We start from the raw sequence: 54,857 nt of genomic DNA, 5'->3' as shown, positions 1-54,857 counted from the left end.
CTCGACTTTCCACCGATCGATCGCGTCCGTGGAGAACCGCTGATCGGCGTGTTGAAGGAAGTCGCGATCAAGCATGGGCGCCGGCCCGCGCAGATCGCTATAGCATGGCTGCTGAAACAGCCCGTGGTGTCCACCGTCATCATAGGCGCAAAGCGCGTCGAGCAGTTGCACGAGAATCTACAGGCAGCGGAGGTCGAACTCGATTCGGACGACATGCGCCGCCTGGGCGCAACCAGCCGCCTTCCGTTAGAGTATCCGGGCTGGCTGCTGAACCGGACGGCGGAGCAAGATATGTGATCTATGTCGCCAGCGTTCGCACATTGCGCACGACGGCGAGGGTTCCGCTAACGGCAACGCCGGGTTTCTCCAACGCCGGCTTCCGCAACGCCTCCACCTCCCTATTCTCCTGGATAACAATCCTCAGGAGATCGCGACATGCCTGCAGTCCTCGTCCACGGCGTACCCGACACCCACCGGCTCTGGGACACCGTCCGCTCTCATCTTGAGCGCAACGACATCATCACGGTCGATCTCCCCGGCTTTGGCAATCCGTTGCCGTCGGACTTCAGGTCAACAAAGGAAGAGTATCTCGACTGGCTGATCAACCGGATCGCTGAGATCGGCGAACCCGTAGATCTGGTCGGTCATGACTGGGGATGCCTGCTGACAGGTCGCCTCACGTCGACCCGACCGGATCTGGTGCGGACCTGGACCGGCATCAGCGGGCCGATCGATCCGGAATATCCGTGGCACTATCTCGCCAAGATTTGGCAGACGCCAGGCGAGGGCGAGCAATGGATGCAGGACCTCGCCCTTGAGGAATTTGCGGCCAACCTCGTCGAGGCGCAGATGCCGAAAGATGCGGCGGATGAAGCGGTTCGGCATATGGATGCCACCATGCGGGCAAGCATCCTCGCCCTTTATCGTTCCGCAATCGAGGTCGGGGCGGAGTGGAAACCGGGGTTGAGCAGCATAACCGCGCCAGCGCTGGTGATCTGGGGCCTGGACGATCCGTTTCTGCCGCACCGCTTCGCCGACGAGCTTGGCAATGCCACACACGCACGCGCCGTCGTGAAGTTGCGCGCCTCGCATTGGCCGATGATAGAGCGTCCGGCCGATGTCGCGCGCGAACTCGAGGCCCATTGGACTCACGTTTAACTCCCTGCGCTTGCGTCACTTGGGCTCAAACCCATGCAGCCGCAACGTGAACGGCAATGCTTGGTCAGTCGCTATGCGCCCAAGCATTTGTCCGGAAACGAAACCATGGTGAAGCAACACGGCGAGCATTGCCCGGGCTGCACCAGACAGGAGCGCGCCTACATGACCAATTCAGCAAACACCCGGATCGGCGTCGGCATCGTCGGCGCCAGTGCCGATCGAGGCTGGGGCGGAATTGCTCACGTCCCGGCGCTGCGGGCGCTCGATGCGTTCCAGATCCGCGCCGTCAGCACGACTCGTATGGAGAGCGCAACCGCGACCGCCAGCCGACTGGGCGCCGACCTCGCCTTTGACACACATCAGGCGCTGGTCCTGCGGCCGGAGGTCGACCTGGTGGTGGTTGCGGTTAAGGTGCCGGAGCACGAGCAGATCGTTTCCGACGCGCTCGCCGCGGGCAAGATGGTCTATTGTGAATGGCCGCTCGCGCGAAACCTGTCGGAAGCCGAAGCGCTGGAGAGGCTTGCCCGCGAACGGCGGCTGCGCACGGTCATTGGGTTGCAGGGCGGCCTGCACCCGCCGATCCGCTACCTTCACGACCTCGTCCGGCAGGGCGTGATCGGCATGCCGCTCAGCACGAGCATCCGAGCACATCTGAACGAAGGCATGTGGGTCGGCCGATATGACCCGCCGTTCGAATACATGGCTCGCGCAGAGAATGGCGCCACGCTTCAAAGCATCATGCTCGGCCACGCGCTCCAACCGCTCGCGCACGTACTCGGCGCATTCGAGAGCCTGTCCGCCATCGTCGCCAATCAGCGCGGCGACGGCGTCCGTCTCTCGGATGGCACGTCCCTCCCGAAGGACGCGCCGGACGAGATCATCGTCGCTGGCGTTCTCGAAGGCGGGATCGTCACTTCGCTGCACTACAGTGCCGGGCAGTCCGCCGGCCTAGTGTGGGAGATCCAAGGCACCGAAGGCAGTCTGCGGGTCGAGACGGCGTCGGGCTACATCCACTTCGGCGACATGACCATCACGTTGCGCAGCGGCAGCGAGCCTGTCCAGCAGCTACAGGTCCCACCCGCATATGCGGCTCCCGACCTGCAACTCGACGCGCCCGCGGCGGGTGTCGCCCGCCTCTATGCCCAGCTCGCCGCCGACCTCCGCGACGGAACCGCAGATGCGCCGGACTTCGCGGTCGCGCTCGATCGTCACCGGGTGCTCGAGGCGATCACAGAGGCCGCTGAAACGGGGCATCGCCAGCATCTGTCCCCCTCAGCGGAGTCAACTCCGATCTCTCAAACCCAGGAAGCGCCCTGATCCGCGCCGCCGTCGCCCATCTGCGCGCCTGCTGACCGACGATTGCGGGAGATCAAGCGCGGCAGCAGCCTGGCGAAAGCTGCCGGTTTCGGCAGCGGCAAGTGCGCAACGCAAATTGCGCAGATCGAGCTACTGCGCATTCTTGAGGAAGGTCTTGGTCAGAAGACGAGTCAGCCGAACTTGACGAGGTTCAGCGCCGGCAGGGGCCCACCGGGAAATTGTACGAGTTGACCGCCAATTGAAAGCGAGCCGAGATCGATGCCGAAAAAGCCGATCCTGTCGATGATGGTGGCCACTTCAGCCTTGGCCCGCTGATCGTCACCCGAATAAAAGAGGACGCGCTTGCCGCCTTCCGATTGGGGATCGCCCGACAATTGGGCCGGGGTGAGATGGTTGAACGCCTTCACGACCCGCGCACCGGGCACGATGTCCGCGAATACATCCGACGAGATGCGGCCACCCAGGTCCACCGGGCGATAGAGCGGCGCCTCAATGGGGTTATTGGCATCGATCACGACCTTGCCGCCGAAATCCAGACCCGCAAGCGCGCCGGGAATTTTCGACCACTGGACAGCCACCAGGACGATGTCCTGTGCTGCCGCTTCCTTGACCGTTCCAGCCCGAATTGACCCTCCGAACGTGGAGACGAGCTCCGCAATGCTGTCAGGTCCGCGGCTGTTCGCGATGACGGCCTCAATGCCTGCCTTGCCTAACGCCTTCGCGAACGCACCGCCGATGTTGCCTGCGCCGATAATACCAACCGTCATGAGCCAGTCCTTCAATCACGTGGTTCCGTTGACCAGAGAATGGACCCTGCATAGGCACATCAATAGCCGTAGATGGATTGTTTGAGTTTCAATTCTCGCTTGAAGGTTGATTCACATGGAGACACTCGCCAACCTGGAAGCGTTTGTCCGTAGCGCGGAGGCAAACAGCTTCTCGGGCGCGGCTCGCCGACTCTCCCTCACGCCGGCGGCAGTCAGCCGGAACGTCGGCATGCTCGAACGAAACCTGGGCGTGCGGCTATTCCATCGCTCGACACGCAAGTTGGCCCTGACGGAAGAGGGTGAAGCCTTCTTGCAGAGCATCGGCGACAGCCTTGCCGATCTCCAGAGCGCAATCGACGGCGCCTCGCAGATCAAGGGCGAGCCAGTCGGCGTCCTGAAAGTGAGCATGAGCCTCTCCTTCGCCATGGGCTACGTCCTTCCCGCGCTGCCAGAATTTCTCAGCAGGTATCCGGGCATCCGGCCCGATTGGCATTTCGATAGCCGCCAAGTCGACTTGGTTGCGGAAGGCTTCGACGTCGCGATCGGCGGCGGCTTTGATCTAAATCCCGGAATTGTTGCCAAGGCACTGGCGCCCGTTCACGTCGTCGCTGTCTGCGCGCCAAACTATTTCGGCAGAAAAGCTCTACCGACGAGCCCGGCCGATCTCGCTGAATACGATGGGATTCTCATGCGCTTCTCGACATCGGGTCGTATCCGACAATGGATGATGCGGAATGCTCACGGTGATGAGGAGCGCGCGCTGTTGAAGGAGACAATCGTTATGAGCGATTCCGCCCCGATGATCCAAGCGGCCCTTGCGGGGCTTGGTATCGCAATGGTCGCTATGCCGGACGCGCTTCCGCATTTGGAGAGCGGCGCGCTGATACGCATTCTCCCCAAATGGTATGCGGATGCGGGATCAATATCGCTCTACTACTCAGGTCGCGCCTTACAACCGCTCAAAACTAGAGCATTCATCGACTTCTACACGGAGCATTTTCGTCGAGAGCGCATCAGCGCACGGTTCGCCGGAAGCCTCAAATAAGCCAGCGCAGAATCGCTAAAGTTTGCCTCTCTCATTTATAAATATAGTTCGAAGCTTTTCTTCATCCACGTCAACAGGACGCTCCAGCGCGTCCACCTCCCCAATCCATTGCCCTGATGATTGTCTCAGAAAAAATGATGGGCCACCTCCATTGCCTCCTTCCAAACATGCGCCGAATGGTCCGATGCTACTGGGGCGGAGCGAGGTGCCCCTTAGGGGCACGTGCGCGGGTTCTGTTAGCCCACAGCTCTTAGGGTGCCCTTGATCATACCTTGGCATCAGCCTTTGGCCGAACCACAGGAGATTTGACCGAGGGGGCTGCGAGCGTCGGGATCTCACCCGTTTCGCGATAGAACGATCGCAGCCCCTCCCTGTAAAGCGCTAGGTCTTAGGTGAGCGTACCTCCATCAACCGTCAGGATGGTGCCCGTAATCTGGCGCGCGGCATTCGACGCGAGAAATGCGACCGCAGCTGCCACGTCCTCCGGCTCGCCATACCGCCCCAGTGGGATCAACGCCCGCTGAAAATCACCGAACTCGCCTTCGGCCGGGTTCATTTCCGTATTCGTTGAACCAGGCTGCACCAGATTGACGGTGATATCACGAGGACCCAGTTCCCGCGCCAAACCTCGCGTAAATGATTGGAGGGCGGATTTCGTCATCGAGTAAACCGTCGACGGCCCTACAATTCGCTCGGCGCCGGCGGACCCGATCGTGATAATCCGGCCCCCGGCAGTGAGGTGGGGCATGGCCGCCTGAGATGCCAGGATCGGAGACCGCGCATTGACCGCAAAGAGCGCGTCGATCTCGTCGACAGTGAAGTCCGCGACGTCCTTGTAGGTAGCGATCGCGGCGTTGTTGACGAGGATATCAAGCCCCCCGAGGACTTTCACTGCCTCGTCCACCGAGCGCTCAATTGCAATCGGATCTGCGCTATCGGCCTGAATTGCAACGGCGGCACGGCCCTTGCTCTTTATCAATTCCACCACCTTTGCCGCACGATCGGCGGAATGCGCGTAGGTGATGGCAACGTCTGCGCCTTTTTCCGCCAGCGCAACTGCGATAGCCGCACCAATCCCGCGTGACGCTCCGGTCACAAGTGCGCGTTTCCAGTCAGCTCAGTCATCGAATATTCCTTCTTCAGTGTTTGCGCGACGTGCGCGCTGCCATGGCGATGTTCGCCGATCATCATGCGATCGATGTTGGCGCCGCACCCTGAAGATGGACGGGATACCGCTTCACAATAAGCGGCAAATCAATTGATTTATCTTCAACGGATCGTTTGCAATAGGTAGGAGTATCGGCCCGCCGCCGCTTGCCATATCCACCTCGGTTATGGGAAAGCTTTCCCCTGCTGCCGCCCACGGTCTTGGCCGACCCCCTCTGCGGGGAGACCCCGCAACGCCCCCTGAGAGTGAAAGTGCGGAGGGATTTTTCCGTGACGGGTTGAGGGCTGGAGAAAAGGTCTCAGGCGCCCGTCATGGAGATTGGTCCCATGACCCAGGTTTCAGTTCTCGATGCGCGACGCGAAGCCAATGGTGGCTACAAGGTCGATGTCGGCCGCGTCTCGTCCGAATGGTTCTCGCGGCCGGCAGACGAGCGGTATCTGTCGCTGTCTGACCTAGGGCGCTCAAGGCGGAGATCGCTGCGGCCGGGATCGCGGCCAAAGGTCACACCTGAAGCATCTCGATCAGGTCATCGATCAATCCCTGTGGATCCGAGCGACCTTTCCCTTCCGCCGACAGGTGCTCGCCCAGAGTCATGTCCATCGCGCCATGGATGAGCGACATGAGCAAGGCCGCCGTGCGCTCATTGTCGCCCGGCCTTATTTTCCCGGCTGTGCGAACCGCCGCTACGGCTTCGATAAACAGATGCAAGGTTTCGCTGGCGGCCTCCGCCAAGTCATCGTCGTGACGTTCCCATCGCCCAAAGATCAGCCGAAAGCGGTTGGGATACCGCAGACCCCAGCGAATGTGGTCATATGCCAGTTCGCGCAAAGCCATCAGCGGATCGCTCGAAGCTCCGATGGTCCCAGTCATCGCCGTGGTTCTTGCTCGCAATTCCCGCGCCGCAACACCGGCAAGCAGCGCTTCCTTGTCCAGGAAGTGCTTGTAGGGCGCATTGTGCGACAGGCCGGCGATCTGCGCAACGCCGCGCAAGGTCACGCCCCCCGGTCCCGACCGGTCCAGAAGCTCGGCGGCGGCAGCCAGGATGGTATCGCGTGTCGTCTCCATGCTTGTCTGAGATTCGCTATGGCACCCAATGTCAACCGCGCTGGACACGGCCAGGGCCGCGCACCAGCTCGGCGGCCCTGCCGAAATTCGGCATCGGGCCGCCCCAACGGCAGTCACCAGCGAGCGCTCTTGCGCAAGCATCGAGAGTCAGACGGCAATGGCATCGCGCGCCGCTTCGCCCTCGCCATCCCCTTCGCTGAGGCCGAGCCGATCGCTGAGCCAGGCCAGGGGACGGGGCGCCCACCAGTTCGCCGTCCCGAGCAGCTGCATCGCCGCGGGGACGATGATCGACCGCACGAGCGTAGCGTCGATCACCACCGAAAGCGTCATGCCGATGCCGAAGGTGATGAGGAAAAGCGACCCTGCGGTGATCCCCATGGTCGCGAGCACGACAATCATCAGGACAGCGGCGCGCGTGATGATGGAGCCGGTCTGCTGCAGGCCGATAGCGATGGCCTGCCGGTTGTCGCCGGTCGCCAGATAGGCCTCGCGGATCCGGCTGACGAGGAACATCTCATAGTCGGTGACCAGTCCGAACGCGATCGTGACGATCAGCCCCAACGTCCAGAGGTCGGTGGTACCGACCACCTGGAAATCGAGCAGGCCGGCAAGCCCACCGAGCTGAAAGGCCCAGACGACGATGCCAAGCGAGGCCGCAAGCGAGAGAAACGCGCACAGCACCGCCTTGACCGGGACCCAGACCGAACGGAACGCAAGGGCGAGCAAGATGAGCGTCACGGCGGCGATGAACCCAAGCGCAAGCGGCAATGCGGCAAGCGTGGCCGCGCTGTTGTCCAGACTGATCGCGGCACCGCCATGACCGCCCACGAGCACGCTGGTCCCGGCAGGGGGCGTCACCGCACGGACGTCACGCACCAGTTGCAAGGGCCCCGGGTCGTCGGCCTCGCCGCGATAGTCGACCTTGATCCAGGTGAGCGCCGGATCGGCCAGGTGCACGCGCGCACCGGCCGCCCCTGGCAGACCGCGCAGGCGCGCGAGGTAGGAATCCAGGCCCTGCCGATCAAGCGTCCCCTGCACGGCGACATCGAGCACCATTCCGGCGGGACCGTGCTTGGGGAACACGCCGCCCGTATAGCCCGCGACGATCTGGCTGTCGCTGTCGGCGGGCAGGTAGCGATGGTTGGTCAGCCCCGGCCGCAGTTCCAGAAGCGGCGCCGCAGCGACCAGCAGCGCGAGGACGCCAAGCACCAGCGAGATGGCGGGGCGCCGGCCGACGAGCCGGGCCAGCCGCGCCCAGCCGCCATTCGCCGGATCGCCGCCGGAGTTGCCGAACCGCGGCAATGGAATCCGCCCGGCATTCACCCGGCGTCCGAGCACGGCGAGCAGGGCGGGAAGCACCACGACTGCCGCAACGATGTTGAGCAGGACCACGCTGATGCCACCGAAAGCGAAGGAATGGGAAATGGGCTGCGGGAACAGGAAGAGCGCGCTCAACCCGCTGATGACGGTCAGGCCCGAAATGGCGACGGTACGCCCGGCGGTGGCCGTGGTCGCGACGACTGCCTCTGCAAGGTCGCCGGCGCGGCGCTCGAGTTCCTCGCGGAACCTGCTGACGATGAATAGCCCATAGTCCACGGCCAGCCCCAGCCCGATCAGCACGACGATCTCCAGCGCGAAGATCGAGATTTCGGTAAAGCCGGTGAGCAGGCGCAGCACGACCAGCGACCCGACGATCACGAATACCCCGAGCGTCACCGGGATCAGTGCTGCCACGAGGCCGCGATAGAACAGGATGAGAAGCACCAGCAGGATCGGCAGGGAGATTGCCTGTGCCGTGGCGAGGTTCGCGGTCGCCTCCCGCTGGAGCTCGAATACGCTGGTCAGCCCGCCGCCCAGGTAGGTCGCGATGCCGTCGTCAGCCCGGATGAGGTGCTGGATCTCGCCATAGGCCCGCATTCGCGCGGTCTCGTCGGCCCCATGCAGGGTGAGCACGGCATAGGTCGCGTGCCGGTCCGGGCTGACCAGCTTGGCGCGTTGTTCGGGCGTAAGGCCGGGGGTCCAATAGCTGACAACCGACATGACCTGCGCAGCAGGGAGCGCGCCCAGCGTCCTCTGGACGGGACCCGCGAAAGCCGGATCGTCGAGCGTGCGCGCGCCGGATTCGTCGTCGAAGACCGCGATGACATCGGGATCGCCGGGACGATGGCCAAAATGCGAATCCAGCAGATCGTTCGCCCTGGTGACTTCGGCGGCCTGGGGTGCGAGCCCGCCCGTGGTCAGCCTGCCGAACACGCCGCTTCCCCAAAGGATCGCGAATGCGAGGAACAAACCGGAGGCGAGAAGCACCGACCATCGGAAGCGAAACGCGAATCGTCCAAGCGTTGAGAACATCGTATCGGTCCCCGACATTTGAGTTGACAATGTCAACCTACGGGTTGGCGGTGTACATTGTCAACCTCAGAGAAGGCGGCGCTGGAGCCCCGTTCGCGCAGAGGATCTGGCGGCATTCGACCGGCACGGCGACACGTGTCAGACGGGAGAGGAGCGTACGATTGCCGCCTTGAGATTGGCTAGCGCGAGGTGCCTTCCGCGGCCGCGTTCGGGACGGCATCCGCCACGAAGGAGAGCATCCGGCGGACCGGAGGGGAGAGGCGATCGCGCCGGTGGGTCATATAGAGCAGTAGCGTGGGTGCGTCCCCTTCGATCGGCACGAGAGTCATGCCGCTGCCCAGCGACGCGAGCGAGGGCGGTACGAAGGCGATACCGATCCCTGCGCTCACGAGCCCAATGATGCTTGGAAACGCCACCACTTCCTGCGCCACGCGCAGGTCGAAACCGGCCCTCCGACAGTGCGCGGCGATATCGTCGAAGATCGCAGGCCCCGCCGCGCGGCGGACCATGATCACCGGCTCCCCGCGAAGCGCGGCGAGCGCGAGGGAGGTACGGGTCGCGAGCCGGTGATCATCGGGCAGCGCGATCGCGAACCGCTCTCTTCCGATCTCGATCGCCTCCAGCGCGGGATCGATTGGCGCGAGACTGGTGAAACCGATATCGATGCCGCCCGATCGCAGCAGGTCCTCCTGCTCGTCGCTCGCCCGCACCTGCACCGCGAGCGCGATATCACGGTGATCGGCATGAAATCGCCGGATCCAGCCAGGGACAGAGCTGCGAAGCGCCGGCGTGCTGAGCGCCAGCGACAGCCTGCCAAGCTGGCCTGCCGCCGCGCGGCGCGCCGCATCGACCGCCTGATCGGCCTGGGCGAGCGTGCTGCGGGCCTCTTCAAGAAACGCCTCACCGGCGGCGGTCAGCGCAACATGAGCACGGCTGCGCGATATCAGTTCGACTCCGACGATGTCCTCGAGGCGCTTGAGCTGCTGGCTGACGGCGGACTGGGTCGCGCGGAGCCGTGATGCCGCACGCCCGAAATGCTGCTCCTCGGCAAGCGCGACAAAGGTTCGCAAATGGCGAAGCTCCATGGAGCCTTATTAGCAGAACTGATCAGAACGACACCAAACTCATGAAAGCGTTGATCAAGCAGCCGGGCTAAATGTGGTCGGTCCACCTAGGGAGCAGCCCATGAACGTCAGGCAATTGCACTCATTCCGCGCAGCGATCGCGATCGGCGCGCTGGCTCTCGCGCCCGGAATCGCGAGCGCACAGTCGGCCGCTGCGCGCAGCTTCCCGCCGATGCCCGAGGCCGAACGCCCCGTATGGAACGTGACCGCGAACGCGCAGACCCGCGCCGTCGCCACGCGCGCCTGGACATTGTTCCGCAAGGCCTGGGAGGAGGGCGATTGGCAGCCCTTTCTCGACATGACCACCGACGACTTCCAGTTCTATTTCCCGCAAGGTGCGTTCGCGGGGCTCCACGAAGGACGAGCCGGGAAGGCGCAGCTGCTCGCCTGGGCTGCCTATCATCGCAAGGCGGGCAACAGGCTGCGCAGCGCCGCAACGCATATCACCATTGCCGGCAACACCGCCGTGTTCGAGACGACCGCGGAGAGCTTGCCGCCGGGCGGGTACCGGAATTTCGAAGCGATCATCTTCGAGGTCCAGGGGGAGCGGGTGCGCGCGCTTCGCGAATATTGGAATGTGCTACAGCCGGGAAGCGACCCAAGCGGCAATTGAGCGCCGACAGGAACCTGGACCGATAGAGAATTCAGCCCTTGCGCTACTTTTCGGACTTAACGGGCGATTCGCGGCGCAACCTGCTTGCAGACGTCCATCGTCGCTCGTGTCACGGCACAGTGAGAATCTGGTGAGAACGATTTTTCGCTCGGCGTTGGTACCTAAGCCATTGAAAACATGGCGCACCCGACAGGATTCGAACCTGTGGCCTCTGCCTTCGGAGGGCAGCGCTCTATCCAGCTGAGCTACGGGTGCCTGGAGGCAGGCGCCTAGCAAAGCCGGAGCGCGCGCGCCAGAGCGTTTGTCGCGTCCGGCTTACTGCTTGGCCAGCGTCACCGGCTGGAACTTGCCCAGCCCGCAGCTCGCGCCGCGCGACAGGTTCGGTTCCTGGAGCACGGTGATGAGGTCGATCGAGCAGAGCTCGGCGCCGCTCGTCTTGTGCGCGAAGCGCTTCTCCGATCCGAGCAGCGGGCACGATCCGTCGAGCGTGTTGCGATAGACCTTGCCGCCGATCGTGTAGAAATCGATCGTCGAATCGTTGCGCACCTCGCTCCGGCGGATGTCGCGCAGCCGGAGGCAGTCGATGGGCTCGCCCGCGGGCGTCGCGGCGGGAACCTGGTTGCGCTTGTCCTGCTCGATCGCGGTGCTGGGCGCGGCGGCGAAGAGCAGGGCGGAAGCGGCTAGCAGCATGCGCATGGCTTCATCCTTCCGAGCGGGCGCCGCGCGGCGGCTTGGGCGTGCCGGGCGGCGGGGTCTTGGGCTTGAACGCACAAAGATCGGCGACGATGCATCGCCAGCACTCGGGGGTCCGCGCCTTGCACGTATACCGCCCGTGCAGGATCAGCCAGTGATGCGCGTGGAGCCGGAAGGGCTGGGGCACGGCCTTCTCCAGCTTCAGCTCCACTTCCAGCGGCGTCTTGCCCCGCGCCAGCCCGGTGCGGTTGCAGACGCGGAAGATGTGCGTGTCCACTGCGAAGGTCTCGCGCCCGAACGCGGAATTGAGGACGACGTTCGCAGTCTTGCGGCCAACGCCCGGAAGCTTCTCCAGTGCCTCGCGATCCGCGGGCACCTCGCCGCCGTGCTCGTCGATCAGCGCCTGGGCGAGCGCGATCACGTTGCGCGCCTTGGTGTTGTAGAAATTGATCGTCCGCAGCCGCTCGCGCAGCGTCTCCTCGCCCAGCGCGACCATCTTCTCGGGCGTGTCGGCCTCGGCGAACAGCCGGCGGGTCGCCTTGTTCACCCCCGCGTCGGTCATCTGCGCCGAAAGCACCACCGCGACCAGCAGCGTGAAGGCATTGCTGTATTCGAGCTCGGTCTCGGGGTGCGGATTGTCCGCCGCGAGCCGCGCGAAAAACTCGACGACGTCGTTCTTCCTCAAATGCCGAGCACCTGGTCCATCGTGTACCGCCCCGGCTTCTGGCCGGCGAGCCACAGTGCCGCGAGGACCGCCCCGCGGGCGAAGATCGCACGGTCGTCGGCGCGGTGGGTGAGTTCGATCCGTTCGCCTTCGGTCGCGAACACCACGGTATGATCGCCCACCACCGATCCGCCGCGCAGGCTGGCGAGGCCGATCGTCCCGGCGGCGCGCGGCCCGGTGAGCCCGGCGCGACCCTCGACCCCGGCTTCGGCGAGCGTGGTGCCGATGCCGCGCGCAGCCGCATCCCCCAGCATCAGCGCGGTGCCCGAGGGCGCATCGGCCTTGTTGCGGTGATGCATCTCGACGATCTCGATGTCCCATTCGGCGCCGAGCCGCGCGGCAGCCTCGCGCACCAGCCGCGCGAGCAGCCCCACGCCGAGCGAGGTGTTGCCGGTCTGGAGCACGGCGATCTCGGCAGCCGCCTCGTCGATCATCGCATGATGCCGGGCGCTGATCCCGGTGGTGCCGACCACGATCGGCTTGCCCGCGCCACGCGCGGCAGCAAGGTGCGCCTCCAGCGCCGCGGGGGCAGAGAAATCGACCAGCACATCGGCCTTGCCGGCAAGCACCGCGGGATCGTCCCCCACGTCGCATCCCCCCGCCACCTGCGCGTCGAGGCTGGGCGCCACGCCCGCGATCGCCTGGCCCATGCGGCCCATGCTTCCGAAGATGCCGATGCTCGTCATGGCGCCCGCTCTGGCACAAGCCGCGCCGCGCCGGAACCGTCTATTTGGCCTCGGGCGCCGGGCCGGTGTCCTTGCGCTTCGTGCCGAGCGGAATCCGGAGCGTCACCATCGCCGAAGGCACGCTGACGCCGCCGACGCCGCGCTGCACCGCCTCGGCCTTCGCAGTGCCGCCGCCGGGCAGCGCAACCTCGGGCCGCAGCGGCTTTTCCTGATAGCGATCGGGCAGCGGGCGGACGCGAAAGGCCGATTGCTCCCGGTCGCCGCAAACAACGATCTCCTCGCCCTGTTGGCCGCAGCCGCGCGCCTGCGTCGCTTGCCCAGCTTCGTCGCCGCCGGGAAACGCATGGGCATGATCCTGAAACGCCGTAGCGGCGAGCAGCGCGAGGGCGATCATCGGCAGATCTCCTGTCCCCGCACATCCAAGCAGGGATTTGCGGCAGCGGCGAGGCAGCGGAGCAGATCCGCGGTGACGGCTCTCGCAATCCTCCCCCGCCAGGGGGAGGTGGCGCCGAAGGTGACGGAGGGGGAGGAAGCACGCTGCTGCCACCTCCCCCTGGCGGGGGAGGATAAAGACCGCTTTCCGTCCTTGGCGGCTGAACGGTACAGCGCCTAAACTCTCCCCATGCACGACATCCGCAACATCGTGATCCTCACCGGCGCGGGCGTCTCGGCCGAGAGCGGCGTCGCCACCTTCCGCGGCCCCGGCGGACTGTGGGAGGGGCACCGCGTCGAGGATGTCTGCACGCCCCGGGCGCTCGCGCGCGACCCCGAGCTGGTCCACCGCTTCTATGACGAGCGCCGTGCCAAGCTCGCGACCGTCCAGCCCAACGCGGCACACCTCGCGCTCGCGCGGCTCGACGCCGAATGGCCGGGCCAGCTGCTACTCGTCACCCAGAATGTGGATGATCTGCATGATCGCGCCGGATCGACGCGGCTCGTCCATATGCACGGCGAGCTGAAGTCCGCGCTGTGCGCCGCATGCGGCGTCCGCGAGCGCTGGGATGCGCCGCTGCCGCCCGCCACCGAATGCCCCAATTGCGGCACCCCGGCGCTGCGGCCCGACATCGTGTTCTTCGGCGAGATGCCGTACCATATGGAGGCGATCGAGCAGGCGCTGGCCGAGGCGGATCTGTTCGTCTCGATCGGCACCTCGGGCGCGGTCTATCCGGCCGCAGGCTTCGTCCGCACTGCGCGCTACCATGGCGCGACGACGCTCGAGCTCAATCTCGACCCTTCCGAAGGCAGCCTGTGGTTCGGCGAGAGCCGGATGGGCCCGGCGGGCGAGCTCGTGCCGGCATGGGTGGAGGAAATGCTGGGGAGCTAGAGAGCCTCGGGCTCGAACCAAACCTCCGTTCGCCCTGAGCTTGGCTCAGGGCGAACGGAGAGAGAGCGGCCACTTCCCCTCAGTCCACCCAGTCCAGCCCGATCTCGCGGTAGAGCGACCGGTCCTCCTCCCATTTGGGATTGACCTTGACGTGCAGATACAGGTGCACGGGCACCCCCATGATCCGGGACAATTCGGCGCGGGCGCGGGCGCCGATCTCCTTGATCCGGCTGCCGCCCTTGCCCAGCACGATCGCGCGCTGCGTCTCGCGCGCCACCAGTATCTGCTGGTGGATCTCGACAGAGCCGTCCGCACGCTCCGAATATTTCTCGGTATCGACTGCGCTCGCATAAGGCAGCTCGGCGTGGAGCTGGAGGTAGAGCTGCTCGCGCGTCACTTCGGCGGCGATCATCCGCTCGGTCGCATCGGAAACTTGGTCCTCGGGGAAGTGCCACGGCCCCGCGGGCATGCGCGCGGCGAGCGCGGCCTTGAGCTCGGGAACCCCGTCGCCGGTCTGCGCCGAGACGAAATAGGTCTCGTCGAAGCGCAGCGCCTCGTTGAGCTTGGCGGCGTGGCTTAGCAGCCGCGGCTTGTCCGCCACGTCCACCTTGTTGAGGATCAGGATCTTGGGCTCGGGCCGCCCGGCCAGGCTCTCGATGATCTGCTGGACCTTGGGGCCGATCCCGCCCTTGCCGTCGACCACCAGCGCGATCAGATCGGCGCCCTCGGCGCCTTCCCAGGCCGCGGCGACCATCGCGCGGTCGAGCCGGCGTTCCGGCGTGAAGATGCCGGGCGTGTCGACCAGCAGCAGCTGCGTGCCGCCCTCGATCGCGATCCCCATCAGCCGCGCGCGCGTGGTCTGCGCCTTGGGGCTGACGATCGCGACTTTCTGGCCGACGAGCGCATTGACGAGCGTCGACTTGCCCGCATTGGGCGCGCCGACCACGGCAACCAGGCCGCAGTGTGGGGTGGGAAGGGGTTCGGTCATAGGTCCTTGGGTTCGGTAGAGCGCCCTTCGACAAGCTCAGGGCGAACGGAATTCGGGATTGGCACCGGCGCCACCAAATCCGTTCGCCCTGAGCTTGTCGAAGGGCGGTGTCGATCTTGGCGATTGCGCGCGAGAATCGAGAGCCGTTCCCAATCGCCCGCGATCAGTGCCTCTTTTTTGGCGCGACTCCAACCCTTGATGCGCCATTCCGCAGCCAGTGCCTCGTCGCGGGTGCCGAACATATCGCACCATTTGAGCGCGACCGGGAGTCGCTTGTAGGTGTGGCAGGTCGGAAAGCTTCCTCGCTGGTGCTGGGCGAGCCGGACCTCCATGTCCTCGGTGTGCCCGGTGTAGTAGCTGCCATCGCGGCATTGGAGGATATAGGCATAGAAGCTCATGGTTCGGCCTCCGTCTCACCTTCGTTTGGCCTTTCAGCCTGATGCAGAAGCGGCGCTTCGACAAGCTCAGCGCGAACGGAGAGAGGGCCTCGCATCATCACCGCTCGCCCTGAGCTTATCGAAGGGCGCATTCCCGCGGCCGGCAATTTCCCGCTAGAACCCGTTCGCCCTGAGCCTGTCGAAGGGCGGAGCCCCACGGCGGGTTACTTCGCCAGTTTCCCCAGCAGCGCCGCAGCCGCCGCGGTTTCGGCTTCCTGCTTGTTCGCGCCTTCGGCGGTGGCGTCGGCGAGCTTGCCGATGCTGACCTTCACCGTGAAGCGCGGCGCATGGTTGGGCCCCGAACGGTCGATCACTTCATATTCGGGCGGCCGCCGGTTGTTCGCCGCCGCCCATTCCTGGAGTGCGGACTTGGGGTGCCGCGGCGCCACCGCATGCGCCTCGATCCGCGTGGCCCAGGCCTTGCGGATGAAGCCGCGCACCGCCTCCAGCCCGAACTCCAGATAGAAGGCGCCGATCAGCGCCTCCATCGCGTCGCCCAGCACATTGTCGCTGTCCGCCGCGCCGTCCTCGCGCGCCTGCTTGCCGAGCTTCAGGTGCACCGCAAGCCCGATTTCGCGCGCCACGCCCGCGCACACCGGCCCGGTCACCAGCGCGTTGAGCCGGCGCGAGAGAGCACCCTCCGGCTCCTCGGCGAAGCGCTCGAACAGCCATTCGGCGATCGCGAGACCCAGCACCCGATCGCCCAGGAATTCCAGCCGTTCGTAATTGGCGGCAGCCTGGCTGCCATGCGTCAGCGCGCGTTGATAGGGGGCAAGGTCCGCGGGCGCGCGGCCGAAGGTGTCAGTGATCCAGCCCCCCAGATCGCGGGCGCTCAGAAGCCTTCTCCCAGCCGGCTCCAGCGCGCCGCGGTGAACCAGGTCCAGGGCAGGAACCAGTTGGCGCTGCCGTCGGTCGACCAGAAGGTGACCACGGCCTTGCCCTCCAGATTCTCCAGCGGCACGAACTCGATCCCGCCCTCGGCGTGGCTGAAGCGGCTGTCGGTCGAATTGTCGCGGTTGTCGCCCATCAGGAACACATGGCCCGCGGGCACGGTGTAGATACCGGTATTGTCCCGCGGGAACAGGCCCTGGTCGAGCACTTCATAGCTCTTGCCGCCCGGCAGCGTCTCGCGGAAGCGCGGGATGCTGCACACCATGTTGCCCTGCGCATCGATGCTCTGGAAGTTCGGCTGGCAGCGCGTGAAGTTGGGGCTCATCGGCAGCGTGAAATTGGCGATCTGCTGCTTCGGCACCGGCTTGCCGTTCAGCACCAACTGGCCGCTCACCATCTGCAGCGTGTCGCCGGGCAGGCCGATCACGCGCTTGATCCAGTCGGTATCGTCGCTGGGGGGCGCCTTGAACACCACCACGTCGCCGCGATCGGGCGTGCCGGGGAAGATGCGGCCGGGGATCAGCGGCAGGCTGAACGGAAGCGAATGCTTCGAATAGCCGTAGTTCCACTTGGTGATGAACAGATAGTCGCCGATCAGCAGCCGCGGCAGCATCGATTCCGACGGGATGCTGAAGGGCGAGAAGATGAAGCTGCGCACCACGAACACGATCAGCGCGAGCTTGACCAGGAAGGAGGCGAGGTCGCGCCATTCCGACTTGGGCTTCTCGGCCTTGGTTCCTACCGAATAGGGCTTGGGAGCGTCGGCGGGCTTTTCGGGCTCGGCGTGGGGCACGTTATCCATGGCGCCTGCTCTGCTTGGGCCGAGAGGTGGCGTCAAGCCGATGAATCCGGGTGGCAGGCTTCCCCTTGGGGCGATAGGGGCTGTGCGCACACGCCTGCCCGTAACGGAGATCAACAATGGCCCTGCCCGACTGGACCCCGATCCGCGCGCTTCCGCGCACCCCGCTCAAGCAGCTCTTCGAAGGCGCCGATCGCGTCGCTTCGCTCTCGGTGGATGTCGCGGGAATCCATTTCGACTGGTCCAAGACGCATCTGACGGCCGATGCCGTGTCGGCCTTCGCCGCGCTGGCCGATTCGATGGGGCTCGCTGCCAAGCGCGACGCGCTGTTCGCAGGCGAGGCGATCAACGTCACCGAGGGCCGCGCCGCCGAGCACAGTGCCGAGCGCGGCGAAGGTTCACCCGAGAGCGTGGCGCGTGCACGCGGCTTCCATGCCCGGATGCGCGCGCTGATCGACGCGATCGAGGCCGAGGCGCTGGGGCCGGTGCGCCACGTGCTCCACATCGGCATCGGCGGTTCGGCACTGGGGCCGGACGTGCTGGTCGACGCGCTGGGCCGCGACGCCGATCGCTACGACGTGGCGATCGTCTCCAACGTCGACGGCGCCGCGCTCGACGAGGCGCTCGACCGGTTCGATCCGCAGACCACGCTGATCGCCGTCGCGTCCAAGACCTTCACCACCACCGAGACGATGCTCAACGCCGAGAGCGCGCTCGCCTGGATGGCCGCGGGCGGCGTCGCCGATCCCTATGGCCGCGTGGTCGCGCTCACCGCGGCGCCCGAAAAGGCCATCGAATGGGGCGTCGACGAGACGCGCGTGCTGCCGTTCGCGGAATCCGTCGGCGGCCGTTATTCGCTCTGGTCGTCGATCGGCTTCCCCGCGGCGCTGGCGCTCGGCTGGCAGGCGTTCGAGGAGCTGCTCGAAGGCGCCGCCGAGATGGACCGCCACTTCCGCCTCGCCCCGCTCGCGCAGAACGCGCCCGTGCTCGCCGCCTTCGCCGACCTCTATTACAGCCAGGCGCTCGGCTGCGAGACCCGCGCTACCTTCGCTTATGACGAGCGGCTCCGCCTGCTGCCGAGCTACCTCCAGCAGCTCGAGATGGAATCGAACGGCAAGCGCGTGACTGCCGAGGGGCAGCTGGTCGACTGGCCGACTGCGCCGATCACCTGGGGCGGCGTCGGCACCGATGCGCAGCACGCGGTGTTCCAGCTCCTCCACCAGGGCACGCGGCTCGTTCCGGTCGAGTTCGTCGGCGTGATCGAGGCCGGCGACGGCCAGGTCGATCTGCATCACCGCCAGCTGCTGCTCAACATGCTCGCGCAGGGCGCCGCGCTGATGGCCGGACGCGATGCCGACGACAAGGCGCGCGCCTATCCCGGCGACCGCCCGTCCTCGACTCTACTGCTCGACAGGCTCGATCCCCGCACGCTCGGCGCGCTGCTCGCCTTCTACGAGCAGCGGACCTTCGTGAATGCGGTGCTGCTCGGCATCAACCCGTTCGACCAGTTCGGCGTCGAGCTCGGCAAGGAAATGGCCAAGGCCGCGGATACTGGTGGGCTGGACTTCGATGCTTCCACCACCGATCTGATCCGCAGGGCTTTCGGAGAATAGACTTGGCCGATTTCGACTACGACCTCTTCGTCATCGGCGCCGGATCGGGCGGGGTGCGCGCCGCGCGCGTCTCCGCCGGCTATGGCGCCAGGGTGGCGATCGCCGAGGAATATCGCGTCGGCGGCACCTGCGTGATCCGCGGCTGCGTGCCCAAGAAGCTGCTCGTCTACGGCGCGCATTTCGCCGAGGACCTCAAGGACGCGCGCCGCTTCGGCTGGAACGTGCCCGATTGCAGCTTCGACTGGGCGACGCTGCGCGACAACGTCCTCGCCGACGTCGATCGCCTCAACGGCCTCTACACCCAGGGACTCCAGAACGCCGGCGCCGAGATCATCCTCGAACGCGCGACGGTGAGCGGCCCCAACGAAGTCACGCTCGCCAGCGGTCGCAAGATCACCGCCAAATACATATTGATCGCCACCGGCGCCCACCCTCACATTCCCGAATCCCCGGGGTGCGAGCACGGCATCACTTCGAACGAGGTCTTCCACCTCGAAGCCTTGCCCCGCCGCGTGATGATCGCGGGCGGCGGCTATATCGCCAACGAGTTCGCCGGCATCTTCAACGAGTTCGGCTCGAAGGTCACCCTGGTCAACCGCACCGACGTGATCCTGCGCGGCTATGACCAGTCGATCCGCGACCGGCTGCTCCAGATCTCGATGACCAAGGGTATCGACTTTCGCTTCCACGCGAGCTTCGAGAAGGTCGAGAAGCAGGACGACGGCACGCTCCGCGTCCACCTGACCGGGCAGGACCCGATGGACGTCGACTGCCTGATCTTCGCCACCGGCCGCGTGCCCAATTCCAGTGGGCTGGGGCTGGAGGAAGTGGGTGTGGCGCTCGATGCCAAGGGCGCAGTGCAGGTCGATGCCGACAACCGTACCGCAGTCGACAGCATCTACGCCGTGGGCGACGTCACCAACCGCATCCAGCTCACCCCCGTCGCGATCCGCGAGGGCCAGGCCTTCGCCGACACGGTGTTCGGCGGCAAGCCGCACCAGGTCGATTACAGCTGCGTGCCGAGCGCGGTGTTCAGCCACCCGCCGATGGCGGGCGTGGGCATGACCGAGGGCGAGGCGCGCAACAAGCTCGGCTCGATCAAGGTCTACACTTCGGATTTCCGCGCGATGAAGAACGTCCTCGCCGGCCGCAACGAGCGCGCGCTCTACAAGATGATCTGCGACGGCGTGACCGGCCGCGTGGTGGGCCTTCACATGATCGGCCCCGACGCGCCCGAGATCCTCCAGGCCGCGGCAATCGCGGTCAAGGCCGGGCTCACCAAGGACGATTTCGACCGTACCGTCGCGCTCCACCCCAGCATGGCCGAGGAGCTGGTGCTGCTGAAGTAATGGGTGAGGGCGCCTATTCGCGCTCGGCGAGCATCGCGTCCGCCTCGTCCAACGGCACTTTGCCGGTGCGTCGCGAGAGCCAGGCGGTGGCGGCAACGTCCCAGGTCACGTTGCCCACGGTGCGCATGATGTCGGGGAGAGTCTCGACCGCGACGAGCAGGCCCAGGGGTGCCACCGGCGCGCCGAGCGTCGAGGCGACTGGCGCGATCGCGCTGATATAGCTCACCGTCCCCGGCAGGCTGACCGATCCGAGGGAGGTCAGCATTGCCACGATCGTGCCCAGCGCCAGCGTTGCCGGCGTGAGAGGCACGTCGAACCATGCGGCGATGTAGATCGCGACCGCGAAATTCATCGCTGGTCCGGTCGCGCGCAGGATCGCCACGGCCAGGGGCAGCGTGACGCCCGAGACGGCCACCGGCACGCCGATCTTGCTCGACCCCTCGACCATCACCGGCAACGTCGCGAGCGAAGACTGGGTGCTGATCGCAACCGCCTGGCTGGGGAGCACGGCGCGCGCGAAACGCAGGAAGCGCAGCCGGCCGCCGATCACCGCGGCGGGATAGGCGAACAGCGACACCGCAAGCCCCACCGCGGAGACGATGAGGATATAGTGAAACAGCGCGCCGAACGCTCCGGTGCCCGCCTTGGCGCCTACGACAAAGGCGAGCGCGAACACGCCTACCGGGCCGACCCACAATACCCAGTCGATCACCACCAGCATCACGTCGCGCAGCGCTATGAAGAAGCCGGTCATCGTCTTGCGCATGGCATCGTCGACGCGGGTGAGCGCAAAGGCGAAGATCAGCGCGAAGATGATGAGCGACAGGAATGCATTGTCCGCAGCGGCCTTGACGATGTTGGCCGGAATGATCGCCGCCAGGAATTCGCCCATCGGCGGCATCGGGCCGATCTGCCCGGCACCGGTGAGCGCCGCGCGCAGGTTCGCCGCCGATTCCTGCGGCAGCGGAAACAGCTGGAGGAACAGCGGCGTCAGCAGCGCCGCCGCTACCGCCGACAGGAACATCAGCACGCTGTAGAGCGCAATCGCGCGCCCCGCGAGACGGCCGGCCTGCGCGGCCTCGGTCGTCGCGGCAACCCCGGTGATCAGCAGGGCGACGACCAGCGGCACGATCGTCATCTGCAGGCCGTTGAGCCATGCCTGGCCGATCGGCTGCGCGACATCCGCCGCGGCAAGGGCGGCGGCGGGCGCATAGGCGGCGAGCAGTGCGCCGATGGCAAGGCCGACGACTAGCGACAACAGGATGCGGGTAGGTTGCGACATGCTCGCCCTTTGTAGTTTTGGCCGCTATCAGTGCGGGTTCGAAACGCCACAAGGGCGCGAACAGGCAAGGCATGGCAAGAAAATATTTCGGCACCGACGGAATCCGGGGCACGACCAACCTCGGTGCGATGACCGCGGCGATGGCGATGAAGGTGGGAATGGCGGCGGGCGCGCACTTCCGCCGCGGCAGTCACCGCCACCGCGTGGTGATCGGCAAGGATACGCGCCTGTCGGGCTATATGCTCGAAAATGCGATGGTCGCGGGCTTCACCAGCGTCGGCATGGATGTGGTGCTGGTCGGGCCGATGCCCACCCCGGCGGTGGCGATGCTCACCCATTCGATGCGCGCCGATCTGGGCGTGATGATCTCCGCCAGTCACAATCCCTTCGCCGACAATGGCATCAAGCTGTTCGGGCCCGACGGCTACAAGCTTTCCGACGAGGATGAGCTGGCGATCGAGGCGCTGATCGACGGCGACGTGGCGCTCGCCTCCTCGGGCGACATCGGCCGCGCGCGCCGCGTCGAGGACGCGCGCGGGCGCTACATCCACTTCGCCAAGGCCACTTTCCCCGAGGAGCTGACGCTCGACGGGCTAAAGGTGGTGATCGATTGCGCGAACGGCGCCGCCTATCAGGTCGCCCCCGCCGCGCTTTGGGAGCTGGGCGCGCAGGTGATCGCGATCGGCGTCACCCCTAACGGCAAGAACATCAACGACGGCGTCGGCTCCACCGCGCCCGATACGCTGAGCGAGACGGTGGTCGCCTCGGGCGCGCACATCGGCATCGCGCTCGACGGCGATGCCGATCGGCTGATCGTCGTCGACGAGACCGGCCATGTCGTCGACGGCGACCAGCTGATGGCGCTGATCGCCACCGGCTGGGCGCGCCAGGGGCGGCTCGCGGGCGGCGGGCTGGTCTCCACCGTCATGTCCAACCTCGGGCTCGAGCGGCATCTCGCCGCGCAGGGCCTCGGGCTGGTGCGCACCAAGGTCGGCGACCGCTATGTGCTCGAGAAGATGCGCGCCTCGGGCTACAATGTCGGCGGCGAGCAGAGCGGCCACATCATCCTCTCCGATTATGCCACCACCGGCGACGGGCTGGTCGCCGCGCTCCAGGTGCTCGCCGAGATCGTCCGCGCCGGCGCGCCCGCCAGCGAAGTGCTTCGCCGCTTCGAGCCGCTGCCCCAGATCCTCAAGAACGTGCGGTTCAAGGGCGGCAAGCCGCTCGACGCGCCCGCGGTGCAGGAAGTGATCGCCGCCGCCGAAGCCGAGCTCGACGGCAAGGGCAGGCTGGTGATCCGCCCCTCGGGCACCGAGCCGGTGATCCGCGTCATGGCCGAAGGCGACGACCGCGGCCAGGTAGAAGCGCTGGTCGACCGCGTCTGCGACGCCGTCCGCGCGGCCGCGGCCTAACTTCAATCCTTCCCCGCCAGGGGGAGGTGGCGCGCGAAGCGCGACGGAGGGGGAGGTAAGCGTCTCACTCCCCGTCGTGCTTCCGCCCCTCCGACAGCCTTCGGCTGCCACCTCCCCCGCCAGGGTAGGGCTATCGCATATGGAATATGTTGCCGGTGCGGGGACGGGGTTTGGCAAAATCTCCGTTCGTCCTGAGCTTGTCGAAGGACCTCCTTCGCTTCCGGCCGGGCGCCGGCAGCGAGGGAAAGGGCCCTTCGACAAGCTCAGGGCAAACGGAATTTCCGTATGCGATAGCCCTGCCCTGCCCTGGCGGGGGAGGATAAGGGATTCGCAGGCGGTGCTTTCCGCGCTATCCGGGGTCATGCTCGAAATGCGCCCCGACTGCGAACGCTGCGGCACCGACCTTCCCGCTGATCAGGCTGGCGCCTTCATCTGCTCGTTCGAATGCACCTTCTGCGCCGAATGCGCTGACGAGGCCGATGAGATCTGTCCCAATTGCGGCGGCGAGCTGCTCGATCGCCCGGCGCGTGTCGGCGACGCGCTGAAGCGCCATCCGGCCTCGACCGAGCGGCGCTTTCGCGGCTAAGGTCTGTCCCGTCAAGTTGAACTACCCCCGAGCGGGAGGCAAATCAGGCCCTAATCGGCGCTGTCCTACAGCCCTGTTTTTATGGCAGGGCAGCGCCATGCGCTCCGCTGCTCGATTCGTCCGCCCGGGCCATCCGCCGCAGGGTCAAGCAACATCCAACCATATGGTTGAATGTGCCCTAAAAAGCGCGAATCGAGTCAAGCAAGTCAACCGGTCGGTTGACTCAGCTTTTCGCCCAAGACCTTGGATTTCTGTGGTATTATATTCAACCGTTCGGTTGGATGCGCCCGCGAAACTGCGAATCGAGTCGACCGCCAGCGTGACTTGCGTGCCCGCATGACTCCGCGCATCCTCATCATCGCCGGATCGGACTCCGGCGGCGGCGCCGGCATTCAGGCGGACATCAAGACCGTCACGATGCTCGGCGGCCATGCGATGACTGCGATCACAGCGATCACTGCGCAGAACACGCTCGGCGTCACTTCGGTCCACCCTGTCCCCACCGACATGGTGCTGGCGCAGATCGACGCGGTGGTGCGCGATCTCGGGGTCGATGCGGTCAAGATCGGGATGATCGGCTCCGCCCGCACGGCGCTCGCCGTCGCCGATCGGCTCGGCGATCTGCCGGGCGTGCCGGTGGTGTTCGATCCGGTGATGGTCGCGACCAGCGGCGCGACGCTGGCCGACGAAGCGACGGTCGCTGCGTTCGAGCGGCTGATGGATCGCGCCACGATCACCACGCCCAATCTGCCCGAGCTCGAAGCGCTCGGCCGCGATCCGCAGGAGCTGGTCGCCGCGCACGGCTGCGCGGTGCTGGTGAAGGGCGGGCATCGTACGGGTCCGCAGGTGATCGACCGGCTCTATTCGGCCGACCCGGAGGACCCACCCCAGATCGAGTGGAGCGATCCGCGGATCGAAAGCGATGCCGATCACGGTACCGGCTGCACGCTTTCCTCGGCGATTGCATGCGGGCTCGCCCAGGAATGGGACCTGCCCGCGGCGGTGACGCGCGCCCGCCGTTTCGTGCGGATCGCGATGCGCGAGGCGCCGGGGCTCGGCCGCGGTCACGGTCCCATGGGCCAGCAGACGGTGCGGCTCGATCTGAACATGAGCTTCTTCGAGCCGATGCTCAACCAGGTGACCGTGCCCGCGAAGGACCTCGCGGCGAGCGAGCGCTTCTACCGCCTGCTCGGGCTTCGCCAGATCGTACGCGCCGCCCCGCGCTACGCCCGCTTCGAGACCGAGGGCGGCGCGACCTTCTCGATCGCCACTGACGAGGGCTATACTGCGCCGGTGGCCTATTTCGAATGCGGCGATCTCGACGTCACCGTCGCCTATCTCCAGCAGCAGGGTATCAAGTTCGATCAGGAGCCCAGGGACGAACGCTGGGGCTGGCGCGAGGCGCGGCTGCGCGATCCGGCGGGCAATGCGATCCGTCTCTACCAGGCTGGCGAGATGCGCCGCTTTCCGCCATGGCGGCTCGACGATGACTAAGCTGTCCGGGCCCGACCTCAAGTTCGAGCGGAAATACAAGCGGCTGCACAAGGGGCCGGTGGCGGGCGTCGACGAGGCGGGGCGCGGGCCGCTTGCCGGGCCGGTGGTCGCCGCGGCGGTGGTGCTCGATCCGCGCTGCATCCCCCAGGGCATCGACGATTCGAAGGTGCTGACCGCCGCCAAGCGCGAGCGGCTCTGCGCCGAGCTGCTCGCCTGCGCACAGGTGGGCGTGGGGATGGCAAGCGTCGAGGAGATCGACACGCTCAACATCTTCTGGGCATCGATGCTGGCGATGTCGCGCGCAGTCGAGGCGCTGGGCTTCCGCCCCGCGTTCGTGCTCGTCGACGGCAATCGCTGCCCCGACTGGGATCACCAGAGCCATGCGGTGGTGGGCGGCGATGCGCTCTGCCTGTCGATCGCCGCGGCCTCGATCGTCGCCAAGCACAAGCGTGACTGCATAATGGACGAGCTCGACGCGCTTCACCCCGGCTATGGCTGGCGCTCGAACAAGGGCTATTCGGCCAAGGTCCACCAGGAGGCGCTCCGCACGCTCGGGCCCACGCCGCACCATCGCCGCAGCTTCTGGCGCGTGGCGCAGGCCGAGCTCGATTTCGGGCCGCGGGTGGAAGCGGCGGAGTAGTAGTCCTCAGCCGGGGACGAGCTTGAGCAGCCGGCCGCTGGCGGCGTCCTCGAGCACCCAGATCGCGCCGTCGGGGCCTTGCTCGACTTCGCGGATGCGCTGGCCGAGCCCGATCCGCTGGACCTCGGCGGCGCTGGTTTCGGTGAAGCGGACGCGGACCAGTCCCTGGCTGACCAGGCCGGCGATGATCGCATCGCCCCGCCAGTCGGCGAAGAGGTTGCCGGTGTAGAGGATCATGCCTCCGGGAGCGATGACGGGGGTCCACCAGGTGAGCGGCGCGACATAGCCGTCGCCCGGGGCATGGTCGGGAATGTTGCCGCCGCCATAGTGGCTGCCGTTGGAGACGTTCGGCCAGCCATAGTTGCCGCCGCGGACGATCAGGTTGAACTCGTCGCCGCCTTCGGGGCCCATCTCCTGCTCCCACAGGCGGCCGGCGGAATCGAAGGCGAGGCCATAGGGATTGCGGTGCCCCAGGCTCCAGATCTCGGTGCGTGCCCCGGCGGTGCCGACGAACGGATTGTCGGCGGGAACGCTGCCGTCGGCGTTGAGGCGGACGATCTTGCCCAATGTCTGGGCCATGTCCTGTGCCGGTGTCTGCAGGTTCCGCTCGCCCGCCGTGACGAACAGATGCCCGGTCGGCGCGAAGGCCATGCGGCCGCCGAAATGCTGGTTGCCGCTCACCTTGGGCGCCTGCCGCCAGATGACTTCGGTCCCACTGAGCCTAGCGCCGGACCCGTCCTCCACCAGCGTGCCGCGCGCCACCGCGAGCCCCGCACCGCCGGTGCCCGCCTCGGCAAAGCTCAGGTAGACGATGCGATTGCCGGCGAAATCCGGATGCAGCGCAACGTCGAGCAATCCGCCCTGTCCGCCGGCCGCCACCGCCGGAACGCCCCCGAGCGCCGCCGACTTGTCTCCGGCCTGCGTCACGATGCGGAGCGCGCCGCCCTTCTCGGTGACGAGCATCCGCCCGTCGGGGAGGAACACCATCGCCCAGGGCGAAGCGAGCGTAGCGACGGGCGTAGCGCTGACGCCACCGATCGGTGTTGGCGTGGGCGAGGGGGTGGGGGACGGCGTGGGACTTGGGCTGGGTGTGGGCGTGGGTGTGATCACGCCGCCATCGCCGCCGTCACCGCATGCCGCGAGCGCCATCAGCGCCGCGCCCGCCACCCACGCAAGTCCACGCATCGCCTCTACTCCCTGGGCGGGAACTCAGCCCGCGGGAGTCAAACGCAGCAAACGGCCTTGAGAGCCCTGGGCACCATCTTCGAGCAGCCACAGCGCGCCGTCCGGTCCTTCCTCGACTTCGCGGATGCGCGCGCCCATCGGCCATTGGTCACCCTTCTTCGCGTTGGTGCCGTCCACGTCGACGCGCACCAGCGACTGGCTGGAGAGCCCGCCGATGAACAGATCGCCCTTCCACTGCGGGAACATCTTGCCCGAATAGACGATGAGGCCGCCCGGCGAGATCACCGGGGTCCAGTTGACCTTGTACTTCTCGAATTCGGGACGGGTGTCGTGGTCGGGGATGTCGCGCCCGTCATAATGGCTGCCGTCGGAGACGATCGGATAGCCGTAGTTGCGGCCCGGCAGGATCAGATTGACCTCGTCGCCGCCCTTGGGACCCATCTCCTGCTCCCACAAATTGCCCGCCGAATCGAAGGCGATGCCGAGCAGATTGCGGTGGCCGTAGGACCAGACTGCCGGGTGGAAGCCCTTGGCGGCCAGCGGATTGCCGGCAGCGGGCGTGCCGTCGTCGTTGAGGCGCAGCACCTTGCCGAGCGTCGCCTTGGGGTCCTGTGCCGGGTCGAACTTCTGGCGCTCGCCGTTGGTGAAGAAGAGCTTGCCGTCGGGTGCGAAGGCGATGCGGCCGGAGAAATGGCCGTTGCCCGAGACATAGGGAGTCGCGCGGAAGATCACCTTGACGTTCTGAAGCGCAGGAGCGGCACCCTCGGCCAGCGTGCCGCGCGCGAGCGCGACGCCCTTCAGCCCTTCGGCGTTGGTCTCCGAGAAGCTGAAATAGACCAGCTTGTTGTCGGCGAATTTCGGGTGGAGCACCACATCCATCAGCCCGCCCTGGCCGTCGCTCATCACCGTCGGGATGCCGCTGACGGCGCTGCGCTGCTTGCCGTCTGCCGAGACGAGGAAGAGCGTGCCGCTTTTCTCGGTCACGAGCATCCGCCCGTCGGGAAGGAACGTCATCGCCCAGGGCGAATCGAAGTCCGCGACCGGAGTGACGGTGAACGGCCGGCCATCGGCTGCCGATTGGGCGGCGGCATTTCCAGGAGCCGTTGCATTGTCCGAAGTGCCGGAATCGGACGGAACGTTGCAGGCCGCGAGCAGTGCGGCCGACGCCAGGAAGCTGACCTGCGAGAGCATCGGGCAAACCTCATTTTATTGATCGGGGGAGCAACGCTTAGCCGACCGTTGCGCTCCCGTCATTGCCCAAGCGCATTTCGCTTGCATCCGCACCACCTGCCAAGTCATCGTACCGGGTGGGGAAAAGACTTGGGGGCAAGTCGATGTATTGGAAGTTGTTGAGCGCGCTCGCGCTCGTGGGGGCCGTCGTGCCGGTGGCGTCGTCGGCGGGCAAGGAGGATCCCGTCGCGGCCGCGGTGCCTACTGCCGCGGATTTCGGTGCGATCGCGTCGCTTCGGGCGCCGATTCTCTCTCCCGACGGTGTGCTGATCGCCGCGCGGGGAGTGAAGGACGGCAAGCCCGTGGTGCGTGTGACGGAAGCGTCGCTCGAGCCGACTGCGGTCAGGACCTTCCCGATTCCCAACAAGCATCAGGTGAATTGGCTGCGTTGGGCAGGGCCGCGCCTGCTGCTCGTAAGCCTCGGGACGACCACCAATTTGTTCGGCGAGGAGATGCGCATGACGCGTGTCGCGCTGATGGATTTCACGACCGGCAAGATCAGCCTGGTGGGCCCGCGCGACCAGGGGCTGATGGGCGACGACGTGATCCACGTCGACCGCGAGGGCAAGTTCGTGCTGCTTTCGACTCAGCCGAGCATCTACGAATATCCCGCCGTCTATCGCGTCGATCTCGCGACGGGGAAGTCCAACCGTATCGTGCGCGCGCAGGACCATGTCTGGAGCTGGTTCGCCGACAACAACGGCGTGGTGCGCGCCGGGATCGGCGCCAGCGGCAAGAAATGGTGGCTTCTCTATCGCGCCGCCGCCGATCAGGACTTCCAGCGCATCAAGCGCACCGTCGACGACGACGGTACCGAGGTCGACAAGTTCATTCCGCTCGACGGCAGCGACAAGGGCTTCGCGATCGCGGCGGGCGAGAGCGGCCGCTTCGGGCTCTATCGCTACGATTTCACGGCGGATCGGCTGGGCGAGCAGCTCTACGAGAATCCCGCGGTGGACATCGACGATTTCGACCTCTCCCCCGATGGGGCGGTGGTCGGAGTCTATTACACCGACGACAAACCCGAGGTCGCCTGGTTTGATCCCGAGCTCAAAGCGCTCCAGGGCCGAATCGACCGGGCGCTGCCGGGCAAGGTCAATCGCGTGGTCTCCACAAGCCGCGACAAGCAGCGCCTTCTCGTCTGGAGCAGCAGTTCGGATGATCCCGGCGCCTATTATTTCTACGATCGCAAGGTTCGCCGGATGGCCCCCTTCGCCGTCCCGTATGAGGGGCTGCACGGCAAGCGGCTCGCGACGATGGAGCCGGTTCGGTACAAGGCGCGCGACGGGCTCGAGATACGCGGCTATCTCACGCTCCCTCCGGGCAAGGGCGACAAGAACCTGCCGCTGGTCGTGATGCCGCACGGCGGCCCCTTCGCACGCGATGTCTGGGGCTATGATGCCTGGGTCCAGTATCTCGCGAGCAAAGGCTATGCCGTGCTCCAGCCCAATTTCCGCGGGTCCACCGGCTTCGGCAGCGGCTTCGTGGAAAAGGGCTATGGTGCCTGGGGCCGCGGGATGCAGGACGATATCGATGATGGCGTGAAGTGGCTCACCGGCCGCGGCACCGCCGATCCCAAGCGCGTGTGCATAATGGGTGCGTCGTTCGGCGGCTATGCGGCGATGTGGGCCGCGGTTCGAAATCCGGAGCTCTATCGCTGCGCGATCAGCTTCGCTGGGATTTCGGACGTGGCGTCTATGCTGCGATTCGATCGCAAGAGCTTTTCGGCGCCGCGCTACGCCCGCGACTGGCAGTCGCGCGTCCAGGGCGACAAGGATTTCGGGCTCGACCAGATTTCCCCGATCAAGATGGTCGACAAGCTCACCGTCCCGATCCTGATCGCCCACGGCGAGGATGACGACAATGTGCCGCTCTATCAGTCGCGCCGCCTGCACGAGGCGCTCGGCAAGGCCGGGAGGCGCCATGAATATGTGGTCTACGAGGGCGAGGGGCACGGCTTTGCGAACCCGATCAACGCCACCGATTTTCTGACCCGCGTCGGCAAGTTCCTCGACACGCACAATCCGGGCTGACGAGACGTTCGAGACCCCCCTTGCCGACTGGGCGGCAAGGGGATATATGGCCTGTGCTTTCTCGACATCGTCAAACATGCCGAGGTCGGGGCCCGCAGGGCTCCGGCGCCGAAGCTGCTTATCTGATTCCCGGAGTTGACGCGTGGCGGATATCGCCGAACTGACGAAGCTGATCGAACCCGAAGCCAAGGCGCTCGGGCTCGCGCTCGTGCGCGTCAAGATGTTTGGCGGCACCAGCGATCCGACGCTCCAGGTGATGGCCGAGCGCCCCGACACACGCCAGCTCAGCATCGACGACTGCGCCGATCTCTCGCGCCGTATCTCCGATCGGCTCGACGAGCTCGAGGCCGCGGGGCGGGATCCGATCGAGCATGCCTATCGGCTGGAGGTCAGCTCTCCGGGGATCGACCGTCCGCTTACCCGGCTCCAGGATTATGCGGACTGGAAGGGCCATGAAGCGCGGCTCAACCTGGTTGCGCCCACCGAGGACGGCCGCAAGCAGCTCACGGGAATCCTGAAGAGCGTGGATGGCGATCAGGTCACCATCGACGTCCGCAAATACCGCGAAGTCACGGTGCCGTTCGGCGCGATCGCCGACGCCAAGCTGCTGATGACCGACGCATTGATCGCAGCAACCGCGCCCCTTTCGACCGAGGGCGCCGAAGAGTTCGAGACAGAGGAACAAGACTGATGGCCACTGCCATTTCCGCGAACAAGGCCGAGCTGATCGCGATCGCCGATTCGGTCGCCAAGGAGAAGCTGATCGACCGCGCCATCGTCATCGAGGCGATGGAGGACGCGATCCAGCGCGCCGCCAAGAACCGCTACGGCGTCGAGAACGACATCCGCGCCAAACTCGATCCGGTTTCGGGCGACCTGCGCCTGTGGCGCGTGGTGGAAGTGGTCGAGGCGGTCGACGACTATTTCAAGCAGGTCTCGGTCAAGGATGCGCAGAAGCTTCAGCCGGGCGCGGTCGTCGGCGACTATATCGTCGATCCGCTGCCGCCGATCGAGTTCGGCCGCATCCAGGCACAGGCTTCGAAGCAGATCATCTTCCAGAAGGTCCGCGACGCCGAACGCGAGCGCCAGTTCGAGGAATTCAAGGACCGCATGGGTGAGATCATCACCGGCGTGGTCAAGCGCGTCGAGTTCGGCCATGTCGTGGTCGATCTCGGCCGCGCCGAGGGCGTGATCCGCCGCGACCAGCAGATCCCGCGCGAAGTGGTCCGCGTCGGCGATCGCGTTCGCTCGATCATCCTCAACGTCCGCCGCGAGAACCGCGGCCCGCAGATCTTCCTCAGCCGCGCGCATCCCGACTTCATGAAGAAGCTGTTCGCGCAGGAAGTCCCCGAGATCTACGACGGCATCATCGAGATCAAGGCCGCGGCCCGCGATCCGGGCAGCCGCGCCAAGATCGGCGTCATCAGCCACGACAGCTCGATCGATCCGGTCGGCGCCTGCGTCGGCATGAAGGGCAGCCGCGTCCAGGCGGTGGTGCAGGAGATGCAGGGCGAGAAGATCGACATCATCCCCTGGTCGCCCGATACCGCGACCTTCGTCGTCAACGCGCTCCAGCCGGCCAACGTCAGCCGCGTGGTGATCGACGAGGAAGAGGACCGGATCGAAGTGGTCGTCCCCGACGACCAGCTGAGCCTGGCGATCGGCCGCCGTGGCCAGAACGTCCGCCTCGCCTCGCAGCTCACCGCCAAGGCGATCGACATCCTCACCGAGACCGATGCGAGCGAGAAGCGCCAGCAGGAGTTCGTCGAGCGTTCGGAGATGTTCCAGAACGAGCTCGACGTCGACGAGACGCTCGCGCAGCTGCTGGTAGCCGAGGGCTTCAGCGCGCTCGAGGAAGTCGCCTATGTCGAGCTCGACGAGCTCGCTTCGATCGAAGGTTTCGACGAAGAGCTCGGGCAGGAGCTGCAGAGCCGCGCGCAGGAAGCGCTCGAGCGCCGCGAGGAGGCCAACCGCACCGAACGTCGCGCGCTGGGCGTCGAGGACGATCTCGCGACCATGCCCTATATGACCGAAGCGATGCTGGTCACGCTCGGCAAGGCAGGGATCAAGACGCTCGACGATCTGGCCGACCTCGCCACCGACGAGCTCGTCGCCCGCAAGCGCGCCGAGCCGCGCCGCCGCGGCAACGACGCGCCGCGTTCGGAGCGCCAAGAAGACAAGGGCGGGATCCTCGCCGAGTACGGCCTGAGCGAAGAGCAGGGCAACGAGATCATCATGGCCGCCCGCGCACACTGGTTCGCGGACGAAGAGCCGGCGGTCGACGCCGGTGGGGAGGACGCAATTGCGGACTCCGAGCAATGATACCCCGGCGGTAACGACCGACGCCCGCCCTCCCGCGCAAGCGGGAGAGGGGGCGGTGCGCACCTGCATCCTCAGCCGTGAGGAAGCGCCGCGCGAAGGATTGATCCGGCTGGCGATCGCGCCCGATGGCGAGGTGCTTCCCGATGTGCGCGCCAAGGCTCCCGGCCGCGGCGCGTGGATCGGGGTGGACCGTGCCGAGCTCGATGCGGCGCAGGCGAAGGGCCGGCTCAAGGGCGCGCTCTCACGCGCCTTCAAGACCGGCGACATCCGCGTGCCCGCCGATCTGGGCGAGCGGATCGCGGTGCAGCTTCAGCGCAACCTGCTCGATCGGCTCGGCCTCGAGTTCAAGGCGGGCCATGTCGCGATCGGCGGCGATCGTATCCAGAACGCCGCGCGTTCGGGCCAGCTCCACCTGCTGCTCCATGCGTCCGACGCGAGCGACGACGGCGCGCGCAAGCTCGCGCAGGCGTGGCGCGTCGGCTCCGATCGGGAAGGCACGGACCTCAAGGGGTTAACATTGCCGGTTCCGCGCACCATATTGTCCTTGGCGCTTGGCCGCGAAAATGTGGTACACGCCGGACTGACCGACGCCCGGGCGGCGAAGCGGGTGAGCGATGCGCTCGACCGCTGGCTGCATTTCATCGGACCCGATCCTGGCCACGAGCCTTGCGAAACCCGCTCGCAGGGCGCATCGGCACACGGGAACGACGCGCGACCGAGCGATCAAGACGAAGAACATACCGAAGGACTTTGAAGAGCCGCATGAGCGACACGGACAACGATAAGCCGAAACTGGGCATGCGCGCGCCGCTGGGACTGAAGCGCACGGTCGAGACGGGCAAGGTGAAGCAGAGCTTCAGCCACGGCCGCTCGAACACCGTGGTCGTGGAGGTCAAGCGCCGCCGCGTGCTCGGGCCGCAGTCCGGCGAAGCCCAGCCGCAGCAGGCCGAGGCTGCGCCGCCTCCGCCGCCCGCACCTGCGCCCGCTCCGCGGCCCGCCGCACCGGCACCGCGCCCCGCTGCCTCGAACGAGACTCCGCAGGAGCGCCAGGCGCGTCTGCTGCGCGAGGCCGAGGAACAGCGGATGCAGGCGCTCGAAGAGGCTCGCCGCCGCGAGGAGCGCGAGCGTGCCGAGGCCGCAGAGGCCGAAGCGCGTCGCGCCGAAGAGCGTGCGCGTGCCGAGGCGGAGGCAGCCAAGGCGCCCGAGCCTGCGCCCCCCGAGTCTGCACCCAAGGCGGCCGAACCTGCACCTGCGCCCGCCGCGGCACCCGAGCCGGCGGCCCCCGCGCCCCAGCCTGCGCCGCAGCCGATCAGCGTGCAGCTCGATCCGAGCCGCCCTGCGCCGCGCCGGTTCACGCCGGTGCAGCGTCCGGAAATCCCCAAGCCGCAGCCGAAGCCCGAGCCGCAGGCACAGCCGCAGCAGCGCCCCGAGCGCGAGGCCGCCGCTGCGCCTTCCGCTTCTGCGGCCGCGCGCCCCGGCGCACCCGCCCCCGTCGCGCCGCGTCGTGGGCCGGAGCCCGCGCGTCCGTCGCGTGATCGCAAGGGTGGTGACGACCGGCGCCAGTCGGGCAAGCTCACCGTCACGCGTGCGCTCGGCGGCGACGAGGGCGCCCGCGCCCGCAGCCTCGCCGCGCTCAAGCGTGCGCGTGAGAAGGAGCATCGTCGTGCGTTCGGCGGCCCGCGCGAGCCGCAGGCCAAGCAGGTCCGCGACGTAGTGGTGCCCGAGGCGATCACCGTCCAGGAGCTCGCCAACCGCATGGCCGAGAAGGGCGCCGACCTGGTGAAGGCGCTATTCAAGATGGGCATGATGGTCACCGTCAACCAGACGATCGACCAGGATACCGCCGAGCTGCTGGTCACCGAGTTCGGCCACAACATCACCCGCGTCAGCGAGAGCGACGTCGACATCCAGCTCGACACGAGTGAGGATCCGGAGGAGCAGCTCCAGCCGCGTCCGCCGGTGGTGACGATCATGGGTCATGTCGACCACGGCAAGACCTCGCTGCTCGATGCGCTCCGCGGCACCGATGTTGTCAAGGGCGAGGCCGGCGGCATCACCCAGCATATCGGCGCCTATCAGGTGACGCTGAAGGACAAGTCGAAGGTCACCTTCCTGGACACGCCGGGCCACGAAGCCTTCACCGAGATGCGCGCGCGCGGTGCCAACGTCACCGACATCGTCGTGCTAGTGGTGGCCGCGAACGACGGGCTGATGCCGCAGACGATCGAGGCGATCAATCACACAAAGGCGGCCGGCGTGCCGTTGATCGTGGCGATCAACAAGGTCGACCTCGACAGCGCGAATCCGCAGCGCGTGCGCGAGCGCCTGCTCGAGCATGAGGTTGTTGTCGAAGAAATGGGCGGCGACGTCCAAGACGTCGAAGTCTCGGCGCTGAAGAAGACCGGCCTCGACCAGCTGATCGAGAAGATCCAGCTCCAGGCCGAGCTGCTCGAACTGAGGGCCAACCCCGATCGCGATGCCGAAGGCACGGTGATCGAGGCCAAGCTCGACAAGGGCCGCGGCCCGGTCGCGACGGTCCTCGTTAGCCGCGGCACGCTGCGCGTGGGCGACGTGTTCGTCGTCGGCGCGGAAAGCGGCAAGGTCCGCGCACTGGTCGACGACAAGGGCCGCCAGGTCAAGGAAGCCGGACCGGCGATGCCGGTCGAGATACTCGGCCTCTCGGGCGTGCCGATGGCGGGCGATCCGCTGCAGGTCGTCGAGAACGAGGCGCGGGCACGCGAAGTCGCCGAATATCGCCAGGGCGTGGCGCTGCAGAAGCGCACGACCAACGCTCCTGCCAGCTTGGAGAGCATGTTCTCCGCGCTCAAGGAAAAGCAGGCGATGGAATATCCGCTGGTCGTCAAGGCGGATACCCAGGGCACGGTCGAGGCGATCGTCGCGGCGATCAACAAGATCAGCACCGAGGACATCAAGGCACGCGTGCTGCACGCCGGGGTCGGCGGCATCACCGAGAGCGACGTGACGCTTGCCGGCGCTGCCGGTGCGCCGATCATCGGCTTCAACGTCCGCCCGAACGCCAAGGCGCGCGAGATCGCCGAGCGCAACAAGGTCGCGTTCAAATATTATGACGTGATCTATGACCTCACGGACGAGATCCGTGCGGGCATGGCGGGCCAGCTCGGGCCGGAAGCGTTCGAAACCGTCGTGGGCCGCGCCGAGATCAAGGAAGTCTTCTCGGCAGGCAAGCACGGCAAGGCGGCGGGTCTGCTCGTCACCGAAGGCGCGATCCGCAAGGCGCTCAAGGCGCGCATCACCCGGGACGATGTCATCATCTACCAGGGCGAGATCGCATCGCTGCGGCGCTTCAAGGACGACGTTCCGGAAGTGCGCGCAGGCCTCGAATGCGGTGTCACGTTCACGCAGAACTTCACCGACATCAAGGCCGGCGACTATCTCGAGACGTTCGAAGTCGAGCTGCGCGAACGCACGCTGTAAATTTCCCTCTCCCCTTGTGGGAGAGGGAAGGGGCCCGCGCCGAAGGCGTGGGAAGGGTGAGGGGGAGATAGCCTGTTCACCCATTCCCCCTCACCTTTCCGCCGACTTCGTCGGCTCCCTCCCTCTCCCACAAGGGGAGAGGGAGCTTGAGGCGGCAACCGATGATTCGATCTTCGATTTCCCGATGCCCTCTGGTCGCCCGCGGTACGTTCACGGGCCGCGTCATGGAAGGCGCGATGGCGCGCCGAGGTTGAAATGAAGCACAGTAATCAAACCGAAGACCGTTCCGTCCGCCTGCTACGCGTGGGCGAACAGGTGCGCCACGTGCTGAGCGAAATCCTGCAGCGCGGCGACGTGCATGATGATCTGCTCGCCAAGCACATGGTGTCGATCACCGAAGTGCGCATGTCGCCCGATCTGCGGCATGCCACCGTTTTCGTGAAGCCGCTGCTCGGCAAGGACGAGGAGGCGGTGCTCAAGGCGCTGCGCACCAACACCGCCTATCTCCAGCGCGAAGTGGCGGCGCGGGTGAAGATGAAATACGCGGCCAAGCTCAAGTTCCTCGCCGACGAGAGTTTCGACGAGGGCAGCCATATCGATCGGCTGCTGCGCGATCCCGCGGTCGCGCGCGATCTCGACGGCGAAAAGGCCTGAGCCGGCGCGGGGTGCCATCATGCCGCGGCGCCCCAACTTCGCTGCACTTCTTCTTTCGGCGGTGATCGTCGCCACGGGCGCGCTCGCGGTTCTGCGCTGGCAGCCGGCAATTTCCGGCCTGGGCGTGATGCGCAGCGGTGATGGGTCGCAGGCCGGCGTGCCGCGCCGCGCCCCGCCGACTTCGGGCCCGGGCTGCCGCGAGGAGCGCCGGGTGATCCACGGCGGCTATCGCTTCCTTCCCGCCTGCTACGGCCATGCGCCTTCGTTCGACGGCGCTTACCTGGTGGTCAAGAACGCGGGCCGCGTCAGGGGTGTGGGGCTGGTGCGCGGCGGGAGCGGGGAGTCGCTCGACGATCTGGGGGTGCTCGACGACGGCGCGCCGTTCGTCCTCTTCTGGTCCCCGGTGAACTATCGTTTCTTCGCCAACCAGCAGCGCGACGCGGGAATGGAGCGCGTGCGCCTGTTCGAGCTCCGGGGTGATCGGGTTTTCGAGATACCAGCGCTTGCCGATGCGGCAAGCGAAGTGCTGCGGGCCGCGCGCGCCTGCCTCGATCCTGACGAGGTGATGGTCTCCGGCGTGCGCTGGAGCGCCGATGGGCGGCGTGTCGTGCTCCTCGCCTATGGCAGTCGGGAAGCTTGCGGCGGGAGCGGTATCTGGCGCCGACTGTGGATGATCGGCGATGTCGTCACCGGCCGTATTGAGCCGGCTTCGATCCGCCCGCATCGCGCGCGCCAGCCGCTTCCCTCCGACGGCCCTTACGCGGCGCTGTGAGCTGGGCTAGCGCAGCTTCATGGCCAAGCTCTATTTCTACTACGCCTCGATGAACGCGGGGAAGTCGACGACGCTGCTCCAGGCGGACTTCAACTATCGCGAGCGCGGCATGCGCACCCTGCTCTTCACCGCCGGCGCGCACGATCGCGGCGGACGCGGCGTGATCGACTCGCGCCTGGGCATCAGCGTGGCTGCCATTCCGTTCGACGCCGATACCGATCTCCGGCTGATCGCCGAGGACGAGCATTTCAGGGCGCCGCTCGCGTGCATCCTTGTCGACGAGGCGCAGTTCCTTTCCGCGCGGCAGGTCCGCCAGCTCGCGCATCTCGCCGATGAAGTGAGAATCCCCGTGCTCTGTTATGGCCTGCGGACCGATTTCCAGGGCAAGCTCTTCCCCGGATCGGCGGAGCTGCTCGCGCTCGCCGATGCGCTGGTCGAGATCAAGTCGGTGTGCGAGTGCGGACGCAAGGCGACAATGAATCTGCGTGTCGATGCCGCGGGGAATGCGGTGCGCGAAGGTGCCCAGCGCGAGATCGGGGGTAACGAACGCTATGTCGCGCTGTGCCGCCGCCACTTCATGCAGCGCACGGCGGCGGGCGAATAGCCATGCACGGCTGGATCATTCTCGACAAACCTCTGGGCCTCGGCTCGACTCAGGCGGTGAGCGCGGTCAAGCGCGCGCTGCGTACCGGCGGCTATGGCAAGTTCAAGGTCGGCCATGGCGGTACGCTCGATCCGCTCGCAACCGGCGTGCTGCCGGTGGCGGTGGGAGAGGCGACCAAGCTCGCCGGGCGGATGCTCGACAGCGACAAAGTCTATGACTTCACGATCCTCTTCGGCGTCGAGACGGATACGCTCGACGCGGAGGGGCGCGAGATCGCGGCATCCGATGTCCGCCCGGTGCTGGCGGCGGTGGAGGCAGTGCTGCCGCGTTTTACCGGACCGATCGAGCAGGTCCCGCCCGCCTATTCGGCGCTCAAGGTCGATGGCGCGCGCGCCTATGATCTCGCCCGCGCCGGGGAGGAAGTGGTGCTCGCGACCCGCAGCGTGACGATCCATTCGCTCACGCTATCCACGCCCGCGGGGGAGGATGGGCTGGACGCCGTCACCCTCACTGCGCATGTGTCGAAGGGCACCTATATCCGCAGCCTCGCGCGCGACATCGCGCATGCGCTGGGCACGGTGGGGCATGTCACGATGCTCCGTCGCACCAAGGCGGGCCCGTTCACCCTTGAATCCGCGATTTCGCTGGACAAATTGGCTGAGGCCGCTAAGGACCGCGCGCTTGAACAACTTCTCCTGCCGCTGAGGGCGGGGCTGGACGACATCCCGGCTCTATCCCTCACTCCCGACCAGGCAGGGCTGCTCCGCAGGGGGCAGGTTCTGGCCGGGACCACTGCTGAAGACCCTGATCTTAGGGATGGTCAATATTTCGCGATGCTGGACGATGTGCCGATCGCGCTGGTGGAGGCTCAGTCCGGACTTGTCCGGGTCGTCCGCGGGTTCAACTTGTAAAGCGATGTCGAAGGAAAACGCATGTCGATCACGCAGGAGCGCAAGGAAGCGCTCATCAAGGAACACGGCCGCGAGAGCGGCGACACCGGCAGCCCCGAAGTCCAGGTTGCGATCCTCACCGAGCGGATCCAGAACCTCACCGAGCACTTCAAGAGCCATGCCAAGGACAACCATTCGCGCCGCGGCCTGCTGATGCTGGTCAACAAGCGCCGTTCGCTCCTCGACTACCTCCGCAAGAAGGACGAGGGACGGTACGCAGAACTCATCGCGAAGCTCGGCCTTCGCAAGTGACGCAATCGTTCGGCCCGCTTCGGCGGGCCGTTTACGTATTGCGTCATCCCCGCGCAGGCGGGGATCCAGGGCTCCGGGCGAGGTGCTTGTGACCCTGGGCTCCTGCTTTCGCAGGAGCACAATGGAGAGCGGCAATTCGGCCGATCTCCACGGACCAAACCGGTCCGACTCATAGGCCCCGCTGGCATCCGGCCGGCGGAGTGAAGGAAATGAAATGTTCGACAAGAAGACTGTATCGATCGAGTGGGGCGGCAAGACGCTGACTCTCGAAACGGGCAAGGTTGCCCGCCAGGCCGACGGCGCGGTGATCGCGACCCTCGGCGAAACCGTGGTACTGTGCGCCGTCACCGCCGCGAAGACCGTGAAGGAAGGGCAGGACTTCTTCCCGCTCACCGTCCACTATCAGGAAAAGTTCAGCGCCGCCGGCCGTATCCCGGGTGGCTTCTTCAAGCGTGAGCGCGGCGCGACCGAGAAGGAGACGCTCGTCTCCCGCCTCATCGACCGCCCGATCCGCCCGCTGTTCCCCGAGGGCTTCTACAACGAGATCAACGCCATTGCTCAGGTGCTGAGCTATGACGGCGAGAACGAGCCCGACATCCTCGCGATGGTCGCTGCTTCGGCTGCGCTGACCATCTCGGGCGTGCCCTTCATGGGCCCGATCGGCGCCGCGCGCGTCGGCTATGTCGACGGCGAGTACGTCCTCAACCCGACCGACGAGCAGGTTGCCGCAGGCGAACTCGACCTGGTCGTCGCTGCCACCCACGATGCCGTGATGATGGTCGAATCCGAAGCCAAGGAGCTTTCGGAAGAGATCATGCTGGGCGCGGTGCTGTTCGCGCACAAGGCGTGCCAGCAGGTCGTCAAGGCGATCATCAGCCTGGCCGAGAAGGCCGCGAAGGATCCGTGGGAGCTCAAGACCGACGACAGCGCCGCTGGCGTCAAGGCCGAGCTCAAGAAGCTGATCGGCAAGGACATCGAGGCGGCCTACAAGACCACGCTCAAGTCCGAGCGTTCGGCGCTGCTCAACGACGCCCGCGCCAAGGCGAAGGCCGCGATGGCAGAGAAGACTCCGCAGGAGCAGCTCGTCGCCGCCAAGCAGGTCAAGAAGCTCGAGGCGGACATCGTCCGCACCGCGATCCTCAAGACCGGCAAGCGCATCGACGGCCGCTCGACCACGCAGATCCGTCCGATCGAGGCGGAAGTCCACTTCCTGCCGCGCGCGCACGGCTCGGCGCTGTTCACTCGCGGCGAGACCCAGACGATCGCGACCTGCACGCTCGGCACCCGCGACGCCGAGCAGATGATCGACGGTCTGGGTGGCCTCAGCTACCAGCATTTCATGCTGCACTATAACTTCCCGCCCTATTCGGTCGGCGAAGTGGGCCGCTTCGGCGCCCCGGGCCGCCGCGAAGTCGGCCACGGCAAGCTGGCGTGGCGCGCGCTGCACCCGGTGCTGCCTACCAAGGAGGAGTTCCCCTACACGATCCGCCTGACCAGCGACATCACCGAGTCCAACGGCTCGTCGTCGATGGCGTCGGTGTGCGGTGGCTCGCTCTCGCTCATGGACGCCGGCGTGCCGATCAAGCGCCCGGTGTCGGGCATCGCGATGGGCCTGATCCTGGAAGGCAAGGAGTTCGCGGTTCTCAGCGACATCCTGGGCGACGAGGATCACCTCGGCGACATGGACTTCAAGGTGGCGGGCACGTCCGAAGGCATCACCACGATGCAGATGGACATCAAGATCGCCGGCATCACCGAGGAGATCTTCAAGACCGCGCTGATGCAGGCCAAGGAAGGCCGCGCACACATCCTGGGCGAGATGGCCAAGGCGCTCGATCACACCCGTGAGGAGCTGTCGGCACACGCGCCGCGCATCGAGACCTTCACGATCGACAAGTCGAAGATCCGCGAAGTGATCGGCACCGGCGGCAAGGTGATCCGCGAGATCGTCGCCACCACCGGCGCCAAGGTCGACATCGACGACGAAGGCGTGATCAAGGTCTCGTCCTCGGATCCGTCGCAGATCGAAGCCGCCATCAAGTGGATCAAGGGCCTGGTCGAAGAGGCCGAGGTCGGCAAGGTCTACAACGGCAAGGTCGTCAACCTCGTCGATTTCGGCGCGTTCGTGAACTTCATGGGCGGCAAGGACGGTCTCGTCCACGTCTCCGAGATCCGCAACGAGCGCGTCGAGAAGGTCTCGGACGTCCTGAGCGAAGGCCAGGAAGTCAAGGTCAAGGTTCTCGAGATCGATCCGCGCGGCAAGGTCCGCCTGTCGATGCGCGTCGTCGATCAGGAGACCGGCGAAGAGCTGGAAGACACCCGCCCGGCACGCGAGCCGCGTGAGGACCGTGGTCCGCGCGGTGAAGGCGGCCGTGGCGGCGATCGCGGCGACCGTCGTCGCGAAGGTGGCCGCGGTGGCGATCGTGGTCCGCGTCGCGAAGGCGGCGGCGATCGCGACCGCGGCCCGCGCGGCGAAGGCCGTGGCGGCGAGCGCAGTGACCGCGGCCCGCGCCGCGAGCGCTCGGAAGGCGGCAAGGACGAAGGCGGCGAGAACATCGGCCTGCCTGCGTTCCTCACCGGCGGTGACGATTGATCTGATCGCCGGCGGCGCAAGCTGAAACGAAGAAGGGCTCCGGGAAACCGGGGCCCTTTTTTGTTGGGAGCTGCGATCCGAAAACGATTCCTGGGAGCGGGCTGCGGGAGATGGAGCGCGGAGCGTCTCTCTCGACAGCCTCCGGACGAACGCAATGCGGAAAGGAAGGTCCAGGGGGTTCTGTTGCCCGGCCCCCCTGGCGGCCGCTGGAATCCACTTCTGTTGCCCGGTGTGGTCCGACCGCGCATTTTGGAATAACCTTAGGCCGTTAGGCCGTGGGGTTACGCCGCAATAGCGAGTGCTTCGTTATCGTTGGCACTTGTGTGATGGACCGTCACAGTGGCCCACGCTGAGAGATAGTCGGCGCTTTTCAACACACGTCGATCCTGGTTCGGCCCCGTCAGAAACGGTGTCCAGATACACCACCGGTTATGGTGGAGCCGCCGGGTACTGCCCCCGGGTCCGCTGCGTCTATTGCACGCCGTCGTTTATCCCCATAGCCGGCCGAAGCCGGCAGAACCCATATAGGGGCTCGGGCGATTAATGAAAAGGTCAGGTGAAGGCAGCTAGCAACTGCGCCGTCGATGCCACCGCGGCGGCGGAATTTTTTCCGGAAGTCTTCACAGCGCCGCAATCAATTGGCATGGGAGGTGCATCATGCTGACGCAGCGTTCCCGATACGCACTCCGCGCTATGCTGTTCCTCGCCGCGCAACCGGCGAGCGGTACTCCCGTGCCGATGAACCGGATCGCGGTCGAGGCGAACGTGCCGCGCAAGTTCCTCGAGCTGATCCTGGCCGACCTGCGCGAGGCGGGCTTCCTCCTCTCGACACGCGGCAAGATGGGCGGATATCGGCTCGCGCGCCCATCGCACCTGATCTCCCTGGGCGAAGTGATCCGTGTGATCGAAGGACCGCTGGCGCTAGTGCCGTGCGTGAGCCGCACCGCCTATCGCCCGTGCAAGGACTGCAAGGACGAGGCGACCTGCGCCATCCGCCAGGCGATGGCGCGCGTGCGCGACGAGACTGCTCGGATCCTCGACGGCACCAGCCTGGCCGATGCCGTCGCGGAGGACCTGGCAGCCGCCTAGGCGGGGCTGTTGGAGCGCTTCAATTCGTCGCGGATCTCGCGCAGCAGCACCACATCCTGGGGCTCCGGTTCGGGGGCTGCCTCGTCGGCCGCCTTCTCGCGCTCGACGACCGCGATCGCGCGGTTCACGAAACGCACCAACAGGAAGATGATGAAGGCGAGGATCAGGAAGTTGATCACGACCGTCACGAACTGGCCGAAGCCGAGCAGCGGGACGCCCGCTTCCTTCAGTGCGGCATAGTTGGTGAGCGAGCCGGTGTAGCCCGCAGGCACCGGCCCCAGGCGGAGGAAATAGCTCGAGAAATCTAAGCCCCCGAAGATCGCGCCGACTAGAGGCATGATCAGATCGTCGGTCAGCGATTTGGTGATCGTGCCGAATGCGGCACCGATGATCACGCCCACGGCAAGGTCGATCACGTTGCCGCGCGCGATGAACGTCCGGAACTCCTTCCACATGCCATCAGTCTCCCTGTTCGGTTGGATCGTTGCACCTTGTGTCCGATTTCGCTTTCGGGCTCCAGTGTGATTGCCGTATAAGACACCATGGTCATGGGTATGGAGGATCATTCCCGATGAAGTTTCGTGCCGGTCTCGCGCTCGTCTGCGCCGCGCTGCTCTCGGCCTGCGGGCTCAACAGCATCCCCACCGCCGAGGAAACCGCCAAGGCGCGCTGGGCGGACGTGCAGACCAATTATCAGCGCCGCGCCGACCTGATCCCCAATCTGGTCGCGACGGCCAAGGGCGCCGCCGCGTCGGAGGGCAAGATTCTGGCCGATGTCACAAACGCCCGCGCCAATGCGACGCGGATCACTCTGAGCGGCGAGCAACTCAGCGATCCCGCTGCGATGCAGCGCTTCGCCGAGGCGCAGAACCGGCTGTCTGCGGCCATCGTGCCCTTGCAGCGGCTGCAGGAGGCCTATCCCGACCTCAAGAGCCAGGCGAACTTCGCCACGCTGATGAGCCAGCTGGAAGGCACCGAGAACCGCATCGCGATCTCGATCCGCGACTATAACGCCGCGGTGCAGGCGTATAACACGCGCATCCGCACCTTCCCCGACGCAATCGGCGCCAAGATCTTCTATGGCGCCAAGCCGCTGACGCCCTTCCAGGCCAAGGAAGGCGCCGATACCGCCCCGACGGTTGATTTCGGGAACGGCAGCTGATCCAGCGGGTGTTTCTCCTCCTTCTCGCCGGCGCGCTCACCGCTTGCGGTGCCGCGCCGGTGCAGAACGTCACCCGGCCAACTGACGCGTTGGCCGGCTGCGGTACAGCTCCGACGGCGATTCTCGCCAAATCGACGACTGTCGGCAAAGCGGCGGCGCCACCGTTCGCGCCGCCGGCGCTCACCGGGCGTGTGGTCGACAATGCCGATCTGCTCGCGCCTGCCGAAGAGGCGGCGCTGGCCGACAAGTCTGCCGCTCTCGAAAGCGCTACGGGCCATCAGTTCGTCATCGTCACCTTGCCCAGCCTCGATGGACGCTCGATCGAGGAGGTCGGCCTTGCCCTCGGCAACGGCTGGGGCATCGGTCGCAAGGAGGCCGACGACGGGGTGCTGCTCGTCGTCGCGCCCAACGAGCAGAAGGTGCGGATCGAGGTCGGCTGCGGCCTTGAGGCCGCGCTCACCGACGACGAGGCCAAGGCCATCCTCGACACAGAGGTCCTGCCGCGTTTCGGCAAGGGCCAGATGGTGGAAGGCATCGAAGCCGGAAGCCGCTCCATCATTCGTGAGATAACATGATGAACCCGTTGCGTTTCCTCCTGGCGCTGCTCCTCGCGCTGATCCCTTTGGCGGCGAATGCGCAGCCGAGCTTTCCCAAGCTCGAAGGCCGGGTGGTCGATGCCGCGAACCTGCTCTCGCCGGAGCAGGAAGCGCAGCTCACTCAGCTTTCCGCCGAGGTCGAGCAGGCATCCTCGCGCCAGTTCGTGGTCACGACCATCCCCGATCTGCAGGGCTATGACATCGCAGACTACGGCTACCAGCTCGGCCGCGCCTGGGGGATCGGACAGAAGGAGGCCAACAACGGCATCGTGCTGATCGTCGCGCCCAACGACCGCAAGGTTCGGATCGAAGTCGGCTACGGGCTCGAGCCGATCATGACCGACGCACTGTCGAGCCAGATCGTCAACGACACGATCATCCCGCGGTTCAAGGCGGGCGACATGCCGGGCGGGATCATGGCCGGCGCGCAGGCGATCGGCGAGCAGATGAAGCTGCCGCTCGAAGCCGCCGAGGCCCGCGCGCTGGAGGCGAGTCAAAAGGCCGCCACGCAGCCGCGCAAGGCCCGGAGCAACGGCGGCAATGTGCCGTGGGGGCTGATCTTCTGGGGGGCGGTCCTGCTGTTCGTGGTCCTGCCGATGATCGCCGGCCGCGGCGGAAAGCGGCGCGGACGGCGCTATCGTGGCGGCGACGGCGGCGCCTTGCCGATCGTGCTGTGGACGATCGCCAATGAGATGGGCCGCCATTCGAGCGGTGGCGGCGGCTGGGGTGGCGGCGGCGGCTGGGGAGGCGGTGGCGGCTTCTCGGGCGGTGGCGGATCGTTCGGGGGCGGCGGCGCCTCGGGGAGCTGGTGAGATGCGGTTGAGCTCCGAAGACCATGCGCGGGTGACTGCGGCCGTCACTGAAGCCGAGGCGCATACCGACGGCGAGATCGTTACCGTCGTCGCGCGCAGCTCGGATGCCTATCACGACGTGGCGCTGCACTGGGCGGTGCTGGCGATGCTGCTGGTGCTGGCGCTGCTCGCGTGGCAGCCCGGGCCGGTCGAATGGCTGCACGCGCAGCTGGTCGACGGCTGGTCTGAAACGCTGCCAGGCTGGTATCTGGCCTTTGCGCTGCTGCTGATGGTGGTGGTGTTTCTGGCGGTGCGCTTCGCCTTTGCCTGGGATGCGCTGAGGATGCTGGCGACGCCCGGGGCTACCAAGACGCGCCGCGTGGGCCGGCGCGCGCTCGCGCTGTTCCGCACCGCGGCCGAGAAGCGCACCAAGGCCTCGACCGGCGTGCTGCTCTACCTGAGCCTCGCCGAGCACCGCGCCGAGATCATCGCCGACGAATCGATCCACTCGAAAGTCGCACCCGAAGTTTGGGGCGAAGCGATGGCAGCGCTGATCGCGGCGGTGAAGGACCGTCGGCCAGGCGACGGCATGGCCGAAGCGGTGACGCGGATCGGCAAGGTGCTCGCCGAACATTTCCCACGCAGCGACGGCGACACCAACGAGCTGCCGGATCGGCTGATCGAGATTTAGGATCTGCGCTTCGGGATTGCCTGGGTCCTTGAGGTTCGGGCCCAAGGCGGTTGCCTGGATCGGAACACATGCTCTGGCAATTGCCGGAATGTTGTGCCTTAAACCGAGCGGGGAACTAAGGGGGGCATAATGAAGCTGATGGTAATGCGGGCGTTCTCAATCGTGCCGGCGCTTGGCGCCTGCGTGCTGCCAGCCTCGGTTGACGCCACGCCGAGGAAAGAATTGGCGCTCGACTCGAATTCGGAATCGGCACTTGTCGTCATGAAGACCGAATGGTGGCAGCCGGCCCCATCGATGAAGTCTGCGTTCAGACTTACTCTCACCAGCTATGATCCGATTGCGGAGAAACTTCTGGGAAAGCCGTTCGGCGGAAGTGCAGAGTTCGCAGCGCAGAAGAAGAAATTCCTAGGTGATTATCTAGTGATGCGCGTCAAGCCTGGCCGCTGGGTTTTCCAGAGCTATTCGCAGCAGGACAAATGGGCATTGTGCTTCAATGCTGGCTCGTGGCAATTTGAAGTCAAACCCGGGCGGGTTGTCTATCTGGGCGAATTCGACTCTCCCTGGCACCGCGAGCGTCTCACCGAAGAGGCGCTACGATCGGGAAAGGTGTCGATCAGCGGCTATGGCTTCGCAGATTTCTTCGACCTTCCCGAGGGTCCGCGCTTCAGGCCTGTCGATACGGACCAATTGGCCGCCGTCCGCGACATGCTGGGCCGACAGGCGCCCGCCGTTACGGCGCCTGTGGAAGCGGCCGAATATAGTCCAGCAAAATTCGGAACGGGATCGACGCTGTTCGGCGAGCGCGTATGCGGCGGCTATTTCGTGAAGGGTGCGAAAAAGAAGGACGACAAGGCGCAGCAATAGCTCTCGAGCGCGGCGACCGCGATCCCATTTCGAGCGAGTTGGGTCGAGTAAGCGGGCGAGGTTTTCGATCTCAGGACCTCCGCGCTCGATGGCAGGGATGAGCCGTGCGGAGATTGCTGTCCGGACCGCACGGCTCGCCATTGCATAAGCAGCATGCAGATTGCTCGGCGGTTAACGCGCGCTTTTCAGCTGGCCCGCCCGATTGCGGCCGCGAGGATCGGCGCTAGGCTGATGTCCTTTCGGCTGGAGAGCGCTCATGGACTGGAACGGCTTTGCGCGCCAATGGTGCGAGGACTGGAACGCGCACGACCTGGATCGGGTGCTGGACCATTTCGACGACGAAGTGGTCTTCACGTCGCCGTTCGCCGCGCGCTTGCTCCCGCAGACCGGCGGGCGGATCGTGGGTAAGGTCGCGCTGCGGGCCTATTGGGAGGAGGGTCTTCGCCGGATCCCTGACCTGCACTTCACCGTCGAGCATGTGTTCGGCGGCGTCGAAACGCTGGTCATCCAGTACCGCAACCAGACCGGTGCGCGCGTGAGCGAGGTCCTCCAGTTCCGAAGCGGCAAGGTGATCGCGGGGCACGGAACCTATGAAGCAGGCGCCGATAATCCGATGGGCGCCCGCGCCTGAGGGTGCAGCGAAGGGTTCCGCGGGATCGTCAGCGTAAATTCAGGTGGGATGTGCTATACGCGGGACCATGCGAAACCTAACCCCCATCCTCATCCTCGGCGCGCTGCTGGCCGCGGCGCCGGCTGTCGCCTCGCAGAAGTCCGATTCCGATGCCGAGCTGCGGAAGCTGCTCGAGGGCCGCGTGGCCGGCAAGCCGGTCAACTGCCTGAACCTCACCGAGACGCGCAACAGTCAGATCGTCGAGGGCAAGGCGATCGTCTACGGCACCGGCAAGACGATCTGGGTCAACGTGCCTCGCTCCGGCGCGGACAGCCTGCGCGACGACGACATCATGGTCACCCGGCCGTTCGGCTCGCAGCTGTGCAGCGTCGATTCGGTGCGGTTCGTCGATCGGGCAGGCGGCTTCCCCCGCGGCTTCGCGATACTGGGGGACTTCGTTCCCTATACACGGACGAAATAAACGCCAGCGACCCCTTCCGGCCATTTCCATTCGCGGCGTCTCCCCCTAAGGCCGCGGCCATGACGGACGAACCGGTCGAGATCGCCTGGCAGGGCAAGTGGATCACCGCCAAGCGACAGGGCAAATGGGAATATGTCTCGCGCGCGCGTGGCATGCAGGCGGCGGTCATTCTGGCGGTGGACGACACCGGCCATGTGCTGCTCGTCGACCAGTATCGCGTGCCGCTCGGCCGGCGCTGCCTCGAACTTCCGGCGGGGCTGATCGGCGACGAGCACGACGGCGACACCGCCGCCGCGACTGCGCGGCGCGAGCTGGAGGAGGAGACCGGCTATCGCTGCGCCGAAGTGGAGGAGCTCGGCTATTTCCACTCCTCGCCCGGCATGGTGAGCGAAGGCTTCACGCTAGTGCGCGCGGCGGGACTGGAGAAGATCGGCGAAGGCGGCGGCACGCACGACGAGGACATCAACGTCCACCGGGTGGCGCTGAGCGAGGTGCCGGCCTTCGTGGCGCAGAAGCGCGCCGAGGGCTTTGGCGTCGACGTGAAGCTGCTGCTCCTGCTCGGTCAATCGCTGCTGGGTTGAGCTACTCTTTGCCGTCATTCCATTTTCGCAGAATGACGACCAGAGATGTCGGCTAAATGATTACTCGACGACGAAGGTCACGGCCAGCGTCACGCGCCACTCGATTACCCTGCCGTCGCGAATCACGGCCTTGGTGTCCTTCACCCAGGCGCCCTCGATGTTCTTGATGGTCTCGGATACCTTGGCGACGCCCGTCTGAACGGCGTCTTCGATTCCCTTGGACGAAGCGGTGATGATCTCGATGGTCTTGGCGACAGCCATGACATGCTCCTTTGCTGACCCACCCGTACCGATAGCATCGCACGGGGACAGGCAAGTCAATCCCTGCCGCCGGCCGGGATCACCGGAAATTGTCGGCGTAAGCCTGGAGCTTGAGCTTGCGTTCCGGCGCAGGGACGACGTGATAGGCATAGCCTTCGCGCTCGGCGTGGGCCTTGGCGGCGTCGAGCGTGGGGAAAGCGATGCGGATCTGGTTCGACGTGTCGCCGCTGCCGTTCCAGCCGGTGAGCGGGTCGGCGCGCTGCGGAGTCGCGGGCTCGAACTCGAGCATCCATAGATCGGTGCGGGCGCGGCCCGACTGCATCGCGTTCTTGGGACGCTGAAAGATACGCGCGGTCTTCAACTTGTGCCTCCAATCGATTGCTGCCGCCTCTAACGCGCGGACGCGTTTCTTGCATCAGCCTTTTTGGTACGCAGCGTCGCCGAGGCGGCGGCGGGATCGTCGGGCCAGGGATGCTTGGGGTAGCGGCCGCGCATCTCCTTGGCGACCGCGGTCCAGCTGCCCTTCCAGAAGCCCGGCAGGTCGCGCGTCGTCTGGATCGGGCGGCCCGCAGGCGAGGTGAGGCTGAGCACCAGCGGGGTGCCGTCGCCGAGCAGCGGGTGCCGGTCGAGCCCGAACAGCGCCTGGACGCGGACTTCGGCCGTGGGGCCGCCCTCGGCTTCGTAATCGATCGGGTGAGTCGAGCCGGCGGGCGTCTCGAAGCGCGCGGGAGCGAGCCGGTCGAGCGTCTTCTGCCCATCCCAGCCGAGCAGGTTCTGGAGCGCCTGCGTGAGGCCTTCGGGCGCGATGGCGTCAAGGCGTCGCTTGCCTGCGAGCAGCGGCGGCAGCCAGTCGTCGAGCGCAGTGAGCAACGCTTCGCCCGAGAGTGCGTCATTGCCGGCATAGGCGGCGCGGGTGCGGAGCGCCCGGGCAGTTTCGGACCAGGGGAGAAGTGCCAGGCCGTGGGCGCGCACGCCCTCGAGCAGCGCAGCTTCGATTTCGGCGGGCGAGGCGGCCGAATCGCTGCCGCTCGACAGGCGAATCGCGCCGAGGCGCCGCTCGCGCAGCGCTTCGATGCGGCCGGTGGCGGGATCGAAGCTGACGGTGCGGCGCGTCTCGATCCGATCGGCGAAAAGCGATTCGACCGTGGCGGCGTCCATCTGCGCGGCGGAAAGGATGCGCGCGCCCGATGCCATGCCCTGCGTCTCGGCGACCGCGAGCCATTCGGCGCGGGCCAGGCTGGAGGCAGGATCGAGCCTGAATCCGCGGCCGCCGGCGGATGCCCAGGTCTCGCCGCTGGCGTCGCGGCGGCGGGCGATGCGATCGGGGAAGGCGAGGGCGACGCAGATTGCCGCTTCAAAGCCCTCTCCCCTCTGGGGAGAGGGTTGGGAGAGGGGCACGAGGGGAGAATGCGTCGCACTTCCCCTCTCTCCGGCCCTCTCCCCAGAGGGAAGAGGGAGAAGCCTCGCCCAGCGTTCGGCCAGCTTCCTTGCGCCTTCGGCCCGCTGTCCCCGCTCGCTCCGCCAGCGCCGCAGCCGCAGCTCGAGGTCTGGATCGTTACCCCCCAGCCCTCGCTCGCCGAGGAGTACCGCCACCTGCGCCGCGGTACGCGCCAGCCCCATCTCGCCCGCGCGTACCAACATATGGCCGAGGCGCGGCGGGAGCGGCAGGCGCGCGATCGCCTTGCCATGCGGCGTCGGGCGGCCGTCGGCATCGAGCGCTTCGAGACTCCCGAGGCGGCGGCGGGCCTCGGAAATCGCCGCTTCGGGCGGCGGATCGAGCCACTGCAGGTTGCGCGGATCGGCGACGCCCCACAGCGCGCAGTCGAGCAGCAGCGCGGAAAGATCGGCTTCGAGGATCTCGGGCGGGTCGAAGCGCGGCAGGCCGGCGGTGGCGGCTTCCTCCCACAGGCGATAGGCGATGCCGGAACCCTGGCGGGCGGCGCGGCCGGCGCGCTGCGTGACCGATGCCTGGCTGGCGCGCTCGGTGACGAGCCGAGTCATCCCGGCGGCGCGATCGTAGCGCGGGCGGCGGGCGAGCCCGGAGTCGACCACGATGCGGATGCCGTCGAGCGTCAGAGAGGTCTCGGCGATCGACGTGGCGAGAACGATCTTGCGGCGACCCTCAGGGTCGGGCGCGATCGCTGCACGCTGGGCGGCGGGATCGAGGCTGCCGTGGAGGCGGTGGAGCGCGACGCCGGCAATGTCGCCCAGCCGCTCGGCGGTTCGCTCGATCTCGGCGACGCCAGGCAGGAACGCGAGCACTCCGCCCTCCGCCTCGCGAAGTGCGGTGCGCACCGCGGCGGCGATCGAATCCTCGATCCGCGCTTCGGCCGCGCGCCCGAGGTAGCGCAGTTCGAGCGGGTGGCTGCGGCCCTCGCTCTCGATCACCGGGGCGTTTCCCATCAGGCCCGAGAAGCGCGCGCCGTCGAGCGTGGCGGACATGGCGACGAGGCGCAGATCGGGGCGGAGCGCTGCCTGGGCGTCGAGCGCGAGCGCGAGCCCGAAATCGCTGTCGAGGCTGCGCTCATGGACTTCGTCGAACAGCACTGCGGAGACGCCGGCGAGCTCGGGATCGGCCTGGACGCGGTTGACGAAAATGCCTTCGGTCACGACGGTAACCCGGGTTTCGGCCGAGCGCCTGCTGTCCATCCGCGCGGCATAGCCGAAGGTGCGGCCCACCGGCTCGCCTGCCAGCGCGGCCATCCGCTCGGCGGCGGCGCGCGCGGCGAGGCGGCGGGGCGAGAGCAGCAACACCTCGCCGGTGCACCAGCCCTCGCCGAGTAGCGCCGGGGCGACCGCCGTGGTCTTGCCTGCGCCGGGCGGCGCCACGAGCACGGCGTTGCTGCTCTCGCGCAGTGCGGCGAGCAACTGGGGCAATACAGCGTGGATCGGCAGGCTCTCACTCATCGCGCGCAACCAATTCCCCAAGTCCGTGTTGGGCGCAATCGAGGCAAGGAGCATGAGGACATGGCGAAGACCCTGGCACAGTTCACCATCACGCCCGATACCAACGGCGACTACACCCTGCACCTCGAGGATGAGGACGGCGAGACGCTGGAGTTCGCCGCCAGCTACGAGCAGCTCGATCTGATCGTCGAGGCGATCGAGGAGCAGCTCGATTCCGACGAAGAGGACATCCTCGGCGTCGACGAAGACGATGAGGACATCGTCGAGGACGAATAGCGGCGGGCGCCGTCGAAAGGAACTCCGTTCGCCCTGAGCTTGTCGAAGGGCGCTTACCGCGCGTGGAGCCGCCCTTCGACAGGCTCAGGGCGAACGGTGGTTCGGGGGAAACGTCGGGGCTAGTAACCTCGGGCGACCGCGAACTCGACTGCTTCGATCATCGCATCCTTGGCTGCGCCGGGTGCGAAGCCGCCGAGCGCGTCGATCGCGCGCTGGCCATAATGGCGCGCCCGCGCCAGAGTGTCATCGACCGCGCGGCTGTCGCGGACCAGGCGGATCGCCTCGGCGAAATCCTCGTCGGCGATGCGGCGGCCCGAAATGGCTTCCTTCCAGAATGCGCGCGCCGCATCGTCGCCGCGGGCATAAGCGAGGATGACCGGCAACGTCATCTTGCCTTCGCGGAAATCGTCCCCGGCGTCCTTGCCCATCGTCGAGGCGTCCGAGACATAATCGATCGCATCGTCGACGAGCTGGAAGGCGATGCCGAGATTGCGGCCATAAGCGTCGAGCGCGGACTCCTCTGCTTCGGAGCGCTCGGCGATCACCGCGGCGATGCGGCAGGCGGCGGCGAACAGCGCGGCAGTCTTGGCGCCGATGATGTCGAGATAGCGTTCCTCGGAAAGGTCGATCCGGCGCACGGCGGTGAGCTGGTTGACTTCGCCCTCCGCGATCACGGCCGAGGCGTTCGACAGGATCTTGAGCACTTTCAGGCTGCCGTCCTCGACCATCAGCTCGAAGCTGCGCGAGAACAGGAAATCGCCGACGAGCACGCTCGCCGGATTGCCCCAGATGATGTTGGCAGTGCGCTTGCCGCGGCGCAGGTCCGAATTGTCGACCACATCGTCATGGAGCAAGGTCGCGGTGTGGATGAACTCTACCGCGGCGGCGAGCCGGTGGTGGCGCGTTCCCGAATAGCCGAGCAGCTTGGCGCTCGCGAGCGTGAGCATCGGCCGCATCCGCTTGCCGCCGCCCGCGATCAGATGGCCGGCTAGCTCGGGAATCAGCGGAATGTCGGACTGCATCCGATCGAGGATCACCTGGTTCACTAGGTTGAGATCGTGCGCCACCAGCGCAAGCATCGGTTCCAGCGAAGGCTCGGGCCGTTGCCCCAAGCGATGGATGGTGGCGCTCATGGCGGCGGCTCTGGCGCGGGACGGCCGCAAAGGCAAGGCTTGCGTAGCGTCCGCGCCCGGGCAAAAGAGGGCGCCATGCCCGACGAGACGCTGCTTCGCTATCGCCAGAGCATCGACAATATCGATGCCGCGCTGATCCATATGCTCGCCGAGCGCTTCAAGGTCACCCAGGCGGTGGGCGCTTACAAGGCCGAGCATGGCTTGCCGCCCGCAGATCCTTCGCGCGAGGAAGCCCAGATCGCGCGGCTTCGCGGTCTCGCCAAGGATGCGGACCTCGATCCCGAATTCTCGGAGAAGTTCCTGCGCTTCATCATCGACGAGGTGATCCGCCACCACGAGCGGTTGCAAGGCGGAACCGAAACGATCTAGCCCCGTTCGGGCTGAGCCCGCCGTTCGACGGGCCCGGAGCAAGCGAAAAGGGGGGCCCAGGTGAACGACGACTATCTGATCTTCCGCCCCGACGACGTGGACCTGCGCCAGTCTCCGCTGCGCGGATCGGTGCACGAGCCCACGCATGTGCTCGGCGCGTTCAATCCGGGGTTCGCGCGGCTGCCCAACGGCAACCTGCTGCTGATGGTGCGCGTGGCCGAGGCGCTATCCGAACCGGTACAGGGCGATTGCGCCCGCGCGATCCGCTGGACGCCCGAAGGCTATGTCCTCGACCGCCACCCGCTCCACGGCATCCACATGGACGATCCGCGCCAATTCGCGCTCAAGGAGCGCAACCCGCGGCTCCTGGGGCTCACGTCGCTCTCATGGCTGCTGCCGGTGGAAGTGAGCCGCGACGCCCGTGAGATCGTCAGGATCCACTACGACAAGGCGATCGCCCCTTCGGCCAGCTTCCTCGAATATGGCGTCGAGGACGCGCGGATCAGCCTGGTCGGCGGCAGCTGGTGGATGACGGTGTGCGGCGTCTCTGCCGAGCGCCACTGCACAGCGATATACCATTCGGTGAACGGGCTCGACTACAAGCTGCTCGGCGTGGTGCTCGATCACCAGAACAAGGACATGATCCTGTTCGAGGGCAAGATCGGCGGCAAGTTCATGGCGCTCACCCGGCCGCTCGGCGAAGTCTATTTCGCCTATCCCGAGGATAGCCCCTGGCTTGGCGGCCCTTCGATAAACCTCGCGCAATCGCCCGACGGGCTTCACTGGAAGCCGCTCGACCAGCCGGGGATCCGCGCGCGCAAGGGAACTACCAGCACGCAGCGGATCGGCGGCGGGAGCCAGCCGGTGCTCACGCCCGAAGGCTGGATGCTGATCTACCACGGTGTCGAGAAAAAAGACGCGGTGGGGATCTATCGCAGCTTCTGGGCGCTGCTCGACAGGGACGATCCGTCGAAGATCCTGCGGCTGGAGGACGAGGAACCGCTGCTCGAGGCGAACCCCGCGCTCACCGCCGACGTCGCACACCAGATGTATCTGCCGACCCCGGTCGTCTTCACCACCGGCGTGGCGGATGCGGGGGACAATTATGTCGTGGCGGGCGGCGAGGCCGATCTGGCGTGCCGGATCACCCATCTGCCCAAGGAGCGGTTCCGGTGAGCCACGCGACGCTCTCCGCCGGACATGTGCTCCTGCGAAAGCAGGAGCCCAGGAGTCGCACGCGATTCGTTTCGTTACCCTGGGCTCCTGCTTTCGCAGGAGCACGGGGAAAACACGAAGGATTTGCCCGATGACCGAACCGCTCTGGTGGCAGAAGGGGGCGATCTATCAGATCTACCCGCGCTCCTTCCAGGATTCGAATGGCGACGGGATCGGCGACCTCAAGGGAATCGAATCGCGGCTCGATGCGCTGGTCGAGCTCGGCGTCGACGCGATCTGGATTTCGCCGATC

General features: G+C 66.4%; 58 protein-coding genes, 1 tRNA gene and 1 other RNA gene (2 of these 60 only partly in view). 36 read left to right on the top strand and 24 right to left on the bottom strand.

Going from position 1 to position 54,857, the window contains the following annotated elements; translation table 11 throughout:
- The 3 genes from ACMGDH_RS01055 to ACMGDH_RS01045 all read left to right on the top strand — a co-directional run.
- Window positions 1-297, top strand: the final stretch of a protein-coding gene (locus tag ACMGDH_RS01055) for an aldo/keto reductase (RefSeq protein ID WP_436826067.1). 720 nt of this gene lie to the left of the window's left edge; only the last 297 of its 1,017 coding nucleotides appear in the window; its start codon lies off the left edge, out of view; its stop codon occupies window positions 295-297.
- Window positions 298-435: 138 nt separating this feature from the next.
- Entirely contained in the window at window positions 436-1,158 is a 723-nt protein-coding gene (locus ACMGDH_RS01050; protein WP_436826066.1) for an alpha/beta fold hydrolase, read from the top strand.
- A 33-nt stretch (window positions 1,159-1,191) separates the two neighbouring features.
- Window positions 1,192-2,475: a Gfo/Idh/MocA family protein gene (locus ACMGDH_RS01045; protein WP_436826065.1), complete on the top strand. Its 1,284-nt coding sequence runs from the start codon at window positions 1,192-1,194 to the stop codon at window positions 2,473-2,475.
- Here ACMGDH_RS01045 and ACMGDH_RS01040 read toward each other — a convergent pair.
- Both ACMGDH_RS01040 and ACMGDH_RS01035 read right to left on the bottom strand, forming a co-directional pair.
- Window positions 2,440-2,589, bottom strand: coding sequence for a helix-turn-helix domain-containing protein (locus ACMGDH_RS01040; protein ID WP_436826064.1), 150 nt, complete (start codon window positions 2,587-2,589; stop codon window positions 2,440-2,442). The genes ACMGDH_RS01045 and ACMGDH_RS01040 overlap by 36 nt on opposite strands.
- Before the next feature lie 56 nt (window positions 2,590-2,645).
- Window positions 2,646-3,257, bottom strand: coding sequence for an NADPH-dependent F420 reductase (locus tag ACMGDH_RS01035; protein WP_436826063.1), 612 nt, complete (start codon window positions 3,255-3,257; stop codon window positions 2,646-2,648).
- A gap of 100 nt (window positions 3,258-3,357) precedes the next feature.
- Here ACMGDH_RS01035 and ACMGDH_RS01030 point away from each other — a divergent pair, with 100 nt between their 5' ends.
- On the top strand, window positions 3,358-4,287 hold the full coding sequence (locus ACMGDH_RS01030; RefSeq protein ID WP_436826062.1) for a LysR family transcriptional regulator: 930 nt from the start codon (window positions 3,358-3,360) through the stop codon (window positions 4,285-4,287).
- 388 nt (window positions 4,288-4,675) lie between these two features.
- On the opposite strand, the gene ACMGDH_RS01025 is transcribed toward ACMGDH_RS01030, so the two are convergent.
- From ACMGDH_RS01025 to ACMGDH_RS01010, 4 genes are all read right to left on the bottom strand, one after another.
- Window positions 4,676-5,383, bottom strand: coding sequence for an SDR family NAD(P)-dependent oxidoreductase (locus ACMGDH_RS01025; RefSeq protein ID WP_436826061.1), 708 nt, complete (start codon window positions 5,381-5,383; stop codon window positions 4,676-4,678).
- Window positions 5,384-5,956: 573 nt separating this feature from the next.
- Window positions 5,957-6,520: a TetR/AcrR family transcriptional regulator gene (locus ACMGDH_RS01020; RefSeq protein WP_436826060.1), complete on the bottom strand. Its 564-nt coding sequence runs from the start codon at window positions 6,518-6,520 to the stop codon at window positions 5,957-5,959.
- A gap of 147 nt (window positions 6,521-6,667) precedes the next feature.
- Window positions 6,668-8,890 (bottom strand): MMPL family transporter, encoded by a 2,223-nt coding sequence (locus ACMGDH_RS01015; RefSeq protein ID WP_436826059.1) that lies wholly within the window; start codon window positions 8,888-8,890, stop codon window positions 6,668-6,670.
- Window positions 8,891-9,051: 161 nt separating this feature from the next.
- Window positions 9,052-9,942 carry a LysR family transcriptional regulator gene (locus ACMGDH_RS01010; RefSeq protein ID WP_436826058.1) on the bottom strand — a complete coding sequence of 297 codons (891 nt, stop codon included), beginning with the start codon at window positions 9,940-9,942 and terminating at the stop codon, window positions 9,052-9,054.
- A gap of 115 nt (window positions 9,943-10,057) precedes the next feature.
- Between ACMGDH_RS01010 and ACMGDH_RS01005 the strand changes: the two genes are divergently transcribed.
- Window positions 10,058-10,609, top strand: coding sequence for a nuclear transport factor 2 family protein (locus ACMGDH_RS01005; protein ID WP_436826057.1), 552 nt, complete (start codon window positions 10,058-10,060; stop codon window positions 10,607-10,609).
- A 178-nt stretch (window positions 10,610-10,787) separates the two neighbouring features.
- Here the strand turns inward: ACMGDH_RS01005 and ACMGDH_RS01000 are convergent.
- The 5 genes from ACMGDH_RS01000 to ACMGDH_RS00980 all read right to left on the bottom strand — a co-directional run bounded on the left by ACMGDH_RS01000 (window position 10,788) and on the right by ACMGDH_RS00980 (window position 13,106).
- Window positions 10,788-10,864, bottom strand: a tRNA-Arg gene (locus ACMGDH_RS01000).
- A gap of 60 nt (window positions 10,865-10,924) precedes the next feature.
- Window positions 10,925-11,305 carry a hypothetical protein gene (locus tag ACMGDH_RS00995; protein WP_436826056.1) on the bottom strand — a complete coding sequence of 127 codons (381 nt, stop codon included), beginning with the start codon at window positions 11,303-11,305 and terminating at the stop codon, window positions 10,925-10,927.
- A 4-nt stretch (window positions 11,306-11,309) separates the two neighbouring features.
- On the bottom strand, window positions 11,310-11,987 hold the full coding sequence (gene nth, locus ACMGDH_RS00990; protein ID WP_436826055.1) for an endonuclease III: 678 nt from the start codon (window positions 11,985-11,987) through the stop codon (window positions 11,310-11,312).
- Window positions 11,984-12,712, bottom strand: coding sequence for a 4-hydroxy-tetrahydrodipicolinate reductase (gene dapB / locus ACMGDH_RS00985; RefSeq protein WP_436826054.1), 729 nt, complete (start codon window positions 12,710-12,712; stop codon window positions 11,984-11,986). Before dapB ends, nth begins: the two co-directional genes overlap by 4 nt.
- Window positions 12,713-12,752: 40 nt before the next feature.
- Complete coding sequence (locus ACMGDH_RS00980; RefSeq protein WP_436826053.1) at window positions 12,753-13,106, bottom strand: hypothetical protein; 354 nt, start codon at window positions 13,104-13,106, stop codon at window positions 12,753-12,755.
- 228 nt (window positions 13,107-13,334) lie between these two features.
- On the opposite strand from ACMGDH_RS00980, the gene ACMGDH_RS00975 reads away from it, so the two are divergent.
- Entirely contained in the window at window positions 13,335-14,036 is a 702-nt protein-coding gene (locus tag ACMGDH_RS00975; RefSeq protein ID WP_436826052.1) for an NAD-dependent deacylase, read from the top strand.
- A 79-nt stretch (window positions 14,037-14,115) separates the two neighbouring features.
- On the opposite strand, the gene era is transcribed toward ACMGDH_RS00975, so the two are convergent.
- From era to lepB, 4 genes are all read right to left on the bottom strand, one after another.
- Complete coding sequence (gene era, locus ACMGDH_RS00970) at window positions 14,116-15,024, bottom strand: GTPase Era (RefSeq protein ID WP_436826051.1); 909 nt, start codon at window positions 15,022-15,024, stop codon at window positions 14,116-14,118.
- Window positions 15,021-15,422, bottom strand: coding sequence for a GIY-YIG nuclease family protein (locus tag ACMGDH_RS00965; RefSeq protein WP_436826050.1), 402 nt, complete (start codon window positions 15,420-15,422; stop codon window positions 15,021-15,023). The genes era and ACMGDH_RS00965 overlap by 4 nt, the downstream gene beginning before the upstream one ends.
- A gap of 203 nt (window positions 15,423-15,625) precedes the next feature.
- On the bottom strand, window positions 15,626-16,297 hold the full coding sequence (rnc, locus tag ACMGDH_RS00960; RefSeq protein WP_436827196.1) for a ribonuclease III: 672 nt from the start codon (window positions 16,295-16,297) through the stop codon (window positions 15,626-15,628).
- Complete coding sequence (lepB, locus tag ACMGDH_RS00955) at window positions 16,294-17,154, bottom strand: signal peptidase I (protein WP_436826049.1); 861 nt, start codon at window positions 17,152-17,154, stop codon at window positions 16,294-16,296. The genes rnc and lepB overlap by 4 nt, the downstream gene beginning before the upstream one ends.
- A 116-nt stretch (window positions 17,155-17,270) precedes the next feature.
- On the opposite strand from lepB, the gene pgi reads away from it, so the two are divergent.
- Both pgi and gorA read left to right on the top strand, forming a co-directional pair.
- The gene (pgi, locus tag ACMGDH_RS00950; protein ID WP_436826048.1) at window positions 17,271-18,764 is read left to right on the top strand and encodes a glucose-6-phosphate isomerase; all 1,494 of its coding nucleotides are present in this window, start codon (window positions 17,271-17,273) and stop codon (window positions 18,762-18,764) included.
- A gap of 2 nt (window positions 18,765-18,766) precedes the next feature.
- Entirely contained in the window at window positions 18,767-20,113 is a 1,347-nt protein-coding gene (gene gorA, locus ACMGDH_RS00945) for a glutathione-disulfide reductase (protein ID WP_436826047.1), read from the top strand.
- Window positions 20,114-20,126: 13 nt separating this feature from the next.
- On the opposite strand, the gene ACMGDH_RS00940 is transcribed toward gorA, so the two are convergent.
- The gene (locus ACMGDH_RS00940; protein ID WP_436826046.1) at window positions 20,127-21,395 is read right to left on the bottom strand and encodes a dicarboxylate/amino acid:cation symporter; all 1,269 of its coding nucleotides are present in this window, start codon (window positions 21,393-21,395) and stop codon (window positions 20,127-20,129) included.
- A gap of 71 nt (window positions 21,396-21,466) precedes the next feature.
- On the opposite strand from ACMGDH_RS00940, the gene glmM reads away from it, so the two are divergent.
- The 4 genes from glmM to rnhB all read left to right on the top strand — a co-directional run bounded on the left by glmM (window position 21,467) and on the right by rnhB (window position 25,527).
- Entirely contained in the window at window positions 21,467-22,807 is a 1,341-nt protein-coding gene (glmM, locus tag ACMGDH_RS00935) for a phosphoglucosamine mutase (RefSeq protein WP_436826045.1), read from the top strand.
- Between the two features lie 361 nt (window positions 22,808-23,168).
- Window positions 23,169-23,393 carry a DUF1272 domain-containing protein gene (locus tag ACMGDH_RS00930; protein WP_436827195.1) on the top strand — a complete coding sequence of 75 codons (225 nt, stop codon included), beginning with the start codon at window positions 23,169-23,171 and terminating at the stop codon, window positions 23,391-23,393.
- A gap of 336 nt (window positions 23,394-23,729) precedes the next feature.
- Complete coding sequence (gene thiD, locus ACMGDH_RS00925) at window positions 23,730-24,887, top strand: bifunctional hydroxymethylpyrimidine kinase/phosphomethylpyrimidine kinase (RefSeq protein ID WP_436826044.1); 1,158 nt, start codon at window positions 23,730-23,732, stop codon at window positions 24,885-24,887.
- Entirely contained in the window at window positions 24,880-25,527 is a 648-nt protein-coding gene (rnhB, locus tag ACMGDH_RS00920) for a ribonuclease HII (protein WP_436826043.1), read from the top strand. Before thiD ends, rnhB begins: the two co-directional genes overlap by 8 nt.
- Window positions 25,528-25,533: 6 nt before the next feature.
- Here the strand turns inward: rnhB and ACMGDH_RS00915 are convergent, their stop codons facing one another.
- Window positions 25,534-26,712, bottom strand: coding sequence for a PQQ-dependent sugar dehydrogenase (locus ACMGDH_RS00915; RefSeq protein WP_436826042.1), 1,179 nt, complete (start codon window positions 26,710-26,712; stop codon window positions 25,534-25,536).
- A gap of 24 nt (window positions 26,713-26,736) precedes the next feature.
- Window positions 26,737-27,903 (bottom strand): PQQ-dependent sugar dehydrogenase, encoded by a 1,167-nt coding sequence (locus ACMGDH_RS00910; RefSeq protein WP_436826041.1) that lies wholly within the window; start codon window positions 27,901-27,903, stop codon window positions 26,737-26,739.
- A gap of 143 nt (window positions 27,904-28,046) precedes the next feature.
- On the opposite strand from ACMGDH_RS00910, the gene ACMGDH_RS00905 reads away from it, so the two are divergent.
- The 11 genes from ACMGDH_RS00905 to pnp all read left to right on the top strand — a co-directional run bounded on the left by ACMGDH_RS00905 (window position 28,047) and on the right by pnp (window position 41,578).
- Entirely contained in the window at window positions 28,047-29,975 is a 1,929-nt protein-coding gene (locus tag ACMGDH_RS00905) for an alpha/beta hydrolase family protein (protein WP_436826040.1), read from the top strand.
- Between the two features lie 142 nt (window positions 29,976-30,117).
- Entirely contained in the window at window positions 30,118-30,666 is a 549-nt protein-coding gene (gene rimP, locus ACMGDH_RS00900) for a ribosome maturation protein RimP (protein WP_436826039.1), read from the top strand.
- Window positions 30,666-32,297, top strand: a complete 1,632-nt coding sequence (gene nusA, locus ACMGDH_RS00895) for a transcription termination factor NusA (protein WP_436826038.1) — start codon at window positions 30,666-30,668, stop codon at window positions 32,295-32,297. The genes rimP and nusA overlap by 1 nt, the downstream gene beginning before the upstream one ends.
- A 55-nt stretch (window positions 32,298-32,352) precedes the next feature.
- Complete coding sequence (locus ACMGDH_RS00890) at window positions 32,353-33,051, top strand: DUF448 domain-containing protein (protein WP_436826037.1); 699 nt, start codon at window positions 32,353-32,355, stop codon at window positions 33,049-33,051.
- Window positions 33,052-33,059: 8 nt separating this feature from the next.
- A complete protein-coding gene (gene infB / locus ACMGDH_RS00885) occupies window positions 33,060-35,753 on the top strand; it encodes a translation initiation factor IF-2 (RefSeq protein WP_436826036.1) in 2,694 nt (897 codons plus the stop codon).
- Between the two features lie 255 nt (window positions 35,754-36,008).
- A complete protein-coding gene (rbfA, locus tag ACMGDH_RS00880) occupies window positions 36,009-36,407 on the top strand; it encodes a 30S ribosome-binding factor RbfA (protein WP_436826035.1) in 399 nt (132 codons plus the stop codon).
- 19 nt (window positions 36,408-36,426) lie between these two features.
- Window positions 36,427-37,179, top strand: a complete 753-nt coding sequence (locus ACMGDH_RS00875) for a hypothetical protein (RefSeq protein ID WP_436826034.1) — start codon at window positions 36,427-36,429, stop codon at window positions 37,177-37,179.
- A gap of 19 nt (window positions 37,180-37,198) precedes the next feature.
- The gene (locus tag ACMGDH_RS00870; RefSeq protein ID WP_436826033.1) at window positions 37,199-37,783 is read left to right on the top strand and encodes a thymidine kinase; all 585 of its coding nucleotides are present in this window, start codon (window positions 37,199-37,201) and stop codon (window positions 37,781-37,783) included.
- Between the two features lie 2 nt (window positions 37,784-37,785).
- Window positions 37,786-38,694: a tRNA pseudouridine(55) synthase TruB gene (gene truB, locus ACMGDH_RS00865; protein WP_436826032.1), complete on the top strand. Its 909-nt coding sequence runs from the start codon at window positions 37,786-37,788 to the stop codon at window positions 38,692-38,694.
- A gap of 21 nt (window positions 38,695-38,715) precedes the next feature.
- Window positions 38,716-38,985 (top strand): 30S ribosomal protein S15, encoded by a 270-nt coding sequence (gene rpsO, locus ACMGDH_RS00860; protein ID WP_436826031.1) that lies wholly within the window; start codon window positions 38,716-38,718, stop codon window positions 38,983-38,985.
- A gap of 214 nt (window positions 38,986-39,199) precedes the next feature.
- A complete protein-coding gene (gene pnp / locus ACMGDH_RS00855; RefSeq protein ID WP_436826030.1) occupies window positions 39,200-41,578 on the top strand; it encodes a polyribonucleotide nucleotidyltransferase in 2,379 nt (792 codons plus the stop codon).
- A 208-nt stretch (window positions 41,579-41,786) separates the two neighbouring features.
- Here the strand turns inward: pnp and ssrA are convergent.
- Window positions 41,787-42,132: a transfer-messenger RNA gene (gene ssrA / locus ACMGDH_RS00850) on the bottom strand.
- Between the two features lie 103 nt (window positions 42,133-42,235).
- Here ssrA and ACMGDH_RS00845 point away from each other — a divergent pair.
- Entirely contained in the window at window positions 42,236-42,667 is a 432-nt protein-coding gene (locus ACMGDH_RS00845; protein ID WP_436826029.1) for an RrF2 family transcriptional regulator, read from the top strand.
- Here the strand turns inward: ACMGDH_RS00845 and mscL are convergent.
- A complete protein-coding gene (mscL, locus tag ACMGDH_RS00840; protein ID WP_436826028.1) occupies window positions 42,664-43,122 on the bottom strand; it encodes a large conductance mechanosensitive channel protein MscL in 459 nt (152 codons plus the stop codon). The two genes, ACMGDH_RS00845 and mscL, sit on opposite strands and share 4 nt — an antisense overlap.
- 116 nt (window positions 43,123-43,238) lie before the next feature.
- On the opposite strand from mscL, the gene ACMGDH_RS00835 reads away from it, so the two are divergent.
- The 8 genes from ACMGDH_RS00835 to ACMGDH_RS00800 all read left to right on the top strand — a co-directional run bounded on the left by ACMGDH_RS00835 (window position 43,239) and on the right by ACMGDH_RS00800 (window position 48,443).
- The gene (locus ACMGDH_RS00835) at window positions 43,239-43,829 is read left to right on the top strand and encodes a LemA family protein (protein ID WP_436826027.1); all 591 of its coding nucleotides are present in this window, start codon (window positions 43,239-43,241) and stop codon (window positions 43,827-43,829) included.
- Between the two features lie 8 nt (window positions 43,830-43,837).
- Window positions 43,838-44,404 (top strand): TPM domain-containing protein, encoded by a 567-nt coding sequence (locus ACMGDH_RS00830; protein WP_436826026.1) that lies wholly within the window; start codon window positions 43,838-43,840, stop codon window positions 44,402-44,404.
- Entirely contained in the window at window positions 44,401-45,237 is an 837-nt protein-coding gene (locus ACMGDH_RS00825) for a TPM domain-containing protein (protein ID WP_436826025.1), read from the top strand. The genes ACMGDH_RS00830 and ACMGDH_RS00825 overlap by 4 nt, the downstream gene beginning before the upstream one ends.
- 1 nt (window position 45,238) lies before the next feature.
- On the top strand, window positions 45,239-45,907 hold the full coding sequence (locus tag ACMGDH_RS00820) for a TPM domain-containing protein (RefSeq protein ID WP_436826024.1): 669 nt from the start codon (window positions 45,239-45,241) through the stop codon (window positions 45,905-45,907).
- 129 nt (window positions 45,908-46,036) lie between these two features.
- Complete coding sequence (locus ACMGDH_RS00815; RefSeq protein ID WP_436826023.1) at window positions 46,037-46,771, top strand: hypothetical protein; 735 nt, start codon at window positions 46,037-46,039, stop codon at window positions 46,769-46,771.
- Between the two features lie 256 nt (window positions 46,772-47,027).
- Entirely contained in the window at window positions 47,028-47,402 is a 375-nt protein-coding gene (locus tag ACMGDH_RS00810; RefSeq protein WP_436826022.1) for a nuclear transport factor 2 family protein, read from the top strand.
- A 67-nt stretch (window positions 47,403-47,469) separates the two neighbouring features.
- A complete protein-coding gene (locus tag ACMGDH_RS00805) occupies window positions 47,470-47,862 on the top strand; it encodes a hypothetical protein (protein ID WP_436826021.1) in 393 nt (130 codons plus the stop codon).
- Between the two features lie 59 nt (window positions 47,863-47,921).
- Entirely contained in the window at window positions 47,922-48,443 is a 522-nt protein-coding gene (locus ACMGDH_RS00800; RefSeq protein WP_436826020.1) for an NUDIX hydrolase, read from the top strand.
- Between the two features lie 60 nt (window positions 48,444-48,503).
- Here the strand turns inward: ACMGDH_RS00800 and ACMGDH_RS00795 are convergent, their stop codons facing one another.
- From ACMGDH_RS00795 to hrpB, 3 genes are all read right to left on the bottom strand, one after another.
- Window positions 48,504-48,704, bottom strand: a complete 201-nt coding sequence (locus tag ACMGDH_RS00795) for a dodecin family protein (RefSeq protein WP_436826019.1) — start codon at window positions 48,702-48,704, stop codon at window positions 48,504-48,506.
- A gap of 79 nt (window positions 48,705-48,783) precedes the next feature.
- Window positions 48,784-49,065 (bottom strand): ETC complex I subunit, encoded by a 282-nt coding sequence (locus ACMGDH_RS00790; protein WP_436826018.1) that lies wholly within the window; start codon window positions 49,063-49,065, stop codon window positions 48,784-48,786.
- A gap of 29 nt (window positions 49,066-49,094) precedes the next feature.
- Window positions 49,095-51,611: an ATP-dependent helicase HrpB gene (gene hrpB / locus ACMGDH_RS00785; RefSeq protein WP_436826017.1), complete on the bottom strand. Its 2,517-nt coding sequence runs from the start codon at window positions 51,609-51,611 to the stop codon at window positions 49,095-49,097.
- A gap of 60 nt (window positions 51,612-51,671) precedes the next feature.
- On the opposite strand from hrpB, the gene ACMGDH_RS00780 reads away from it, so the two are divergent.
- The gene (locus tag ACMGDH_RS00780; RefSeq protein WP_436826016.1) at window positions 51,672-51,887 is read left to right on the top strand and encodes a hypothetical protein; all 216 of its coding nucleotides are present in this window, start codon (window positions 51,672-51,674) and stop codon (window positions 51,885-51,887) included.
- 119 nt (window positions 51,888-52,006) lie between these two features.
- Here ACMGDH_RS00780 and ACMGDH_RS00775 read toward each other — a convergent pair whose 3' ends face one another.
- A complete protein-coding gene (locus ACMGDH_RS00775; protein WP_436826015.1) occupies window positions 52,007-53,020 on the bottom strand; it encodes a polyprenyl synthetase family protein in 1,014 nt (337 codons plus the stop codon).
- A gap of 75 nt (window positions 53,021-53,095) precedes the next feature.
- On the opposite strand from ACMGDH_RS00775, the gene ACMGDH_RS00770 reads away from it, so the two are divergent.
- The 3 genes from ACMGDH_RS00770 to ACMGDH_RS00760 all read left to right on the top strand — a co-directional run.
- Window positions 53,096-53,389 (top strand): chorismate mutase, encoded by a 294-nt coding sequence (locus ACMGDH_RS00770; RefSeq protein ID WP_436826014.1) that lies wholly within the window; start codon window positions 53,096-53,098, stop codon window positions 53,387-53,389.
- Between the two features lie 60 nt (window positions 53,390-53,449).
- Window positions 53,450-54,565, top strand: a complete 1,116-nt coding sequence (locus ACMGDH_RS00765) for a glycoside hydrolase family 130 protein (RefSeq protein WP_436826013.1) — start codon at window positions 53,450-53,452, stop codon at window positions 54,563-54,565.
- Between the two features lie 130 nt (window positions 54,566-54,695).
- Window positions 54,696-54,857 carry the 5' portion of an alpha-amylase family glycosyl hydrolase gene (locus ACMGDH_RS00760; protein WP_436826012.1) on the top strand. Its footprint extends 1,419 nt past the window's final position, so only the first 162 of its 1,581 coding nucleotides appear in the window; its start codon is at window positions 54,696-54,698; the stop codon falls past the right edge of the window.

Source organism: Sphingomonas radicis, assembly GCF_051400635.1.
GTDB lineage: Bacteria > Pseudomonadota > Alphaproteobacteria > Sphingomonadales > Sphingomonadaceae > Sphingomonas.
Note: the sequence above shows the minus strand (reverse complement) of the source record. Positions and strands in the feature narration are given on the sequence as shown.

What these genes read in the sequence shown, in the direction of transcription:
- ACMGDH_RS00775 (WP_436826015.1), bottom strand. Translation starts at nt 53,020, where the DNA reads ATGAGCGCCACCATCCATCGCTTGGGGCAACGGCCCGAGCCTTCGCTG.
- mscL (WP_436826028.1), bottom strand. Translation starts at nt 43,122, where the DNA reads ATGTGGAAGGAGTTCCGGACGTTCATCGCGCGCGGCAACGTGATCGAC.
- pnp (WP_436826030.1), top strand. Translation starts at nt 39,200, where the DNA reads ATGTTCGACAAGAAGACTGTATCGATCGAGTGGGGCGGCAAGACGCTG.
- ACMGDH_RS00770 (WP_436826014.1), top strand. Translation starts at nt 53,096, where the DNA reads ATGCCCGACGAGACGCTGCTTCGCTATCGCCAGAGCATCGACAATATC.
- ACMGDH_RS00845 (WP_436826029.1), top strand. Translation starts at nt 42,236, where the DNA reads ATGCTGACGCAGCGTTCCCGATACGCACTCCGCGCTATGCTGTTCCTC.
- ACMGDH_RS00980 (WP_436826053.1), bottom strand. Translation starts at nt 13,106, where the DNA reads ATGATCGCCCTCGCGCTGCTCGCCGCTACGGCGTTTCAGGATCATGCC.
- ACMGDH_RS00815 (WP_436826023.1), top strand. Translation starts at nt 46,037, where the DNA reads ATGAAGCTGATGGTAATGCGGGCGTTCTCAATCGTGCCGGCGCTTGGC.
- ACMGDH_RS00905 (WP_436826040.1), top strand. Translation starts at nt 28,047, where the DNA reads ATGTATTGGAAGTTGTTGAGCGCGCTCGCGCTCGTGGGGGCCGTCGTG.
- ACMGDH_RS00975 (WP_436826052.1), top strand. Translation starts at nt 13,335, where the DNA reads ATGCACGACATCCGCAACATCGTGATCCTCACCGGCGCGGGCGTCTCG.
- ACMGDH_RS00810 (WP_436826022.1), top strand. Translation starts at nt 47,028, where the DNA reads ATGGACTGGAACGGCTTTGCGCGCCAATGGTGCGAGGACTGGAACGCG.
- ACMGDH_RS00875 (WP_436826034.1), top strand. Translation starts at nt 36,427, where the DNA reads ATGCCGCGGCGCCCCAACTTCGCTGCACTTCTTCTTTCGGCGGTGATC.
- ACMGDH_RS00940 (WP_436826046.1), bottom strand. Translation starts at nt 21,395, where the DNA reads ATGTCGCAACCTACCCGCATCCTGTTGTCGCTAGTCGTCGGCCTTGCC.
- ACMGDH_RS00915 (WP_436826042.1), bottom strand. Translation starts at nt 26,712, where the DNA reads ATGCGTGGACTTGCGTGGGTGGCGGGCGCGGCGCTGATGGCGCTCGCG.
- pgi (WP_436826048.1), top strand. Translation starts at nt 17,271, where the DNA reads ATGGCCCTGCCCGACTGGACCCCGATCCGCGCGCTTCCGCGCACCCCG.
- dapB (WP_436826054.1), bottom strand. Translation starts at nt 12,712, where the DNA reads ATGACGAGCATCGGCATCTTCGGAAGCATGGGCCGCATGGGCCAGGCG.
- ACMGDH_RS00870 (WP_436826033.1), top strand. Translation starts at nt 37,199, where the DNA reads ATGGCCAAGCTCTATTTCTACTACGCCTCGATGAACGCGGGGAAGTCG.
- glmM (WP_436826045.1), top strand. Translation starts at nt 21,467, where the DNA reads ATGGCAAGAAAATATTTCGGCACCGACGGAATCCGGGGCACGACCAAC.
- hrpB (WP_436826017.1), bottom strand. Translation starts at nt 51,611, where the DNA reads ATGAGTGAGAGCCTGCCGATCCACGCTGTATTGCCCCAGTTGCTCGCC.
- rbfA (WP_436826035.1), top strand. Translation starts at nt 36,009, where the DNA reads ATGAAGCACAGTAATCAAACCGAAGACCGTTCCGTCCGCCTGCTACGC.
- ACMGDH_RS01005 (WP_436826057.1), top strand. Translation starts at nt 10,058, where the DNA reads ATGAACGTCAGGCAATTGCACTCATTCCGCGCAGCGATCGCGATCGGC.
- lepB (WP_436826049.1), bottom strand. Translation starts at nt 17,154, where the DNA reads ATGGATAACGTGCCCCACGCCGAGCCCGAAAAGCCCGCCGACGCTCCC.
- ACMGDH_RS00805 (WP_436826021.1), top strand. Translation starts at nt 47,470, where the DNA reads ATGCGAAACCTAACCCCCATCCTCATCCTCGGCGCGCTGCTGGCCGCG.
- ACMGDH_RS00930 (WP_436827195.1), top strand. Translation starts at nt 23,169, where the DNA reads ATGCTCGAAATGCGCCCCGACTGCGAACGCTGCGGCACCGACCTTCCC.
- ACMGDH_RS00825 (WP_436826025.1), top strand. Translation starts at nt 44,401, where the DNA reads ATGATGAACCCGTTGCGTTTCCTCCTGGCGCTGCTCCTCGCGCTGATC.
- ACMGDH_RS00780 (WP_436826016.1), top strand. Translation starts at nt 51,672, where the DNA reads ATGGCGAAGACCCTGGCACAGTTCACCATCACGCCCGATACCAACGGC.
- nusA (WP_436826038.1), top strand. Translation starts at nt 30,666, where the DNA reads ATGGCCACTGCCATTTCCGCGAACAAGGCCGAGCTGATCGCGATCGCC.
- ACMGDH_RS00800 (WP_436826020.1), top strand. Translation starts at nt 47,922, where the DNA reads ATGACGGACGAACCGGTCGAGATCGCCTGGCAGGGCAAGTGGATCACC.
- thiD (WP_436826044.1), top strand. Translation starts at nt 23,730, where the DNA reads ATGACTCCGCGCATCCTCATCATCGCCGGATCGGACTCCGGCGGCGGC.
- truB (WP_436826032.1), top strand. Translation starts at nt 37,786, where the DNA reads ATGCACGGCTGGATCATTCTCGACAAACCTCTGGGCCTCGGCTCGACT.
- ACMGDH_RS00795 (WP_436826019.1), bottom strand. Translation starts at nt 48,704, where the DNA reads ATGGCTGTCGCCAAGACCATCGAGATCATCACCGCTTCGTCCAAGGGA.
- rpsO (WP_436826031.1), top strand. Translation starts at nt 38,716, where the DNA reads ATGTCGATCACGCAGGAGCGCAAGGAAGCGCTCATCAAGGAACACGGC.
- era (WP_436826051.1), bottom strand. Translation starts at nt 15,024, where the DNA reads ATGACCGAACCCCTTCCCACCCCACACTGCGGCCTGGTTGCCGTGGTC.
- ACMGDH_RS01045 (WP_436826065.1), top strand. Translation starts at nt 1,192, where the DNA reads ATGCAGCCGCAACGTGAACGGCAATGCTTGGTCAGTCGCTATGCGCCC.
- infB (WP_436826036.1), top strand. Translation starts at nt 33,060, where the DNA reads ATGAGCGACACGGACAACGATAAGCCGAAACTGGGCATGCGCGCGCCG.
- ACMGDH_RS01050 (WP_436826066.1), top strand. Translation starts at nt 436, where the DNA reads ATGCCTGCAGTCCTCGTCCACGGCGTACCCGACACCCACCGGCTCTGG.
- ACMGDH_RS00995 (WP_436826056.1), bottom strand. Translation starts at nt 11,305, where the DNA reads ATGCGCATGCTGCTAGCCGCTTCCGCCCTGCTCTTCGCCGCCGCGCCC.
- ACMGDH_RS00910 (WP_436826041.1), bottom strand. Translation starts at nt 27,903, where the DNA reads ATGCTCTCGCAGGTCAGCTTCCTGGCGTCGGCCGCACTGCTCGCGGCC.
- ACMGDH_RS01020 (WP_436826060.1), bottom strand. Translation starts at nt 6,520, where the DNA reads ATGGAGACGACACGCGATACCATCCTGGCTGCCGCCGCCGAGCTTCTG.
- ACMGDH_RS01015 (WP_436826059.1), bottom strand. Translation starts at nt 8,890, where the DNA reads ATGTCGGGGACCGATACGATGTTCTCAACGCTTGGACGATTCGCGTTT.
- ACMGDH_RS00965 (WP_436826050.1), bottom strand. Translation starts at nt 15,422, where the DNA reads ATGAGCTTCTATGCCTATATCCTCCAATGCCGCGATGGCAGCTACTAC.
- ACMGDH_RS00820 (WP_436826024.1), top strand. Translation starts at nt 45,239, where the DNA reads ATGCGGTTGAGCTCCGAAGACCATGCGCGGGTGACTGCGGCCGTCACT.
- ACMGDH_RS01030 (WP_436826062.1), top strand. Translation starts at nt 3,358, where the DNA reads ATGGAGACACTCGCCAACCTGGAAGCGTTTGTCCGTAGCGCGGAGGCA.
- ACMGDH_RS00835 (WP_436826027.1), top strand. Translation starts at nt 43,239, where the DNA reads ATGAAGTTTCGTGCCGGTCTCGCGCTCGTCTGCGCCGCGCTGCTCTCG.
- rnhB (WP_436826043.1), top strand. Translation starts at nt 24,880, where the DNA reads ATGACTAAGCTGTCCGGGCCCGACCTCAAGTTCGAGCGGAAATACAAG.